37 protein-coding genes and 1 pseudogene (1 of these 38 running past the window's edge) are annotated in these 57,671 nt (G+C 63.1%); 6 read left to right on the top strand and 32 right to left on the bottom strand.

The window, feature by feature from the left end; translation table 11 throughout:
• The 23 genes from WKV53_RS28110 to WKV53_RS28000 form a co-directional block, all read right to left on the bottom strand.
• Positions 1 to 385, bottom strand: partial view of a hypothetical protein gene (locus tag WKV53_RS28110; RefSeq protein WP_341408182.1) — the 5' portion only. The gene continues 365 nt to the left of window position 1, outside the view; 385 of the gene's 750 nt are visible here — the first part of the coding sequence; its start codon is at positions 383 to 385; the stop codon falls past the left edge of the window.
• Between the two features lie 10 nt (positions 386 to 395).
• Complete coding sequence (gene rfbA / locus WKV53_RS28105; protein WP_341408181.1) at positions 396 to 1,310, bottom strand: glucose-1-phosphate thymidylyltransferase RfbA; 915 nt, start codon at positions 1,308 to 1,310, stop codon at positions 396 to 398.
• Between the two features lie 43 nt (positions 1,311 to 1,353).
• The gene (gene rfbB / locus WKV53_RS28100; protein WP_341408180.1) at positions 1,354 to 2,463 is read right to left on the bottom strand and encodes a dTDP-glucose 4,6-dehydratase; all 1,110 of its coding nucleotides are present in this window, start codon (positions 2,461 to 2,463) and stop codon (positions 1,354 to 1,356) included.
• A gap of 55 nt (positions 2,464 to 2,518) precedes the next feature.
• Positions 2,519 to 3,424: a dTDP-4-dehydrorhamnose reductase gene (gene rfbD / locus WKV53_RS28095; protein WP_341408179.1), complete on the bottom strand. Its 906-nt coding sequence runs from the start codon at positions 3,422 to 3,424 to the stop codon at positions 2,519 to 2,521.
• Between the two features lie 97 nt (positions 3,425 to 3,521).
• On the bottom strand, positions 3,522 to 11,375 hold the full coding sequence (locus WKV53_RS28090) for a malectin domain-containing carbohydrate-binding protein (RefSeq protein WP_341408178.1): 7,854 nt from the start codon (positions 11,373 to 11,375) through the stop codon (positions 3,522 to 3,524).
• Positions 11,376 to 11,824: 449 nt separating this feature from the next.
• Positions 11,825 to 12,721, bottom strand: coding sequence for a glycosyltransferase family 2 protein (locus WKV53_RS28085; protein WP_341408177.1), 897 nt, complete (start codon positions 12,719 to 12,721; stop codon positions 11,825 to 11,827).
• A gap of 22 nt (positions 12,722 to 12,743) precedes the next feature.
• A complete protein-coding gene (locus WKV53_RS28080) occupies positions 12,744 to 14,303 on the bottom strand; it encodes a lipopolysaccharide biosynthesis protein (RefSeq protein WP_341408176.1) in 1,560 nt (519 codons plus the stop codon).
• Complete coding sequence (locus tag WKV53_RS28075; protein ID WP_341408175.1) at positions 14,293 to 15,750, bottom strand: glycosyltransferase; 1,458 nt, start codon at positions 15,748 to 15,750, stop codon at positions 14,293 to 14,295. Before WKV53_RS28075 ends, WKV53_RS28080 begins: the two co-directional genes overlap by 11 nt.
• Before the next feature lie 42 nt (positions 15,751 to 15,792).
• A complete protein-coding gene (locus WKV53_RS28070) occupies positions 15,793 to 17,121 on the bottom strand; it encodes a hypothetical protein (RefSeq protein WP_341408174.1) in 1,329 nt (442 codons plus the stop codon).
• A 36-nt stretch (positions 17,122 to 17,157) separates the two neighbouring features.
• Entirely contained in the window at positions 17,158 to 18,339 is a 1,182-nt protein-coding gene (locus tag WKV53_RS28065; RefSeq protein WP_341408173.1) for a glycosyltransferase family 4 protein, read from the bottom strand.
• Between the two features lie 78 nt (positions 18,340 to 18,417).
• Positions 18,418 to 20,586 carry a chitobiase/beta-hexosaminidase C-terminal domain-containing protein gene (locus WKV53_RS28060; protein ID WP_341408172.1) on the bottom strand — a complete coding sequence of 723 codons (2,169 nt, stop codon included), beginning with the start codon at positions 20,584 to 20,586 and terminating at the stop codon, positions 18,418 to 18,420.
• Between the two features lie 326 nt (positions 20,587 to 20,912).
• On the bottom strand, positions 20,913 to 21,800 hold the full coding sequence (locus WKV53_RS28055; protein WP_341408170.1) for a glycosyltransferase family 2 protein: 888 nt from the start codon (positions 21,798 to 21,800) through the stop codon (positions 20,913 to 20,915).
• Between the two features lie 22 nt (positions 21,801 to 21,822).
• Positions 21,823 to 22,773, bottom strand: coding sequence for a glycosyltransferase family 2 protein (locus tag WKV53_RS28050; protein ID WP_341408169.1), 951 nt, complete (start codon positions 22,771 to 22,773; stop codon positions 21,823 to 21,825).
• Positions 22,770 to 23,327, bottom strand: coding sequence for an acyltransferase (locus tag WKV53_RS28045; RefSeq protein WP_341408168.1), 558 nt, complete (start codon positions 23,325 to 23,327; stop codon positions 22,770 to 22,772). Before WKV53_RS28045 ends, WKV53_RS28050 begins: the two co-directional genes overlap by 4 nt.
• A gap of 39 nt (positions 23,328 to 23,366) precedes the next feature.
• Positions 23,367 to 24,812 (bottom strand): sugar transferase, encoded by a 1,446-nt coding sequence (locus tag WKV53_RS28040; protein ID WP_341408167.1) that lies wholly within the window; start codon positions 24,810 to 24,812, stop codon positions 23,367 to 23,369.
• A gap of 53 nt (positions 24,813 to 24,865) precedes the next feature.
• Positions 24,866 to 25,861, bottom strand: coding sequence for a polysaccharide deacetylase family protein (locus WKV53_RS28035; protein ID WP_341408166.1), 996 nt, complete (start codon positions 25,859 to 25,861; stop codon positions 24,866 to 24,868).
• Between the two features lie 66 nt (positions 25,862 to 25,927).
• Positions 25,928 to 28,126 (bottom strand): GumC family protein, encoded by a 2,199-nt coding sequence (locus tag WKV53_RS28030; RefSeq protein WP_341408165.1) that lies wholly within the window; start codon positions 28,124 to 28,126, stop codon positions 25,928 to 25,930.
• A gap of 111 nt (positions 28,127 to 28,237) precedes the next feature.
• Positions 28,238 to 28,768 (bottom strand): acyltransferase, encoded by a 531-nt coding sequence (locus WKV53_RS28025; protein ID WP_341408164.1) that lies wholly within the window; start codon positions 28,766 to 28,768, stop codon positions 28,238 to 28,240.
• Positions 28,765 to 29,838 (bottom strand): Gfo/Idh/MocA family protein, encoded by a 1,074-nt coding sequence (locus WKV53_RS28020; RefSeq protein ID WP_341408163.1) that lies wholly within the window; start codon positions 29,836 to 29,838, stop codon positions 28,765 to 28,767. Before WKV53_RS28020 ends, WKV53_RS28025 begins: the two co-directional genes overlap by 4 nt.
• Positions 29,835 to 30,644, bottom strand: a complete 810-nt coding sequence (locus WKV53_RS28015) for a sugar transferase (RefSeq protein ID WP_341408162.1) — start codon at positions 30,642 to 30,644, stop codon at positions 29,835 to 29,837. Before WKV53_RS28015 ends, WKV53_RS28020 begins: the two co-directional genes overlap by 4 nt.
• A 666-nt stretch (positions 30,645 to 31,310) precedes the next feature.
• Positions 31,311 to 32,531 carry a hypothetical protein gene (locus WKV53_RS28010; RefSeq protein WP_341408161.1) on the bottom strand — a complete coding sequence of 407 codons (1,221 nt, stop codon included), beginning with the start codon at positions 32,529 to 32,531 and terminating at the stop codon, positions 31,311 to 31,313.
• A gap of 181 nt (positions 32,532 to 32,712) precedes the next feature.
• Positions 32,713 to 35,892 carry a choice-of-anchor D domain-containing protein gene (locus WKV53_RS28005; RefSeq protein WP_341408160.1) on the bottom strand — a complete coding sequence of 1,060 codons (3,180 nt, stop codon included), beginning with the start codon at positions 35,890 to 35,892 and terminating at the stop codon, positions 32,713 to 32,715.
• Positions 35,892 to 39,038, bottom strand: a complete 3,147-nt coding sequence (locus tag WKV53_RS28000; protein WP_341408159.1) for a choice-of-anchor D domain-containing protein — start codon at positions 39,036 to 39,038, stop codon at positions 35,892 to 35,894. The genes WKV53_RS28005 and WKV53_RS28000 overlap by 1 nt, the downstream gene beginning before the upstream one ends.
• Positions 39,039 to 39,498: 460 nt before the next feature.
• Between WKV53_RS28000 and WKV53_RS27995 the strand changes: the two genes are divergently transcribed.
• Entirely contained in the window at positions 39,499 to 44,439 is a 4,941-nt protein-coding gene (locus WKV53_RS27995; RefSeq protein WP_341408158.1) for a fibronectin type III domain-containing protein, read from the top strand.
• Positions 44,440 to 44,493: 54 nt separating this feature from the next.
• On the opposite strand, the gene WKV53_RS27990 is transcribed toward WKV53_RS27995, so the two are convergent.
• The 8 genes from WKV53_RS27990 to WKV53_RS27955 form a co-directional block, all read right to left on the bottom strand.
• Positions 44,494 to 44,997 (bottom strand): hypothetical protein, encoded by a 504-nt coding sequence (locus WKV53_RS27990; protein WP_341408157.1) that lies wholly within the window; start codon positions 44,995 to 44,997, stop codon positions 44,494 to 44,496.
• A 144-nt stretch (positions 44,998 to 45,141) separates the two neighbouring features.
• Positions 45,142 to 46,017 (bottom strand): hypothetical protein, encoded by an 876-nt coding sequence (locus tag WKV53_RS27985; RefSeq protein ID WP_341408156.1) that lies wholly within the window; start codon positions 46,015 to 46,017, stop codon positions 45,142 to 45,144.
• A gap of 24 nt (positions 46,018 to 46,041) precedes the next feature.
• Complete coding sequence (locus WKV53_RS27980) at positions 46,042 to 47,121, bottom strand: Gfo/Idh/MocA family protein (RefSeq protein WP_341408155.1); 1,080 nt, start codon at positions 47,119 to 47,121, stop codon at positions 46,042 to 46,044.
• 11 nt (positions 47,122 to 47,132) lie between these two features.
• On the bottom strand, positions 47,133 to 47,597 hold the full coding sequence (locus tag WKV53_RS27975) for a glycosyltransferase (protein WP_341408154.1): 465 nt from the start codon (positions 47,595 to 47,597) through the stop codon (positions 47,133 to 47,135).
• 20 nt (positions 47,598 to 47,617) lie between these two features.
• Positions 47,618 to 48,076, bottom strand: a complete 459-nt coding sequence (locus WKV53_RS27970; RefSeq protein WP_341408153.1) for a hypothetical protein — start codon at positions 48,074 to 48,076, stop codon at positions 47,618 to 47,620.
• Between the two features lie 306 nt (positions 48,077 to 48,382).
• The gene (locus WKV53_RS27965; RefSeq protein WP_341408152.1) at positions 48,383 to 49,660 is read right to left on the bottom strand and encodes a S1 family peptidase; all 1,278 of its coding nucleotides are present in this window, start codon (positions 49,658 to 49,660) and stop codon (positions 48,383 to 48,385) included.
• 36 nt (positions 49,661 to 49,696) lie between these two features.
• Positions 49,697 to 50,788 (bottom strand): lipid A deacylase LpxR family protein, encoded by a 1,092-nt coding sequence (locus WKV53_RS27960; RefSeq protein WP_341408151.1) that lies wholly within the window; start codon positions 50,786 to 50,788, stop codon positions 49,697 to 49,699.
• A gap of 265 nt (positions 50,789 to 51,053) precedes the next feature.
• Positions 51,054 to 51,224 (bottom strand): DUF1328 domain-containing protein, encoded by a 171-nt coding sequence (locus WKV53_RS27955; RefSeq protein ID WP_341408150.1) that lies wholly within the window; start codon positions 51,222 to 51,224, stop codon positions 51,054 to 51,056.
• Between the two features lie 234 nt (positions 51,225 to 51,458).
• Between WKV53_RS27955 and WKV53_RS27950 the strand changes: the two genes are divergently transcribed.
• The 4 genes from WKV53_RS27950 (at position 51,459) to WKV53_RS27935 (ending at position 55,707) form a co-directional block, all read left to right on the top strand.
• Positions 51,459 to 52,427 carry a 6-phosphofructokinase gene (locus WKV53_RS27950; protein ID WP_341408149.1) on the top strand — a complete coding sequence of 323 codons (969 nt, stop codon included), beginning with the start codon at positions 51,459 to 51,461 and terminating at the stop codon, positions 52,425 to 52,427.
• Positions 52,428 to 52,504: 77 nt separating this feature from the next.
• Positions 52,505 to 53,767, top strand: a complete 1,263-nt coding sequence (locus WKV53_RS27945) for a hypothetical protein (RefSeq protein ID WP_341408148.1) — start codon at positions 52,505 to 52,507, stop codon at positions 53,765 to 53,767.
• Between the two features lie 178 nt (positions 53,768 to 53,945).
• The gene (locus WKV53_RS27940) at positions 53,946 to 55,208 is read left to right on the top strand and encodes a hypothetical protein (RefSeq protein WP_341408147.1); all 1,263 of its coding nucleotides are present in this window, start codon (positions 53,946 to 53,948) and stop codon (positions 55,206 to 55,208) included.
• A gap of 73 nt (positions 55,209 to 55,281) precedes the next feature.
• Positions 55,282 to 55,707: a hypothetical protein gene (locus WKV53_RS27935; protein ID WP_341408146.1), complete on the top strand. Its 426-nt coding sequence runs from the start codon at positions 55,282 to 55,284 to the stop codon at positions 55,705 to 55,707.
• A 466-nt stretch (positions 55,708 to 56,173) separates the two neighbouring features.
• Here the strand turns inward: WKV53_RS27935 and WKV53_RS27930 are convergent, their stop codons facing one another.
• Positions 56,174 to 57,073 carry a GNAT family N-acetyltransferase gene (locus WKV53_RS27930; RefSeq protein WP_341408145.1) on the bottom strand — a complete coding sequence of 300 codons (900 nt, stop codon included), beginning with the start codon at positions 57,071 to 57,073 and terminating at the stop codon, positions 56,174 to 56,176.
• Positions 57,074 to 57,263: 190 nt separating this feature from the next.
• On the opposite strand from WKV53_RS27930, the pseudogene WKV53_RS27925 reads away from it, so the two are divergent.
• A pseudogene (locus WKV53_RS27925) lies at positions 57,264 to 57,671 on the top strand (hypothetical protein); the annotation flags it as partial.

The following is a 57,671-nucleotide window of genomic DNA, read 5'->3' as shown; positions in this document are numbered from 1 at the left end:
GCTTCCTGAACCACTCGGACGGCACGGTGCCTTCCGGGATGTGCGGGGGGTGGATGTGGAAGCCCTTGGCGCTGTCGCGGTGCATCATGGCGGAGGCCCACTGGCGGGGGGCGAGGCCGATGCGGTCCAGGGTGCCTTCATTCAGGCGGGTGAGCTCGCCGAAGTAGCCGCGGCCCTTTTGCTGATAGACCTTCCGCTGGAACAACTCCACGCCGGGGATCCACGTGTCGCCGAGAGTTGCGCGGCCGGCGATGGCTTCCGAGGCATTGACGCCGGTGGTGGCGAGGCGCTGGCCGAGATCGGCGAGCGAGTAGTCCCGCGTTTCCAGCCGGGCACGAGCGTCGGGATTCAATCCCAGCCAAGGGTCGGTGTGCATCGTGGACAAGGCGCTTTTGTTAGAGCTGGGCGAGGTATTCGCCATAGGGGGTCTTGGAGTATTTCTGCACCGATTCGGTGAGCTTGGCGCGGTCGATGCGGCCTTGCAGGAAGGCGACTTCTTCCGGGCAGGCGATCTTGAGACCCTGGCGCTGCTGGATCACTTGGACGAATTGGGTCGCATCTGCAAGCGAGTCCGGTGTGCCGGTATCGAGCCAAGTAGTGCCGCGGCCGAGGAGCTCGACGCGCAATTCACCCAGCTCGAGGTAGACGCGATTGAGGTCGGTGATTTCCAGTTCGCCGCGGGGCGATGGCTTGAGAGCCTTGGCGATCTCGACGACCTTCGAGTCGTAGAAGTAGATGCCGGGGACCGCGTAGTTGGACTTGGGCTGTTTTGGCTTTTCCTCGAGCGAGACGACGTTGCCGTCCTTGTCGAACTCGACCACGCCGTATTGCTCCGGCTGCTGGGTGTGATAGCCGAAGACGGTAGCGCCATCCTTGCGGCGCGATGCCGCCATCAGCGATTTCGCGAGGTCGTGGCCGTAGAAGAGATTGTCCCCGAGCACGAGGCAGGCAGGTTCACCGGCGAGGAATTCTTCGCCGATGAGGAAAGCCTGTGCGAGGCCTTCCGGCTTCGGTTGCTCGGCATAGGAGATCTCCAGGCCCCACTGCGAGCCGTCGCCTAACAGATGCCTGAAGGCGGGCAAATCGTGCGGCGTGGAAATGAGCAGGATTTCCTTCACGCCCGCCAGCATCAGCACGGTGAGCGGGTAGTAGATCATCGGCTTGTCATAGACCGGGATGAGCTGCTTGCTCACCGAGTGGGTCATGGGCCAGAGGCGGCTGCCGGTGCCGCCGGCGAGGATGATGCCTTTCCGCAGCGCGAGATCTTCAGGAGACTGGATGAGGCTTTTCTTTTCGTCAGGTGAAAGCATGGGGAGGGAAACGGGAAAGGGTTGGGTGCAAGCAGTATTGATTTCAAGCCATGGTGCCGAGGCGCTCGCCGCGGTAGCTACCGTCTTCGATGCCTTGGATCCATTCCTGATTGTCCAGATACCACTGGACGGTCTTGCGGAGGCCGGACTCGAAGTTCTCGCGTGGTGCCCAGCCGAGATCGTTTTCAATCTTCGCGGGGTCGATGGCGTAGCGCTGGTCGTGGCCCGGGCGATCCTTCACGTAGGTGATGAGTTCGTCGGCCGACTTGGTCGCGCTTTCCGGAGCGAGTTCGTGGACGGTGGCGATGAGCTGGCGGACCACGTCGATGTTCCGGATCTCGTTCTTGCCGCCGATCACGTAGGTTTCACCGATCGCGCCGCGGACGAGTGCCATGGCGAGGCCGCGGCAGTGGTCTTCCACGTAGAGCCAGTCGCGGATATTGGTGCCGTCGCCATAGACCGGCAGCGCTTCGCCGCGGAGGGTCTTCTGGATCATGAGCGGAAGGAGCTTCTCCGGGAACTGGAAGGGGCCGTAGTTGTTAGAGCAGTTCGTGGTGATCACCGGCATCCCGTAGGTGTGGTGATAGGCGCGGGCGAGGTGATCGCTGCCGGCCTTCGAGGCGCTGTAGGGGCTGTTCGGCGAATACGGCGTGGTTTCGCAGAACATCGGGTCTTCCGCGCCGAGCGAGCCGAAGACTTCATCGGTCGAGACGTGGAGGAAGGCGGACTCACCGCCGTCGGCGATCGACTTGCCGTAGTTCGGAAGCTTGGTGCGGCCGGTATCGGTGAGATATTTGCGGAAGGCATCGATCAGGCGGAAGGTGCCGACCACATTGGTCATGATAAAGGCTTCCGGTCCATCGATCGAGCGGTCCACGTGCGACTCGGCAGCGAGATGCATCACCGCGTCGATATTGTGCTCGCGGAGCAGGCCTCCGACGAAATCACCGTCGCAGATATCGCCCTGGGCGAAGATGTGGCGCGGGTCCGCTTCGAGGTCTTCCAAGCTGGAGCGGTTGCCCGCGTAGGTGAGCTTGTCGAGCGTGACGACCTTGTCGATCGGCACGCGGAGTTCTTCCGCTGCATCGCGCAGCAGGTAGTGAACGAGGTTCGATCCGATGAAGCCGGCGCCGCCGGTGACGAGAATGTTCATGCTGGGTGGGGTGGGAAAAGGGTGAGTTTGGCTCTGGGGAAGGATAAGGCAGGCGTCAACCGCACGCAGCGGCCTGGTATTTGGCGAGGAAACCGGAGGTCGCGAAGTGCTCGCGGAGGGCCTCTTTCCACGGCCGCGGGGAAATCCCGGTGAAGGCAGTGAACTTGTCGTTGCTCATCGCGCTGTTCGGCGGGCGCTTGGCGAGGAAGGCTGGAATGTCCGCCAGCCAATTGCCGGCGATGGTTTCGCACTGGAGTGGAGCCCCGGCCTCACGGGCGAGGTCGAGACAGGCTTGCCCCCATTCCTGCCAAGAGCAGGAGCCGGCATTGCAGAGGTGGAAGACGCCAGACGCGGATTCCTCCAACAGGTGCACCAGCATGTCCGAGACGTCGGTGGCCGAGGTCGGGCAGCCGGTCTTGTCCATGGGAAGGGAGAGGTGCGATTCGGCGCAGGCCTTGTCCACGATCCACTCGGGGAAAGCCGGCTTGCCGGGCCCATAGAGCCACGCGACGCGGACGACCAAATGGCCGGGATCGGCGGCGAGCACGAGTTCCTCGCCCTTCAGCTTCGAGGAACCGTAGACGCTGACTGGCCGGGCTTCATCGCCCTCGGTGTAGAAGCCGTGGGTCAGGCCATCGAAGACGAAGTCGGTGCTGACGTAGGTCATGTGCGCCTGCTTCGCGGCGCAGATGTAGGCGATCAGGCCCGGGGCAGTGGCGTTGATCGCATAGGCCTTCTCCTGTTCCGTTTCGCATGGGTCTACCGCGGTCATCGCGGCGGGCAGGATGAGGTGATCGAAATCAAGCGGCTCGAGAGCATCGCGAATCGACTGCGGGTCTTGCAGATCGATCTCGGGCCGGGCGAGGCCGATGACCGTTGCGTGAGGCGCAAGCCGACGGACCAGTGCCTGGCCGAGGCGACCGGCGGCACCGACGATGACAATCCGGGGGGGGAGATTCATGCGTGGAGAGAGGGTGAACTCCGTGGATGAGGGTGGGTGCCCGGTCATCCGCGGCGGAGGCCCCGGGTGGCGTGGGCCGCCCGGGGCTTTTCGGAGGTTATGGGGCTGGCTCGAAGAACAATTGGTAGAAGGCGCGGGTGCCTCCGGTGTTGTCCTGGACCGTGTAGGTGGCCCGTTGGGTAGGCGTCATGCCTTCAATCTGGGCCTTGGTGATGGTGTTGATGCGATTGGCGACGTTGGCGATATCGCTGAGGTTCGCGCTACGGTGGACGTAGTAGTTGCCGATCGGCTTCAGGGCGGGGAGGGCGATGAGCTTGCCGGCGCCTTGCTTGGTGCAGGTCAGGTGGAACACCAGATCGTCATTCGGATCATTGGGGTTCATCTGAAGCTGGTATTCATCGAGGTTGGACAAGCCGCCGTGGTCGGAATCGGCGGTCGTCTGGCCCGTGAGGTTGTAGGATGTCAACCATTCCGCGAAGGTCGGCAGACCGGTCGAAGCGATGGCCGTGACTTCCACTGCGCACACCTTCGGATTCTGGATGCCGAGGTGGTCGAAGCGGATATTGAGGTTGCCGTCGGTGACTGTCACCGGGGAAAGCACCATCGTGAGGGCGGCGTTCGAACCCACGCGATCGAAGATGTCGAGGTCGTCGATGGCGAGCTGCTCTTCGGCATACACGTCGAAGACGCGCTGTCCGGCGGCAGTGATCTGATTGTAGGTCTCGGCGAAGTAGAGCTTCACCTCATACTTGCCATTGGGAACCACGGTCGAGAACTCCAGGTCCGCACCGGCAGGGGAAGTATCGAAGCGCTCGGACTGGTAGAGCGAGTCATCGTCCGTTCCGGAGATCGGGATCGTGTTGTTGGGGGCGGTGCTGCCGGTATTGAAGAAGCCGACATCTTCCGCCCACACGTTGCCGAGCACGTCCGTGAATTGGCCGCCACCAGCGTTCACGCGGGCGACCACGGCACCGAGGACCCGTGGAGTGGCCGAGGCGGTCACGTTGGCGGAGGTATTGGTGGAGGTGTCCACTGCACGCACCAGGTAGGTGTAGGTCTGGCCGTTGTTCAGGCCGCTATCGACATACCCCGGCGAGCTGACGGTGGTGATGAGCACGCCGTTGCGGCGGACTTGATAGCCGCTCACATCGTTCGCGGCGGAGGCCAGCCAGGAGAGCGTGACGCTGCCATTGCCGGGAACGGCGGTCAGATAACGCGGGGCTGGCGGGGCGACCGCATCGGGCGGAGTGGTGGCATTCGCCGTGGCGGAGGCCGACGTGTTGCCGGCGACGTCCTTGGCCTTGACTTCATAGACAAAGGCGACGTTCCCGATCAGGCCGGTATCCGTGTAGCCGGGGCTGGTGACGGTGCCGATCTGGTTGCCATCACGCAGAACCAGGTAGCTCTGGACCCCGCTGCCGCCGATGTCGGTGGAAGCCTGCCAGGTGAGGGCGACTTGGCCCAGGCTTGGCGTGGCCACCAGACTTCCCGGCACGGTCGGCGGGGTGGTATCGAGCGCCACCGTGGTGACCGGCAGAACTGCGGCCGCCGAAACATTGCCGATCACGTCGTAGGCAACCACACGATACTCATAGGCGGTTCCCGGAGTGAGGCTGCTTTCGGAGAACGAGGGGCTGGTCACGGTGCCAACCAGCTGCGCCTGTTCCACGGTTTCCGTTGCCGGAATACGGCGGTAGACACGGTAGCCGGCGAGGCCGCTGCCACCCGAATTGTCGGTGGATGCGGTCCACGACAGGCTTGCGCCGGTCTGGGTCACATTCGACGAAGCCAGATTGCTGGGGACGCTCGGAGCGGTCGTGTCGTTGGAGATCACGGGATAGATCTCGATCGCGTTGACCTGGGGATTCTGGAGAGCGGTCAATACCCCATCGACCATGTCCTTGACGACCAGGAAGTCGATGGTCAGGGACCCATCGCTCACGACGACTGGCAAGGCCTTCACCAGCGCCTTGTTCGCGCCCACTTCGGAGTAGATATCAAGGTCGTCCAGTGCCACCGATCCTTCGACGGCAACGTCGAACACCCGCTTGTGGACGGCGGTTTGGCTCGTTTCGGAGAAGTGCAGGCGAAGTTCATAGACACCATTGGTGACCGGGAACTGATACTGCAACGGTGTCGTGGAATTCCGGTTCTTGGAGCGGCTGGTCTTGTAGATTTCCGGGATGGTGGTCCCGGTCACGGTCGTGGTGACGGTGCCGGTGGTGGCGTTGTTGCTGTTGAAATAAGCGTCCTGCGCCCAGACGGTGCCGGTAGGGTCGGTGTAGTTGCCGACCGCGGGGCCGCAGTTGATGCGGTAGAGCGCGGCTCCGAGCGACTGCGGCTGGACGGTGGCGGAAGCCGGGGTGGAATGGTTGCCCGCGGCGTCCACGGCCTTCACTTGATAAGCGTAGGTGGTTCCATTGGTGACGGCGTTATCCGTGTAGTTCAGCGTGGTCACCGTCGTCAGTTCCACCGAGTTGCGGAGGATCTGGTAGTGGTCAACCGGGCCGCCCGTCGATGGTGCCTGCCAGGACAGGGCCACCAGGCCGTTGCCAGGGAGTGCCACGAAATTCTGCGGCGGAGGCGGCGGGGTGGTATCGGGATCGGTCGTGACGTTGAGGGTGGAAGCGGTCGACAGATTGCCCGCCGCGTCCCGTGCCTCCACGGAGTAGCTGTAGGCGGTGTTCGGGGTCAGGCCGGTTTCGCTGAAGCCAGTGGTGGAGACGATGCCGAGGGTAGTGGCGCCCCGCTTCACGACCCACGCGACGGCATCGTCGGCAGGCGTGTTCCACGAGAGGGAAACGCTGGCGTCGGTCTTGGCGGAGACGATCAGGTTCGCCGGTGCTGCCGGCGGAGTGGTGTCCGGCGGACCGTCCTGAAGCGGGAAGATCTCAATGCCGGAGACCTGCGGGTTCTGGGTCACGACGGTGAAGTCGATCGTCATCTTGCCGTCGGCGACGGTGACGGGGATCGCTTTCACGAGCGCGGTATTGAGGCCGGCTTCGGCGAAGATGTCGAAGTTGGTCAAGGCGGCAGCGCCTTCCACGGCGACGTTGAAGACCCGGACTCCGGCGGCGTTGGCTCCGGTCCACACTTCGGCGAAGTGCAGGCGCAGCTCATACTCGCCATTCGGGACGTTGAACTCGTACTTGAGCGGAGTGTTCGATTGCCGGTTCTTGTAGCGGTAGGTCCGGTACATTTCCTGGGCATTGGTGCCAGCGATCGTCGTGGTAATGGCCGGGGTCGGTCCGGTGGTATTGCTGCTGGCATTGTAGCCGGAGTCGGTGGCCCAGACGAGGCCGTCCAAGTCGGTGTAGCTTCCGCTCAGCAGGCCGCAGTCGACGCGATAAAGCGCCGGTCCGACTGCACGGGGTTTCACCGAGACCGTGGCAGCCGGTGAAAGCTTGCCGACCACGTCGACCGCCACCACGGAGAACTGGTAGGTGGTGCCGTTGGTGAGGCCGGTGTTCGTGTAGGTGAGGCCGGTGACCACGGCGATCTGGTTGCCGTCACGGGAAATGCGGTATTCCTGAACCTGGGTGTCGTCGGTGGCGGCTTGCCACGAGAGGACGGCCGCTTCGTTGCCTGCGACGCCCTTGAATTGTCCCGGAGTGGTCGGGTTCTGGGTGTCGGCCGCGGTGGTGAGAGTCAGCGTCGTGCGGGGCGAAACATTGCCGGCGGCGTCGAAGGCTTCCACGCCGAAGGTATATTGGGTGGCCGGCATCAGGCCGGTCGCGACGTAGGACAGCGAAGTCGTCTGGACGAGCGCGGCAACCTGGCCGGTGCGATAGAGGCGGTAGCCTGCGATGCTTCCGGAGTTATCGGAAGCCTGGGACCAAGCGAGCTGGACGCTCGAAGACAGCAGGTTCGACTGGGTCAGGATCGCCGGGGCCACGGGAGGTTCCGTGTCAACTCCGGCCACGCTGAGCTGGTAAACTTCAATGCCACAGATGAAGGGATTCTGCACCTCGTGGCGCAGGCCGAGCGTGAGCAGGCCATCGGTTACGGTGGTCTGCAGGGTTTTCACCAGCTTGGCATTCGCGCCGGCTTCGGCGAAGACGTCGAGGTTGTTGATCGCGGTCTGACCTTCCAACTGGACGTCAAACACGCGCTGTCCTGCGGCGGTGATGCTGGACCAGGTTTCGGCGAAGTGCAGGCGCACCTCGTAGTTGCCGTTCGGGACCGTGAAGTTGAAGTCGAGTGGCGAGGAAGCGCTGCCGTCGTAGCGGAAGGTCTGATAGAGCACATCATCGTCCGTGCCCGAGATCGCGTTGGCGAAGCCGGCGTTGTCTCCCGAAGTCGTGTTGTAGGTGCTGGTGCTGAGGTCCGGTGCCCAGACTTGACCCGCGGTGTCGGTGTAGCTGGTGGTGGAGCCGGCGTTGATGCGGAAGAGTGCAGTCGGTGCCGCGGCGGTCGGATTGTACTCGATCGTCAGCACGTTCGAGGTGGCGCTGCGATTGCCGCTGCCATCGGTCAGGAAGGCCGTGACCATGTGGATGCCGCCGAGTGTCGTGTCGTAGTTCAACGTGAGCGGGACATCCACGTAGCCATTGGCGCCGATGGTGGCGTCGCTGTAGCCGAACGACTCGACCCGATTGGTCTCGAAAGGATCGATCTGGTAGCCCGGCACCGTGAAGGCGCCATCGACAAGACGGAGTGCGGAGCGGAATACACCCAATTCCACCGCAGAACCCGCAGGGCCGACGATTCGGACGGTTGGTTGCGTGGTGGTGGTGAATGGTGAGGACTGGCCTGCGACCGAGATGACCGGTGTCGGAAGCTGGGAGGTGGCAAGCTGGGCCATCGAGCCCTTGTTGGCGTTCGAGGTTCCGGGCAAGCCAGCGAGGCGGCTCTTGCGGACGGTGCCGTCGTCAAAGGTCACGGTGATCGTAGCACCGATGATTTCGAGGCCGGAAACGCTGCTCGCTTCGAATGGACCTGGTCCCGTCACCGGCGTCGGCGTCATCTTGACGCTGAGTGGATCGATGTCGGAAGAGAACTTCAGCAAGCGTCCCGCCGGGAAATCCATGCCGGAGGTATTGACGGTGATCATGCTGTAGCCGTCGGCGCTATCGACGCCATTATGCGGAGCGCCAAAGGCGTAAGTCGCCGAGCCGGTGGGCGCCGGGAGATCCGCGACGTCATTCGGGTCCACCTCGAAGGCCTTGCCATCAGCATCGCCCGCGGTGTGATTGGGGTCGAAGACGACATCCGGCATCATGCCGGTGCGCAGGTCGACGGAGACCGAGGTGATCTTCTGGCCGCCGGTGGAGGTGTTCTCCAGCTTGTAGGAGCCGCCGGTATTGGTGGAGGAGCTGGTGAGGGTTCCCGCGCCGCTGATGGTCAGCTTGGCAGAAGCCGTGTTCGGCACCGGTGAGACATCGAAGTAGTCCCAGGTGGCATTGAAGGTCGGCGTCGCGACATTGCCGGTGGTTGCGAGCAAGCCGAAGGCCATCGCGTTCGTGCCGCGGATGGAGTCGAGGACCTTGCCGGTGACGGTTAGCGCAGGGCCGGGGTAGGTGAAGGCGCCACCGCCGAGCGAGTAGCCGGGACGAACGGTTCCGGCGATGGGATCGATGAGGAAGCCGAGGATGACATCGGAGCTGAAGATGCCCGGCGCGGCATAGATCGTCTGGGTCAGGATGATCCCGTTTTTCTCATACACCACTTCGATGCCGCCGGCACCGTTGTTGGCGTTGACCGCGATCTGGACGTAGTTGTCCTGGTCGCCATTGCCGATAAAGATGCCCTGCGATTGGGCAGCGGTCGGCGTGCCATTGAAGAGCAGGCCGCCGAGGCGGGAGGTGGCAAGGACGGGGCCGGTGAACTCATTGATGTTCACGCCGAAGTCGAAACCATTGATCTGGGTGTTCGATGCACCATGCGGAGTGCCCGGGCCGACGGTGGGATCGGTGAAGAGACCGGCGGTGCCACCGGCGATCAGCTCGTCCACGTTCATCTTCTGAGCGTAGTTTTCGCCGGGGTTCATCATCACGCCCTTGAAGCCGATGCTGAAGAAGCCGATGCCAAGTTCATTGAAGAGTTCGCGGCGCACGGGCGGGGCGACATCGCGGCCATTGAGCGCGTCGATCGCGAACATGTCCTGGGTGTCGACGATTCCGTCATTGTCGTCGTCGGAATCAAGCAGGTCGGAAAGGAAGTCGCCGTCATTGTCCGGCGGGGTGACCGCGGGCGAGCAGGGCTCGGAGTTGTTGGTGAGCTCGTCGGCGTTGCTGTAGCCGTCGTTATCCTCGTCCAGTGCAAAGCTGAAGACGCCGGAGCAAACGCCGCCGCCGCCGGAGCCGAAGTCGGTGGGCTCGAGGATGGTGATCTTGCTGGAGTGGTGGCCGACGAAGATGGTGCCCCACAGCGCGGGAGCGGCACCGGGTCCAGGGCAGGTCACATCGAGCGGAGTGCCGTAGGAGCTGCCGCTGAGAAGGATGCTGCTGCCGGTGGCGGCGGTGCCATCGGCGTTCATGATCACGCGCTGAACGGAGTTCGCGCTGTATTGGGTGGCGATGATGTTGCCGACCATGGCGCCGCCGAAGTTCGGGGCGGTGTACTCGGCCACACCAGTGGTGGAGGCGCTATTGGTGATGAGCGCGCCATCGGCGGCACCGGGGAGCTTGAAGTCACCCTGGCGCGGATCGGCCATCGAGACGGGGACGGGCGGCCAGTCGGTGGTGGGAGAGGCGGCGTAAACGAAGCCGCCGCCGGGGCCTTCAATATTGTGGAACCAACCGGCACCGGCGGGATTTGCGCGGATCGGATTCGGGTGGCCGCGGTAGCCGCCCTGGGTGAGCAGGTAGAGGCCGTCCTTGTTGTTCACCGTGCCAGGCTCACCGGTGACGTATTCATTGGTGACGGTGGCGGGCGTGGCTTCGTTCTTCGGGTAGCCGCCCCAACCGTTGTTGGCGGCGTTGTCGAAGGTATACATTTTTCCCGCGCGGCCCGGCGTCTTCGCGATGAGAATGTCGTAGGGATTGCGGAAACCGGCGTGGAAGATTTGCACCGGGCCGCCGAGGACCAGCTTGGCCTGGTTGAGGCCGTCATTTCCGCCGAAGGGATCGTTCACGTCCGAGCCGTCCGGGTTGTGGGCGCGGGACGGGTTCGGGTCATTCAGGGTCGGGAGATCGTAGAGGTAGTTCTGGCCGTGCGCGTCGGTCTTGACCGGCAGCGCATTGATGGCGACCAGGTCGATCGAGAGGATGGCAGCGGAGAGCGCATACTCGGCCGCGTAGGCGAAGTTGGCCGAAGGGCTGCCGGCGTTGGTATTGCCACCTTGCGCGAGGTAGAGGGTATTGCCATCGGCGCTGATGTTGAGGCCGTTGTTGGCGTGGTTTTCTTCCGAACGCGGCAGGCCGCGAACGATGTCCACCTTTTCCCAGACGCCGCTGCCATTCTTGGTCAGGCGGGAGATGATGCCGGAGTTCGTGTCGAGATTGAAGTCGGTGCCACCGCTGCCCGCCCCTTCACGAGGATCGCAGGAGGAAACATAGATGACCGGATTCGCCGCGGTGCCAGTGACCACGAGGCCGGTGCACTGGCGATAGCCGACGGCGCCGTTCGCGAGCAGCGGCGCGGGATTGTAGGTCCCGTCGTCATCGTAGTTCGGGAGGTTTTTGACCAGCAGGATGGTCTCGGCATTGGTCGCCTGATAATTGTTTGCCGCGACGCGCGTGACATCGCAGGCAATCACGGTGCCATTCAGCTGCGTGAAGTAGAGGCGGTTGTCCGGGCCGAACTGGAGCGAGGTGACGTCCTTCGCCTTGTTGTTGTTATTGCCGGCGGGCCAGTTCAACAAACTCGGCGAGAAGCCGACCGTCTGCGCCTTGGCAACTGGAAGTGCCGCCGTTACCAGCAGCACGGATAGCTTGAGCGCGGTTCGCCATCCGCTCGACGACGCATCAGCGCGTTCGTTCGAACCTCGGGAAAGGAACTTCAATTTCATCTGGGGGGTAGGACAGGGGGGAACGGGAACAGGAAACAGGGGGGAACGAGAAAGAGACTAACAGGGCCGGATCTCAGGGATCACCGGGACCGGCCCAATGATCCGTGCAAGGATCACGCAGGGACTCGACCACAAGGGGGAGTCCGGAGCCAACGAAGCGGGGGAACTTGGCATGACCTGGGGGGATTGTCCGGCCGGGACGCGGGGGGCGTGATCCGGTCAGGATGGGGAGGGGGAATGATTGAAAGCAAAACAAACTATCAAGCGCTCAAAAGCCGGGCCAGATATTTTTAGGCATCTCCGAAATCCTGATAATTAGCTTAGGTTAACTGAGCGGCGTCCTTGCGGCTTGGCTGCGATGGGTGAGTGGAATCGAGCAATTGCTACGCCATGGGTCCATTACGCGATCACGTATGCGTAATTATAGGCAATGGACGCGGAGGAAGGTGTTAGGAACCGCAGCCTTGGTGGCCTTGCCAGACGCCGAGGTTCCAGTGGCGCCGCTGCTGGTAGTGGAAGTGTCTGGCGTCGCTGAGCAGGGCCTTGCCGATCTTGGTCACGACGCCGAGGCCGACGATCTTGCCCCAAGCCATGGCGGCCTTGCTGAAGCGCTTCGGCGCGGGCGCGGCGGCCAGCTTGTGGCCAACGAGCAGGCCCATGCGGCGATTGCGCTCCAAGGTCCATGCGGTGGAGCAGCGGTCCTCGGGGACGTGGTGCCAAACCAGGCCGGCGGGCAGGTAGACGCCCTTCACGCCTTGATCGAGCATGACCTTCTGGAGGTCGGTTTCATCGCCGACGGAGATGAGGCGGCCGGGGCCGATGTCGGGATTGAAGTTGCCGGCCTTCTTGATGTCGTCGGCAAAGGCGGCCCAGTTGAAGCCGAGAGCGAGCGGCTCATTCAGGTCGCGGATCGTCTCACCGTAGCTCCAGCCCTTCGCGGAGTAGGGAAGGTAGTGCTTGAGCCACTCGGGCGGCGGCACGTCGTAGTCGACATTGCACTTGCCAGCGTAGAACTCGCCGCCGGTCTTGCCCTTGGCGGCTTCGGCATAGGCGCGGACGCAGCCCGGATCGATGCGCACGTCATCGTCGAAGAAGACGACGAACTCGCCGTCACAGGACTCGAGCGCGAGATTCAAGGCAGCGCATTTGCTGCCGACCGGTGTGTAGAGATACTCGACCGGGAGCTTGTCGGCGAAGCTGGCGGCCTTGGACTCGGCCTGATCCTTCTTGCCGTTTTCCACGACCATGACGCGGGTCACGGAGTCGGGAAGATCGGCATCGACCAGACACTGGAGCGTCCTCACGAGGAGTTCGCCGCGTTGGCAGGTGGGAATGATAATGACCATCGGGGGGGGAATGATCGTGAGGTTAGCGTGATCTGAACTCGCTGGCAATGCGGCGGAAGAAATCCAGCTTCTTGAAACCGAAGAGCAGCGTGGCGGCATACACGATGCCGAAGGAAGCCATGGCGGCGATGGTCCACAGCCAGGGATTCGCATGAGCGGCGGCGAGGCCCTTCATCCACCATGCGACGGCGGCGGCGGGGAGGCAGGAAATGGCGGGCGGCAGCATGGTGACCAGCACCGAGCGGAGCTTCACCGGCGTGTCCTTCAGCGCCCATGCCCAGTAGGGGATGAAGGTGAGGATCATGACCACCGAGTAGGCGGTCGCCACGCCCTGGGATGAACCGATCTGGCCGGGTTCCTTCGGGCCCAGCAGGAGGCCGATGACGAAGGCGGTGACAATGACCACCGAGTTTGCGAAGCCGAGCCAGCGGTAGCGCTTGGTCATGCCCAGCGAAATGAGGACCCAGCCGGCCGGATTCGAAATGCCGCCGATGAGTGCGGCGGCGGCGAGGAGACGGAAGAGTGTGGCCGAGGCGGCCCAGCTTTCACCCAGCCAGACCCGCACGACTTCATCGGCAAAGAGCGTGATGGCGGAAATGACCGGCAGGCTGAGCGAGCAGACGAGCTGGATGGAATTGAGGAAGTAGCGGCGGAAACGGTCCGGCTCCTTTTGGAGGCGGGACAGGGCCGGGATGCTGACGGAACCGAGAGGGCCGTTGATTTGGCCGACCGGCATCAGGAGGAGATTGTAGGCCTTGTCGTAGAAGGTGCCGGGGATCGCGCCGCAGTACTTCGAGATCAGCATGGTATCGGCCTGCCGCGAGAAGTAGTTCATGATGTTGAACCCGAGGACATCGCCGCCGAATTTCACCATGCTCTTCACGCCATTCCCGCGCGAGGGAAGGCTGGGAACCCAGCGCAGGGCGATCCATGCGGCGGCGGATTTGGCGAATGCCGGGACCACCGCGAGGGCGACCAATGGCCAGTAGCCCATTTCCTTTCCCCCTTGCTTGGCCATCCACACCGCGACCACGACGCCGGCGAGCGACGAGAAGACCTCGACCCCAGCCAGCAGCGGGTAGCGTTGGTTGCGCGTGAGTAGCGCGGTGTGCTGGAGCCCCAGGCTGCCGAAGACGAAGCTCAACGCGAGAATCGGGATGATGGTGAGCAGCTCGCTCCGGTGATAGAATTGCGCGACCAAGGGCGCGGACGCCGCGAAGATGGCCGCGAGGAGCAGGCCCAGCGCGACATTGATCCAGAACAGGGTCGAGATCTGGCGGTGGTTGATTTGCTCCCGCTGGATGGTGGCCTGGGTGAGTCCGACGTCCGTGAAGATGGTGAGGAAGCCGGAGATGACCGCCGTCATGGTGATCAGGCCGAAGCTGTCCTGGGTGACGAGGCGGGCGAGGATGCCGGTGGAAAGGAACCGCAGGCCAATGCCCGCGATGCGCGAGAACGACATGAAAGACGCCCCGCGGACGGAGCTGCGGCGCAGGTTGCCCGAGACGTCCGGCGCCTCGAAGGGGTCGCGGCGTTTCGGTCGGGATGGAGTCGGTTCGGCGATGACGCTTTCAGCCTGCATTCAAAATCGGGGGGAGGGAAGTGTCTCGGCGGACTTGAGTGAGGAATTCGGCGAGTCTTGCGGTGAGGTTCTTGCGCTCGAACTGGCGGACGAATTCGCCGTTCCAATCGCAGGACCTGCCGCCAGTCTTCCACTTCGCGTGCTGGGCTTTCAAGGCTGCAAGCAGGCCGTGCACATCGCCCGGAGCGGAGAAGACTCCGGTGCCGGCCTGGGTGAGGAAATCGCGGGCGTCGCTTTCCGGGAGGGTGGCCACTACCGGGCGCCCGGCGGCCATGTATTCGTAGGTTTTCCCGGGCACGAGGCCGGCCTTCATGCCTGCCGGCATCTTGTGCATCGGCAGGAACAGCAAATCGGCTCCGCGGACGAAGCGGAGGCACTCGGCGTGGCTAAGGTAGCCGGAGCAGACGAAGAGTTCCTTGGCCGGGGAGGCGTCGATGAGGGCCTGGTCGGCCTTCGAAAGAACGCCGACGCAGTGCATGCGGACCTCGTTCGCGATTTCCGGAGCTTCCTTCAGCCACTGCTCCAGTGCCTGGAGCAGGTAATAGTGCGAGCGCGGGAGACGCTCGACGCCGGGAATGGTGCGGCCTAACAGCTGATACTGGCGCTGGCGGGACCGCTCCATCAGCCCCTGCTCGGCGTGGAAATAGCCGGAGTGGACGATATTGAACTTCCCTCCGCCGATCGGCGGGACCTCGCCGGAGAAGTCCTCGGCATCGTAGCCATTGGTCAGGCTGACGACCTTGGCCGGATCGATCCGGGGCATGGTCTCCCTCACGCGGCGAGCGGACTCCGGCGTGTTCATGATGACCAGCGCGGCGCTCTCCAGCGAACGCTCCATCTGGGCCTTTTCCAGCTCGCGATGGAGGCCGGTGCGGTGCAGCTGGAATTCATCCAGCGCCCACGGGTCGCGGAGATCGGCGACCCAGGGGATGCCGGTGCGACGGGAGATCTCGGCCGCGGCATCGGCCCCGTCGAAGGGCGACATCGTGACGAAGATCAGGTCCGGCTTTTCTTGCTCGGCGATGCGCGTTCCCGCCTCGATGGCGCGCTCCATCCACGTCCGGCCGAAGCGGCTGCGCAGGCCTAACAACTCGCGGGCCGCGCGCTCCAGCTTGCCGGGCGTGTGGACCTCATCGGGGATCGAGACGCGATGGATCTCCACCCCGGCGGGCACCTCGTCCATCAGCGCCTGGTCCTTCGGCGTCCAGCGGCGGCCGTCCGGGGCCTCGATGGTCAGCACGATGGGCAGGTAGCCGGCTTCCGGCAGGTATTTGACAAACTTCAGCGAACGCTGAACGCCACCGCCACCCGCAGGCGGGAAGTGGTAGGCGATGAACAAGATCTTCTTCATGGCCACGCCGGTCCCCGCAGGGGCCACGGCGCGTTCCGCGGCGCGGGATCGCGTCGCGGGTGGCATGAGGTCTTGTTCGGTGTCGGGAGATTTCATTCGGGGGGGGATTGGGATCTTCCGGAGGTCAGGGGTGGTTTCTCAACGCGGCACCCCGTAACTGTAGGGGCCGGGGTTGTTTCCATCGGGAACCCCCTCGGGCTCCTCCGCGGGTTCGTAAATCATGGCCGCCATGGATGCAATGGAGGCGATGCTGAACCAGAAGAAGACATAGGACTGGTCGTAGTAGGCGACGGAGATGCTGCTGGCGGCGTGAGCGGCGAGGCTGGCCCCCATGCACCAGATCATGAAGCGGTCGCGATTTTCGAGGTCGGGCCGGGCGTCCAGAATGTTGCCGACCCATTTGAAGGCGACCCAGATCATGGCGGAGAGGAGGAGGACAGCGATGATGCCGCCCTTCACGCCGAAGCCGAGGTAGTAGTTGGTGATGTCGGTGTGGTCGGCCTTGCCCGGCAAGCCGGAAGGCATCCATGACCGCGTGTGGTCGGTGCCGATGAGCCACCATTCGTCGAAGTGCTTCACAAACGCATCGATCAAGCGCGAGCGATGCCAGCCGGTGCTGCCGCCGCGGCTGAGCTTCGCGATGATGAAGTAGGCGGGCTGCTTCATCAGCAGCGTCAGCGCCAGATAGCCGACCGGGATGGACCAGCGGACGAGGGGCATCCACGGGCGGAACCACCACAGGCACATGGAACCGAGGCCGCAGGCCAGTCCGAGGAGCGGAGTGCTGGACGAGCAGGCGAAGACCATGGTGAGGCAAGCGATGATGCCGGTCGCCGCGGCGCGTGGATTGGTGCGCCACAGGCCGATCAGCAGGGGGATCAGGCCGGCACCGACAGTGCCCGCGAGAATCGCGTGGCGGAAAGGACCGCGGGCGCGGAGGTCGCCGTCCCGCATCACGACATCGACTTTCACCCCGCCGAAGAGGGAGGAGAAGAGGTTCTTGCCGGTGTATTTTTCCTGGAGCATTTCCAAGGCGATCGGGACCAACAGGAGGCCGAGGACGCCAACGATCGAGTAGAGTTCCTCGAGATTCCGGCAGTAGCAGCGCACCAGCAGGTAGCAGATGCCGATTTCGGCGGCTTGGCCGATGATGAACTGGGGCCCGGCCTCGTCGGCGCCGCTTTCATGGAAGAAGCTGGCGAAGAACATCCACCCGAAGAACGCGATCAACAGTTTATCGATGGTATTCGCGCCGCCTTCGATGCCCTCGCCCTTGATGAGGATGCGGAAGAACCCGACCGCCAGCAGCAGGCGGAAGATGGGCAAGCCGACTCCGGCCAGCTCGAAGCGCTGGCCGTGGGTCATGTAGATGATGCCGATCAGGAAGGGGACCAGCGCCCATTTTCGATCGACGGTGAGCAGCGCGAAGGCCGTGACGAGGAAGAAGATGATTCCGAGTGCGCTCACGAGAAGGGGAACAGGAGAAAGGGAAGGGTGACGGGCTCAAGCGGCGTGGGTGCGCCGGACACTGCGATAGACTTCTTCCAAACGGCGGCCGGCTTGGTCCCACGTCAGCTGGTCCAAGTCGGCGACGGATGCCGCGCGGAGTTTTTCCAGCAGCACGCGGTCGCTATCTAACAGACGGAGATGGGCCGTCAATTCCGCCACGTCGCGGAGCGGATGGATGAGGCCGTTTTGCATGTGTTCGCAGACCGCGCCGGAGGCATCGGAAACGAGCAGCACGCAGCCCGAGCCGCGGGCTTCGTAGGTGACAAGGGCGCTGCCTTCCTCGACCGAGGAGAGCACGAAGACATCGGCCTGGCGCATGAGGTCCGGCAGGTCGGTACGATGGCCCATGATCTTCACGCTGGGGTGGGAAAGCATTGGCTCCAGGCGCTCGCGATAGCCGGGGACGAATTCGCCGCAGACCATGAAGGTGCCCTTTTCATGGGCACCCGAGGCGAGCCACGCCTTCAGCGCGTGGTGCAGTCCCTTGCGCGGCTCGACCACGCCGGCGTAGATCATGACGAGGCCGTCATGGGCGGCGGCATTCGGTGGTTGCGGGCTGAAGCGGGAAAAGTCGTAGCCGTACTGGTGGCGCACCAGCTTCGATTCGGTGAAGCCGCGATCGATGAAGGTCTTTGCCACGAAGTCCGAGGGGCATAGTAGATAGTCGGCCTCGGCGTATTCGGTCTCCTCCAGCGCGAGGCGCTTGGGGTCGACCTCGTGGTCATGATTGTCCGGCAGCACGATGCCGACGTCGCGGTTCTCCCGCTCGACTTCCTCGTAGGCATAGGCGGTGTGTGCGTTCGGCCGCTCCAGCACCACGGGGATGCCATGGCGCTTCGCGGTGCGGATGGTGCGGATCGAGCCGAGCGGCCAGCCATGCACCACATCGACCTCGCGATGGTGGGCATTCAGCCACATCGAGGTGGCGATGTCGTGCCAGTGGCAGGCGAGATCGCGACCGATGAGCTTGTAAGGCACGCGCAGCTTGCCGACGGAAAGCGTCGTCTTGACCTTGATCCGGTCATTCACCGGGCGGACCTGCGATCCCGCGAACACGGTGACCTGCGCGCCAGCGCGGGAGGCTCCCTCGACCTGATGCCAGGCCGTGGTGCAGATGCGTCCCGCACCTAGCTTGTGCGGGAAACTGTAGAGAACTCGGACGGGGGGGGGATTCACGGGAAAAAGGGGAGGGAGGGCGATGAAACGGCGGCACCACGCCCGTCGCGGTGCCGCCGATAGAGTGGAAGCGAAGCCTCAGGGATTCGACGTCACCCGCAGGTTTTGCGGAGCGGACGGCGGCGTCGAGGTGCCGAAGACCACGTCGGACACGGTGTGCGTGCCGCCTTGGAGGGCGACGAGGGCCATGTGATTGAAGCTGGTAGCTGCGGCCTGCTCGGTCCGGAAGCTGTAGTTCTGCGCGATCACGACCGGTGCCGCGCCGTCAGGGGTCACGGTCACCGAGTATTTCTTGGTCGAGAAATCCACGTCCATCTGGAAGCGGTAGATCGTTCCCGCGGAATAGTTCAGCGTGGCGAGCGCGGCATAGGCACCGCCGTTGCGGGCGTCGATCGTGCCGTTGATATTGAACCGGGCGATGCAGGCGAGATCCTTGTAGTCGTTCACGGCGGCCGGTGCCAGGCCGGTCACGGCGTCGATGAAGGGACCATCAGGAGTCGCATTCCACCGGACGGTGAAGCGCGAGTTCTGGGTTGGAACCACGATATTGGTCCATGCCTCGCTCGAGACGTAGGTATTGCCGATGCCGAAGTTCGCTGCGGTTACGGTGCTGTCCAAGGCACCCGCCTTGACGCCGATCGCCTTCAGCGTGGAGGACGCGGAAATCACGACCGGGCCGCTGTAGAGCGTGGAGGACGCGGAAGGCGTGCTGCCGTCCAAGGTGTAGCGGATCGCGGCACCCGAGGTGGAGGTGGTGATGGTCACCGACTGCGCCGTGCTGAAGAAGCCGCCGTTCGGAGAGATGACCGGGGCGTTCACCTGGTTGGCGATCACGTAGTCGCCGGGCTGGACTCCCGAAGGATCGAGGCCGTTGGCAGTCGCGAAGGCGCGGATGGAGGTGGTCGCCGAAACGGTGACCGGTCCCGTGTAGCGGGTGGACGACGTGGTCGGGGTGCTGCCGTCGGTGGTGTAATAGATGGTCGAGCCCGAGGTGGAGCAGGTCATGGTCACCTGCTGGGTGGCATTGTAGGTGCCGGGGGCCGGGATGAAGACGGGGCGCTGGACGCTGGTGGTCGCGCCCGGGTTCTTCCAGATGTCGTTCAGGTAGGTGTCAGTAGGGATGGGCGGCATGCCCGAGTTGTTCTCATTGAGAGTGGTGTCCACGGTCCAGGATCCGGACTGGGGAGCACTGAGGCTGCCATAGCTCTTGTTGGTCTTGGTATTCTGGACGGAGGCCCACGGGCGGCTCGAGTCGGTGTCATTCAGGCCCATGCCGCCGATGAAGACAGAGTCCTTGGCGGTGAAATTCTTGCCGGAACCGTTGAAAGCGTTTGAGGTTGCCTCGGTGGCACCACCGGGAAGGTGGGGGTAGCGGGAAAGCGAGACGTCGCCCGAGACCACGTAGCACTTCTCGAGGAAAAGCCCGTCCACGTTGCCGGTCTGGATCGAGCAGTTGTTGGACGAGAAGTAGGCGCTATCGCGCAAGGTGATATTGCTGTAGCTGCCGCCGCCGGCCGCTGCCATCTGGAAGGTGTCGGTGTGCGGCTTGCCACCGGTGTAGGGAACTTCAAAGAAGCGGGGTGCGTGATAGCAGCCGTCGAAGCGCCAGCTATCGTAGCCGCCGCCACCGGCATAGAGGTCCGCCGAGTCGTCATTGACCACGTAGCTGTTGGGCTGGACGACTTCCACAACCTCGATGCCCTGGGTCAAGAAGCCATCGGTGCCGTAGATGCCGAGGTGGCCGGTGCATTTGATCCATGCAAGCGCGGAGCGTTGGCAACCGTGCATTTTGACGCCGCTGATATCGATCGATTCGAAGCCGGCGAAGCAGACGCCGTAGACTTTCACGAAGCGGACGCCGTTTTGGAACTTCACGCTGCCGTAGCCGTCGCGAGGAGCGACGGTGACGCGCTGGCCCCAGCTGGTGGAGCCGATGCTTTCGAGAACCGGGGTGGCACCACTCGAAGTGCCGGAGCCGGAAAGAGTGCCGGGAGCGACCAAAATGAGCGTGCCGCTATTGGCTTGGGCCGCGGTGACGGCCTGGATGGCGTTCTTGATGGCCGTCCAGTTGCAGGGGACGTTGACGATGTTCGACACCGTGTTGTCGTACATGAACGGCGTCGGGATCAATTCCGGCCAATGGGTGCCATTGGGGCCGAAGGATGGGACGCGGGTTGGCTTGGCCGACGCCGTGAACGGCGTGGCGAGCAATGCTAGAGCTAGGGAAAAGTAGGCTTTGATTCTCATGAAACAGGTTCGGTGGTTTCCGATTTGCTGGTTTTGAGGGGGATCAGGCCGGCCGGGAGAAAGGTTGAAAGGCGGGTTGAGGGCTCCGCGTTTTCCTTGGTCCGTTAGTTTTCAATCGCAAGCGATGCTTAACGAATTTTAAATTTACCTGAGATTTTCAAATCTGAGAATCCTAGAGTCCGGGTAATCGTGCTGTTAGCAAGGTCTAAGTCGTTTTTGTGTCCTAACAGCTAAATTTGACCATTGGTATTCAGTGGCTTGTGTTGGATGCGGGAATTACGGAGGGACAATGTAGACACAGGAAATAAAGCAGGTGGCGTTCCGTTTCAGGGGGCAAGACCCTGTTTGAGGGCCCCAATTCGCTTCATGGTCTCGGGGCGAAGGGGTTCGCGCTTCTCCAAACGGCGGGGAATCAGCTGGGAAGCCGAGCGCATGGCGCGGATGAAATCCTTCAGGTGGCCGCGGCGGCAGGCGGTGAGGAACTGGAAGGCCATCCGGGGGACCGCATATTGCACTGCCTTCAGGCCCGGCAGGCAGGCGACGGCCACCAGAAGCTGGTTCCGTGGCTTGTAAAAGACGCTGACCTCGCTGCGGCGGGAGACCTCATTGGCGTGGTGGAGGACCGAGAGCTCCGGGCAGTGGAGGATGGATCCGCCCTTGTCCAGGATGCGGAAGGCCAGCTCGACCTCCTCGTAGTGCATGTAGAGGATTTCAGGATACATCCCGGCCTCGATCAGCTCCTCGCGGCGGAACGCGTAGGCGGTGCCGCTGAAGTAGGAGGTGAGGAAGCTCTTGTCGGCGTATTGGTCGATCGGCACCGGGTGCCACCAGCGCGGGGTGTCCTCCGACTTGCCATCCGGCTTGTAGAGACGGAAGGCGAGGCCGGTGACGTTCGGGTGCTGGTTGAAGCGCTTCTGGACGTTGGCGAGGACGTGGCGGTCGGGGACCGTGACGTCGCTGTCGAGCCCGACGATGATGTCGCCCTTGGCCGCGCGGATGCCGCGGTTGCGGGTGACGGCGGGGCCGCCGTTCTTCTCGTTCACCAGGAGGGTGACCTGGGGGAAGGCGGCGCGGATGGCTTCGACGCTGTTGTCCGGCGAGCGGTCGTCGACGACGATGACCTCGAAGTCCGCGCCCTCTTGGGCATGGACATCGGCCAACAGCGCGAGGACGCAATCGCGGCGGTTATAGCTGGGAATGACAACGCTGATCATGGGGGGGCGTTGGTTCGCTGGATCAGGCGGTGGGGCTGCTGCTGTAGCCGCAGATCCACTTGTTGCGCTCCGACCACAGCGTCTGCCAGCGGGCGGCGGCGCTATTGGAAGAGTCCGGGTTGGAGCCCTTCACCTTGCTGATGGCGGCGCGGAGGCCGGTGCCGGTGGCGAGGAAGAACAGGCCGAGCCATTGGGCGAGGCCGGTCCAGTGCGTGCGGACCAAGCTCGCCTTGCCGCGGTAGAGCAGCATCGTCTTGTGGACCGGCGTGTCGGAGCAGGCGCCGACTTCGTGGATGAGGGTCGCGTCCGGGCAGATGACCGGGCGGTAGCCGGCGGCGTGGGCGCGCATGGCCAGGTCGGCATCCTCGCCATACATGAAGTAGCGCTCGTCGAGACCGCCGAGCTGGTTCCACACCTCCGTGGGGGAGAGCAGAAAGCAGCCGGTGATGACGCCGACTTCACGGACGGTGTCGCGTTGCCAGGAGCCGAGCGACTCGGGATCGAGGAAGCGGTTTTTCGGCGCGATGGTGGTGAGACCGAAGGCGAACAAGGTCATGCTCCACAGCGTGGGGCGACCCCAGCAGGAAGACGGCTCGAGGCTGCCATCCGGACGAAGGGTGCGGCCACCGTAGAGGCCGTGATTCGGATTCTTGCGGGCGAAGTCGACGATCACATCGACGGCGTGGTCGAGGATCTCGGTATCCGGATTGAGGAGCAGCACATACTCCGCATTCGAGTGCTTCACGCCGAGGTTCACGCCCTTGGCAAAGCCGAGGTTGGCGCCGGGCAGCACCAGTTCGACTTCCGGGAAGTTCTCGCGGATGAAATTGACGGTATCATCGCGGGAGTCGTTATCGACCACGATGACCTGTTGGGTGACGGACTTCCTCTGGGCGAAGACGCTTTCGAGGCAGGCTCCGATGTGGTCCCGCGAATTGTAGGACACGATGACGATGGCTACGTCGGCTTTCATGGGGGGGATGATTGACCAGCAGTTACGGGTTCTCGTGTTCCGATGACCCGGGCAGGGACTCCCGCGGCGATCGAGCCGGCGGGAAGATCTTTGGTGACGACAGCTCCGGCACCGACGATGCAGCCGTCACCGATGGTGACGCCGGCGGTGATGACGACGCGGGCACCGAGCCACACGTCATTTCCGATGCGGATGTCGCGTTCGTTCTTCGGTTGTTGCCGGAAGGGTTTGCCGGCTTCGAAGCGATAGTCTGAAGCAGTGATGAAAACTTCGGGCGCGAGCGAGACGAAGTTCCCGATGATGATGCGGCCGGTGGAATCGCCGGCCCACAGGTAACAACGCTCGCCGATGTGACAGTCGTGGCCCATCTGGATGCGCTCGCCGTTTCGCAGCGAGGCATTCGGGGCGATGCCCGTGCCCTTGCCCTTCGTGATCTTGCCACGTTCGCGGACATGACTGTAGCCGCTGTAGTGGATCATTTTCAGGATGTGAAGATACGACCGGGGATCGATGAGGGACCCGGCGAAATTCAGGACTTTGGAAAGGGAGGGCATGGTGGTCACCAGACGACTGTCATCATCGGCGGGGATGCATCATGACGCTCCGCGGCCGAACAAGACGGCGGGCACGGTTTTGACGAGGATCTTGAAATCGAGCCAGATCGACCAGTTGTCGATGTACTCGCTGTCCATCTCCATCCAGCGCTCGAAGGTCGTGTTGCTACGGCCGCTGATCTGCCAGACGCAGGTGATGCCGGGCTTCACGGAGAGGCGCTTGCGGAAGAGCCATTCGTACTTCTTCACCTCATCGGGAAGCGGCGGGCGCGGGCCGACGAGGCTCATCTCGCCGTGCAGCACGTTGAAAAGCTGTGGCAATTCGTCGATGCTGGTCTTGCGGATGAAGCTGCCGATCCGGGTGATCCGCGGGTCGTTCTTCATCTTGAAGGCCGGGCCATCGGCAATTTCGTTGAGATGGGCGAGATCCTTCTTCCTGGCTTCGGCGTCCACCACCATGGAGCGGAACTTGTAGATGCGGAAGCTGCGCTGGTTCATGCCGACGCGGTCCTGGGCGAAGAAGACGGGGCCGGGGCTGGTGATCTTGATCAGCACCGCCACCACGATCATCAGCGGGGCGAGCACAATCAGTGCGGCGAGGGAGAGGGAGGCATCCACCATGCGCTTGGCGAGGAGCTGCAGCAGCATCTGCTCGCGGAACATGGTGACGACATGCTGGCCATCGAATTCCTCGAGGTGGACGTTCTTGAAGAGCGTGTCGTCCTTCACGTCCGGCATCAGGCGCACGACGACGCCGAGGTCGCGGGCGTGCTGGATGATGGTGACGATGTCACTGAAACGGGACTCGACCGGGAGGCAGACCATCATTTCATCGACCCGCTCGCGCTTGAGGACGCCTTGCAGGTCATCGAGCATTCCGAGCACTTCGGCGCGGTGATGGGGCTGTCCATCCCAGGCCTGGCGAGCGCTGTCGTTTTCCGCGACGAAGCCGACGATCTTGTAGCCGAGCTCGGGCTTGGCATCGACCTTGGCAGCCACCTCGCTGGCACGCGAGTTCGCGCCGATGATGAGCAGGTAGCGGTAGTTGTAGCCGGAGCGCCGTGCGCTCATGAGGACCAGCCGGAGGAACAGGCGGCTGACGACTCCGGTCGCAGTGACCCCGGTCCAGAAGACGAGGATATTGAGGGTATTGAAGCTGCCGACCGAGAAGATCCCGCTGACGATCATCAGCCAGAAGGCCGCCAGGGTGGTGGCCTTGATGAGATCCTTGATCTGGGTGGTCAGCGCGACAAAGCGGTCGGCCTTGTAGCGGATGGTATAGGCGAAGATACCGACCCAGCCAAAGGCCAGGAAGAGCATGCCGATGGTATCCGCCATCCGATAGGTGGCGGGCGTGGCCGTGTGACCGCCCAAGCGGGCGATGTCCGAACGGAAGTAGATGATCAGGGCTGCCGCTGCCACCAGCATGAGCTGGTCAATCAAGCGGAAACTATGGATCAGCACCTTGTGGCGAAGGCGAATCATTGGGGGGGCGGGGGGATGGGGGGGTGAGGGCGTTTTAGCAGGGGGGAGGGGCGTCAACAAGCCGGATCATCGGCAGCGGGCAAAGGTACCGCATGTTGGCGGAACCAGCACGCGAGATCTTTCGCCAGCGGATTCCAGAATTTGCCCCGGTAGCGGCTGCAGAGGTGCTCGAAGAGTTCCTTCACCAGCAGATGCGGGTAGCAGGAGGAGGTCCGCTTGCCGGAGAAATCCATGTAGTCGGGATGAATATTGACGAGGGCGAGGCCGCCCTGGCGGGCGATCCAGTCGAGCTTTTGCTTCCAGATCGCGACCGTTTCCTCGCCGAGCAGGAGGAACAGGGTGGAGTCCTGGGGCAGGGTGTAGGGGAGTTCGACGTAGCCGGGTTCATCGCCATCCGCCTCGACGAGGAAGGGGAAGATGGTGCCGGAGCCTTCCGGCTGGGGCTCGAAGGGGTCGGTATCGAAGGTGGAGGCGTCGTAGGCGACCTTGAGATCGTGGATCCAATCGAGCTGGCGGAGCATGAATCCGGAGCGGAAGCCGACCGCGCCCCAGTCCTTGAGGTAGCGATTGATGCGGCCGGCCTTTTGGCGGAAGCCGTGGCGGGAGCCGTAGAGCCGGCCGTCGTGATTGAGGTCGTGGACGCCGATTTCGAAGCCGCGTGCTTCGAGCCAGGCGCGCAGCTCGGCTGGATCATCGTAGGGGCCTTCCGGGATGAAGTTGAACGAGGAGCGCAGGCCAAGGGCGACCTCAAGCTGGGCGAGGTCCCGGGCTTTCGACACCCCGGAGCGCGATTCGACATCATGGGTGATGACGAAGGCGAACTCGTTCCCCTGAGGCCAGCCGGGCCAGTGGGCGGGCGGCGTGGCGGAGGTCACGTCGATCGGCCAGGTGCCGTGGCAACCACGCACGATCGACCGCGCGCGGCTGCGGCGGAGAGCCCAGCGCAGCCGGCGAGGGATGAACGGCTTGATCCGGTAGTAAGCCCGGGTCAGCAAGCCGGGCGAGCCGGTCGCCATCGCCTCATAAGAGGAAGCCAGTTGCTTCGGCATCGTCGGATGAGTGGGGGGGAAGGTTCAATCCGGGTGCTCAAAGGGTGAAGCGGCGAGAGTGGGTGATCAGATTTCCCCGGCGACCCAACGCGGGGCATGGGAGCGGGCCTTGTTGAAGACGCAGGAGACGTCGGCGCGGCCCTTGATCAGTTCCGAGTAGCCCCACTTGAGGGCGTCGCGGCTGGTGTCTTCGCCGTCGACGACGAGGAGGACCTTGTCCATCAGGCCTGCCATGGCGAGCGTGGGGCTGGTCTGGCCCATCGGCGGCATGTCGAAGATGACGTAGTCGAACTCGCTGGCCCGGAAATGCGGGAGGAGTTCGTAAAGGTGCATCGGGCCGAACGGAGTGGCGGAGTCCGACTTCGCCGCGGCTGCGCTGGCGAGGTAGAGATTCTGGCCGCCTTCCTTGAAGCGGGTATTGCGTGCGGCCTGCAGGGCGCCGACCACCGAGTGAAGCGGCTTGTTGCCGAACATCGGGTTGTCGTCCGGATAGGAGGAATTCAGATCGACCAGCAGCACCTTCGCGCCATTGACCTCGGAGAAGGCCTTGGCCAAGCCGGCGGCGATGGTGGAAGTGCCCGCGCCCGCGGTGAGGCCAGTCACGGCCATCAGCTTGGGCTTGTGGGTCATGTTGTTGATCTGGAAGTTGAAGACGATGCGGTCGCGGATCGCTTCCGAATACGGGTGGATGAAGTGATCGGTGCGTCCCGGGAAGGCGGGGAAGCCATTGGTCTTGCGCACGGCGGGGAGCATCGGCTTGCCGCCGTTGTCTTCTTCGCTGCTGTCGTTTGCGATCAGCGCAGCGCCACGGTTCTTCGGCCGCACGTAGGGGATGGAAAGCATGAGCGGCACCTGGAGCCGGGTTTCGATCTCGGTGGGCCGGGCGATGCGGCGGTCGACGACGAGTTCGAGGAGGAAGGCGACGAGAAGTCCGAGGGCGAAGCCGCCGCCGCAGAGTCCCAGCATGACCTTCTTGGTGGTCTGGCTGACGCTCAGCTCGGCCTGGCTCGGCTGATCCATGACGGTGAGGCCGGGGATATTCGCGCGATCGACCGTTCTGTCGATGGTGGCCTTCTTGCTGTTGGTTTCGAGCAGGCGGTATTCATTGTCCAACATCTCGCGCTCGCGTTCGAGGGCGGCGACCTTGGGCTCGACTTCGGTGAGCTGCTTGAACTTGGTGTCCAGCTCGGTGATGTGGGACTTGTAGCGACCGATGCGAGCCTTGATCGAGCCTACCAGGGCCTTCTCGTGATCGAGTTCGGCGGCGGGATTCGCGACGGGTTCACCGTGCGAGACGACGGCTTCCATCGCCAGGCCCGGAGCTTTGGCAAGCAGGGCATTGCGAGACGCTTTGGTGTTGTTGATGTCCTGCTGATTGCGGAGGACCTGTGGATTTCCGGAAGCGAACTTGCTGCGCAGGGCGAGATCCTGCTGCTGGAGATACTCCAGGCGGCGGGAGAGTTCGCGGTATTCGTCCACTTGTTCGGCGGTCGGCGCGACGGTGGCGGGCTTGGAGCCGGCCTTCGCATCGGGCGCAGCGGCTTCACCGGAAAGCTTGCCCTGCAGGGATTCGACCCTGGACTCCTGGGCGGCGAGTTCCGCCTCGGCGGTGACGATGTCACCCTGGGTCTTGTCGCGCTGGGTGGTGAGCGAGAGCGATTGCTCGCGGACCGAGACGATTCCGGTATCGGCCTTCAGCTTGTTGAGTTCCTTTTCGGTCTGCTCGAGCTTTTCCTTGATCAGGTCGGTCTGCTTGAAGACCGAATCGAGGGAGCCGAGCGAGCGGCGCACTTCAAGGTGCTCGTCCGGATAAAGCTTCACCACCTCGGCGAGCACGTTCTGGGCGAGCTCGGCATCGGCATTGCGATAGGTGATGAGGAGGACATTGCTGCCGCGGGCCTCGGGGGCGACTTCGAGGCCACCCTGAACCATGCGGGGTGAAACCTTCAGCCTCTCGGCGACCTTGGCCGCGAGAGCGCCGCTGCGAATGATCGCCATCTCGGTATTCAGCACCTGCTCGCCCGCGCGGCCGCCGGCATCGAGCTGGCTATCGGTGCCCTCGAGGCCGCCGCGCTGGATGACCTGGGTGACGAGGATCTTGGCGTGCGATTCGTAGAGCGGCTTCTGCGTGACGTAGAGGCCGGCAGCAGCACCAATACCGAGCAGACCCAGGAAAAGGATCTTCCACTTGTGCTTGAAGAGGACGAACAGGATGTCCTGAAGGCCAAGGCCTCCTTTGGCGGGGGTGGGGGCGGTCTTTTGCATTCCGAGGGGGGGGAAAGACGCTGGGCGTCGATGGGGAGGAAAGACGCTAGGCGTCTATGGGGGAGGAAATCAACAGCAGGATATGAAAAGCAGTTCCTTCGCCATCCGACATTACGCGATCGCGTGGGGTCGGTGGAGGAATTCGAAATCGTTTGCGGGGATCTCGCGGATGAAGCGGGCGGGGTTCCCGGCGACCACGGTGCGGGGCGGGACGTCGCGGGTGACCACGCTGCCGGCACCGATCATGGCGCCGCGGCCGATCGTGAGGCCGGCGAGGATGGTGCAGCCCGAGCCGATCGAGGCGCCTGCTGCCACGAGGGTGGCTTCGCAGTTCCAATCCTCGTCGGTCTTGAGCGAGCCATCGGGATTCGCGGCGCGGGGATAGCGGTCGTTGACGAACATCACACCGTGGCCGACGAAGACCTCGTCCTCGATGCGGACGCCTTCGCAGATGAAGGTGTGGCTGGAGATCTTGCAGCGGGCGCCGATTTTCGCGCCGCGTTGGATTTCGACGAAGGTGCCGATCTTGGTATCGTCGCCGATCTCGCAGCCGTAGAGGTTCACGAAGTCGACGAGCTTGACCCGCTCGCCAAGCACCACGTCCGCGGCGATCCGCAGGTTGTGTGAAGGGGAACCGGTCATGACGAAAGAGGCTCCGGTTCCGGTTCGATGTGGCGTGGAGAGGCAGGCCGGGCGGTGAATTGGATGGGGCCGCCCCCGGCGCGCAGCGACTCCGAGCTGGCTTCAAGGATCCTCACGATCTCGAGGCCGCGCTGTCCGCAGGTGAGCGGCCGGCGTTGCTCGCGCACGCATTCGATGAAGTGGGCGCACATCGTTTTCAGCGGCTCGCTCTGCTCGATCCGCGGCAGGTAGCAATCGCCGTAGTGATAGGAGTACTGGAACTCGGCGAAGCTGTCGTAGTGGGGCGGACACTCGACCCGCACGTCGTAGATGCGGATCTTTTCGAGCGGCTGGAGATCATCGTAAACGATCATCTTGTGGGTGCCGACGAAGGTCATCTGGCGGACCTTCCGCGGTTCCAGCCAACTGCTCTGGATGGTGGCGAAGCGCTGGCGCTTGAAGCCAAGGGAAAGGTTCGTGACATCCTCGACGCCGGGGGTGATGTGGGCGTTGCCCTGGCAGTTCACCCGCTCGGGTGCTTCCCCCATGAGGTGGAGGATGATTGAGAGGTCGTGGGGTGCGAGATCCCAGGCGACATTGATGTCTTGCTGGAAGAGGCCGAGATTGAGGCGCTGGCAGTTGATGTATTTCAACTCGCCGATGCCGCCGGAGCGGATGATGTCGGCGATCTTGCGGACGGGCTCGGAGTAGAGGTAGGTGTGGCCGACCATGAGGGTCAGGCCTTCGCTGCGGGCGATCGCGACGAGGTCCTCGCACTCGGCGGCGGACGTGGCCATCGGCTTCTCGACCAGCACATGCTTGCCGGCGAGAAGGGCAGCCTTCGCGAGAGCGTGGTGGGTTTTGACCGGGGTGGCGATCACCACCACGTCCAGCGAGGTGGTGGCGAGGAAGCGCTTGAAGTCGGTGAAAATGCACGCGTCCGGATGCAGTCGGCGGACGTGCTCGAGGCGTTCGGGATCAAGGTCGCAGAGGGCCCGGACTTCGGCATCGGGGTGGTGGCTGAAGTTGCGGGCCAAGTTCGGCCCCCAGTAGCCACATCCGACGATGCCGACGCCGAGCGTGTCCTTCATGACCGGTCTCCCCAGCGCTGCCCGCTGTAGTTCAGCAGCGGCTCATCCAGGCGTGCGACCTTGGAGTGGCGCTGGTGCTGGCAGCATTGCTTCATTTCCCGGCGCAGGGCCATCGGGGTGCGCATGAGCACGGAAAGGTCGAGGGCGAGGGAGGAGCGTTGGGCGTAGTCGACATCGAAGGCGGCCATCTCGCGGAAGGTGGTGCGGTTCTTACCGCTGACCTGCCAGAGGCCGGTGAGGCCGGGCAGCACCTGGAAGCGCTCGCGCTGGGCGGAGTTGAAGAAGCCGTGTTCTCCCGGGATGCAGGGGCGCGGACCGACGAGGCTCATTTCGCCGCGCAGCACATTGAAGAGCTGCGGGAGTTCATCGAGGCCGGTGCTGCGGAGGAAGCAGGCACCGGGGATCATCCGCTTGTCGCCAAGCTGGTCGAGCTTCACCATCGGGCGATCGGAGTCGACCAGACGAGCCACGTGGAGTTCGTGGTCCCGGGTGGGCGCACCCTGATGCATGGTGCGGAATTTGAAGATGGTGAAGAGTTTCTCGCCGTGGCCGACGCGCTGCTGGAGGAACAATGCCGGGCCGCGCGAAACGAGGCGGATCCACAGCGTCACGGCCAGGATCAACACGATCGAGACGGGCAAGGTCATCACGACCAGCGACACATCGAGCGCGCGCTTCCATGCGGGAGCGGGGATGGCGGTCCGCTTGGCCGCACGCGGTGGTCTCCGGACGAAGCTTGCGTTGGCAGGCTTGCGCGAAGTTGCCGTGCGGTATTCGGGATGCCGCTCAAGAGTGACGGCTCCCAAATATCGGGAAGAAATAGGATCTGCCGATCGGCGGGGCCGATCAATGGGGGGCGTGATCATTCGGGGGGGTGGGGGGGTGGAGGAGTAACGGGTATCAGGGGAAATTCTTGCTGGAGATCAGGTTCGGGTTGGGTTTTTTCGAAACGGATGAAGACCTTTGGGAATTTCAATATGCTGCCGCCCTTGGTCATTTGGGTCCATTTCTGGACCAAGACCTGGGTGGGGGTGAGCAGGAGGTGACCTCCCCGTGCCTTTCAGGCCTGCATGGGATTTCGCGACGATCAGACCCTTTCACGAGGGCTGGGTGGGACAGGGGCGAGACCAGCAGAAATTCAAGCGGGGGAGATGTTCTGGGGGTGGGAGCGAACAGCGCCTTCGGATTTAACAGAAAAACTACGTATGTGAAGTTTTTATTTGAACGTCCGTTAGCGGAGTTGTGACGACTTTGCGAGATGCTCGTGACCATCGGTGGTGACCCCGTGCATGGCGTGCAACATCGGGAATCCTTAGGCCTTTTCGGAAAAAAGCGGAGCGGGGTCGCCGGCCGCTTGGCCGTTTCCCTGGGAACGTATTCGACAGAAGCGAACATTCAGAAATTCCGGGGCAAATGACAGCAAGTGTCATGCCACGGAATGTCCGGCGAGGGGCTTTGAGCCGCCGGAAAATTCAGAAGTCGATATTGATTCCGGTGGTGAGTTGCCACTGGTCCCAATCTTTCTGACCCTGATTGCTGGCGCAGCGGAGGGCGGCCTCGAACTTCACGCGGTCAGAGTAGAGCTGCCGCTTGTATGCCAGATAGGCATTCATGAACTCGTCGTCTTCACGAGTGCCGACCACGACCCCGACCGCCTGATAATCGGAGAAGCTCAATCCCATGCCGAGCTCCAGCGACGAGCGCTGGAAATTCCGGATGATGGCAGCGTTGAATGACAGGTCATTGACCACGTAATTCAGGTTATTCGGCGAGGGAACGGTCGAATAACGGACGCCGGCGCGGAAGGACCAGAGATCGCTGAGCTCATAGTCGGCGGAGAACCGGCCGGTAAATCCCAGCTCCCAGCCATCATTGCTACGGGAGTTCTTGGCGTATTCCAAGCCGCCGGCGGCATCGAGGAGGATGCGCTCACCCCACTTGTAGCGGGTCTTCACGAGCACGGCGACGGCATCGCGCTCGCCGGTGGTGTCTGACTCGGTGGAGGTGTAAGTGACCGAGGGACCGATGCGGAGGCGCTCGGTGGCATCCCACAGGCCGGCGACCTCGGTGGTGTAGACATCGGCTCCTGAGCGTGCGCCGGAGGAGTAGTCGGATTGCGAGGCGGACCAGCCGGCCAGGATCGCGGTGCGGGGAGCGAGCTGATAGCTTCCGGAGATGCCGTAGCTGAGGATCGAGCCCTCGATGAAGCCGCCCACCAGACGGTCGGCCATCGAGACCTCCGCGTAGTCGAAGTAGGCGGTGAAGGTGGTGCGGGTCGCGGCGTAGGTGAAGGAAGCGCCGCCGCTCTGGTTGATGGCGTCGAGATCCTCGTTGTTGAAGTAAGCGACGAACGACGGGGAGTAATGGGCCTCCATGGAGAACTCCGCGCCGCCCTCGGGGTCGGTGCGGTAGGTGATCCACGGGCTGACGTCGGTGTAGAGCTCGCTCTTCGTGTAGTCCTGGGAGAGGAAGAAGTTCGAGTCGTAGGTGAGATTGGCACTGACGCCATAGTCGAAGCCGCCCTTGAGGTTGGCATCGAGTGGCGAAGGGAAAAACGCTTCGGTCAGGGCACGGTTGCCCTCGGCGACGCGAAGGGACAGGTCCTCGGCAGAAGCGAGGAAGGGCGCGCCGGCAAGAGCGGCGGCTACGAATCCGCGAATGGGTGTCGCGGAAGAAAGTCGGAGGGGGGACATACGAACTTTTCCGGGGTGAACGCGAAAAGCCTGCCCCACACATCGATCAAATGTCAATCCGAAAGGCCGCCCTCTAACTGTTGGAGAGGGCTGTGGGGGAGGGGCGTTAGACGGGAGGGCGAGGGTTCGAATGCGGCTCTCCTTGAAGGGGGGAATCGCGTCGAGGGAACGTCGACACTCCTTAATGGGGGTCGAAGCGGAAGAATCCCCTGGAGCCGGCGGGGGTGATTTGCAGGTCGAGGCTGCCTTGGCCGCCGATGGAAACGGCGGGCGTTTGGATCGGATAGAGGCTGAAGTTCATCAGATCCACGGATTTTTCCACTGGCAGCTTGAGGGTGTAGCGGCCGGTGCCGCCGTCGACGGTGATGACCTGTGTGCCGTGGATGGCTTCCATCTGGCTCTGCCCGTAGAGGCCGAGGGAATTGGCACCGGCCTGGAGGATGGCGACGAGCTCCTCGTCATTGACCTGCCAGTCGAAGCCGAGGGCCTGCATCGACAGCTCGGCCACGTCATTGATGCCGTCGCCGTCGGTATCGTCGGCGGATGAGAGCGCCTGACCGGTGAGCGTGACCTCGAAGGTATGGATGGAGGCGTTGCTATCGATCTTCAGGGTGGTGATGCGGGTGCCGGTGGTGGTCGAGGTGAAGGAAACGTTGAACTGGAGGATCTGATCCACCGGCAAGGTGGCTGGCAGGCTGACGGGCTGGGCCGCGAAGTTCTCGGAATTTCCGCCCATGAGGGAGATGCCAGTGACCTGGAGATCGGAGGTTCCCACGTTCCGGATGGTGACCGTTTGGGTGACGGCCGGGCTGCCGATGGCAACGTTGCCAAACTGGATGCTGGCCTGTCCGGCGATCAGGCCGGTGCCCGGCGGCTGCTCGACCTGCATTTGCGGTGTGGGCGGCTGGGGATCGAAGATGTAGGCCGCGCCGCGGCCCACAGTGTTTCCGTCATGCTGGGGGGCGCCCATCAGGACATGGACGCCATCGATGGCGACCGAGAATCCGAGCTGCTCGTTGTCAGGTTGATCTTCGGAAACGACGCGGTCGGCGGGCTGGGGAAAGGTGGCCGAGGTGACTTCGTACACGTAGCCGCAGCCGCCGTCGGTGGCGGCCAGATCGTCTTCCGGGGCGCTCACGATGATGCGGGTGCCCGAGATGGCGACGGCGGTGCCGAAATACTCTTCATTCTCCGGATCGGGATGGACGAGGGTGGCGACCGGTGTGCCGGGATTCGGCGAGGAGAGATCGTAGAGATAGGCCGAGCCGGCATCGGTGGCGCCGGCATCATCCTGGCGGCAGCCGATCACGATGCGGTTTCCGGAGATGCCCACCGAGTAGCCGAATTCATCGTCCGTGGCGGGCGCAGGATTGTCGATGACGCGGATGGGGACGGTGGGGGTGCCGGAAGCGATGTCGTAGACGTAGACGCTGCCCGCATCGACGGCGCCGGTGTCATTCTGGTGGGCGCCCACGACCAGCTTGGTGCCGGAGATCGAAACGGCGTGGCCGAACCAGTCGTCGTTCGCCGGGGCGGGATTGTCCAAGGTCAGGATGGGCACCGTGGGCGTGGCGGACGTGAGATCGTAGACGTAGGCGCTGCCGGCATCCACGCCGGGTGCCACATCGTTCTTGGCGCATCCGACGACGACGTAGTTGCCGGAGATGGCCACCGAGTTGCCGAACTGATCCTGGCTCTGGGGCGTGGGATTGATCAGGGTCCGGACGGGGGTGCCCGGTGTGGGCGAAGTGGTATCGTAGATGTAAACCGCGCCGGCATTGTTATTGCCGCTGGTGTCTTCCTGATAGGCGGAGACCACCACCTTGGTGCCGGACACGCCGACCGCGGTGCCGAAGTAGTCGTTGGTGGTGGGGCTGGGATTGTCGATGACGAGAATCGGCTGCTCGGGAAAAGCCGCGGCGAGATTGTAGACGGACACGGTGCCGGCGTTGCTGGCGATCTTGTCGTCCTTCTGGCTGCCGACCACTGCGAGGTTGCCGCTGATGGCGACGGAAAAGCCGAATTCCTCGTGGGACGACGGGCTCGCATCGTTGAACATGAACAGCGCGGTGGCAGGGGTGCCGGTGGAGAGATCGAAGAGGTAGGCCGAGCCGACATCCAGGGAAATGCCGACGTCGTCGTCGGGTGCGGAAACGAGCAGGCGATTTCCGAAAAGGGAAACGGCGCGGCCGAATTCATCACCGCCGGGAGCGCCGGGGTTTTGGATGGTCAAGACCGGCACGGTGGGTGAACCGGAATTGAAATCGTAGACGCAAGCCACGCCGGAATCGGTGCCGCCCTGATCATCCAAAGCCACTCCAACAACGGCGCGTGAGCCTGCGAGGGTGATGGAGGTGCCGAAGTTATCGTCCAGAGCGGGTGCCGGATTGAGCAGGGTGTACTGGGGCACGGCGGGCGTGCCGGAACCGGTGTCGTAGATGTAGGCGATGCCGGAGTTGTTGAAGCCATTGTCGTGCAGCGGAGCGGTCGCTGCGACGCGGTTGCCCAGGATTGCGACGGAAAAACCGAACTGGTCGTTGCTGGCTGGCGTGGGGTCGGCGAGCGACAACAGCGGCTGGTTCGGGGTGGGCGAGTTGAGGTCGAAAACGTGGACGCGGCAGGTGTCGCCGGTGCCGGTTTCCTGAAGCGCACTGGCGACGATCCTGGTGCCGTCGATGGCGACCGCGTGGCCGAAGTTGACCGTGGCAGCCGGGTTGTTGATCTGGACCACCGGTGTCGTCGGGGATCCCGACGAGAGATTGTAGGCGTAGACCCGTCCGGCATTGGCTCCGGCCTTCGGGGCTCCGACGACCAGGCGGCTGCCTGACATGGCGACCGACGAGCCGAAGCTGTCGTTCTCCGCTGGCGATGGATCAGGAAGGACGAAGACCGGGAAGGATGGCGTGGACGAAGCGAGGTTGTAGACGTAGACGATGCCAGCGTCGTTCTCATTCGTGTTGTCATCCGGAACCCCGACTGCGACGAGCGAGCCGGAGACCGCGACCGACCAGCCGAAGTGGCTTTGCTTGAAGGGTGACGGATTATCGAAGCGCTGTAGCAGGGCACCGCTGGTGGCGTCATGCACCCAGACCACGCCGCTCTCCTCGCCGCCGACATTGTCGTAGGGGGAACCGATCACCGCGAGCGTCTGGCCGAGCGCCACACTCCGGCCCGCGAGGGTGTCCACCTGGCGGGCGGTGCTCGTGGATTGGAAGATCCGCGCCTGCGAATAGGGAATCGCCGCACCCTCTGCCAACGGGTAGCCCGCTGCGAGTGCCAGCGACAACGCCAGCAGCCCGCGCTTCCTCCGCCTGCACAGGCGGAGCAGCGGAGCCAACGATGGCATGGAAAGCGGGGTCATCACGGCTTGGGTACCAATTTATAAAACGAGGGGCCGCCGGGGTCGCTGAACTCAAACTGGACTTCGCCGGCTGGATTGACGGTGGTGCCCTGGGAGGTGAACGGGAGCGGCTGATAGCTGCCCGCACCGGAGCCTTTCTCCAGCGAAAGCGAGAGCCGCAGTCCGGGCCCCGACTGCGAGAGCTTCGGGCGAGAGACGCGGATCGAGCCGATGTCATTCAGTGCATGGAAGCCGGCGGCCTGGAGGCTGGATTGGAAGGTGGCCACGAGGGCGGGATCGGCCTGTTGCCAGCGGAAGCCGAGCGATGCCATGCGCAGCTCGGCGACGTCATTCAATCCATCCCCGTCGGTGTCGTTGCTGGCGGAGAGGGCGAAGCCGGTGAGCTGAATCAAAAAGGGGTTTTCGTCGGCGTCGTTGCTGGCGATCCGCAGGGTGGTGGCGCGAAGCCCCGCGGCCGAAGGAGTGAAGACCACGGTGAAGGTGGTATCGTTCTCGGCGGAGATGTTGAAGGGCCTGTTAGACGCGACGATCGCGAAGTCGACGGCATTGCCGCCGAAGGTGGAGATGTCCGTGATCGAGAGGGTGGTGATACCGGTATTGAGGATCGTGAAAGTGGTGCTGCCACCGCCGCCGTCTCCCATGGCGACCGCGCCGAAGTCCGCCGTGCCGCCGGTGGCAAGCTCGCCGCTGCCTTCATGTTCGATCGCGATTTCCGGTGCTGCGGGACCGAAGATGTAAGCCGCGCCCTTGTCGTTCGAGGTCTTGTTATCGGAGGGAGTGCCGATCACCATGATCACGCCATCGATCGCGACCGAAGAGCCGAACAAGTCGCCTGAGGAAGGGCTGCTCTTGCCATTGGTGGCAGTGGGAATGCCGGGTGTGGGAGAAGTGAGATTGAAGGCATAGGCGCGACCGGAGTCGGTGGGGCTGTCCTTCAGGGCAGCTCCGGCTGCGACCTGAACTCCCGAGATGGCGACGGCGTTGCCAAAGCGGTCATTGGCCGCCGGGGTCGGAGCGGTGAGTGAGATTTCCGGAGTCGCGGGTGAAGCGAGGAGATAGACGTGGACCACGCCGGCATTGGCGGCGCCGAGATCATCATCCGGCGAGCTGACCACGACGCGATCGCTGGAGATGGCGACGGCGCTTCCGAACTTGTCGTCTGCCGCGGGGGTCGGGTTATCGAGCGATAGCGAGGGGACGGTGGGCGTGGGGCTGGCAAGATCGAAGACGTAGGCCTTGCCGCTATCGGCACCGGTCGCGTCGTCGCCGGGAGCGCCGATCACCACGCGACTGCCCCAGATGGAGACGGCACTGCCGAAACGATCGCCGGCCGCCGGGCTCGGATTTGTTAGAACGCGGAGGGGAACCTCCGGGGTGGCACTGCCGAGATCGTAGACATAGGCGCGGCCGGAATCGATCCCGTCGCCATCGTCGGAGCCGACGCCGACGACGAGCAGGTTGCCCGAGATGGCCACTGACTTGCCGAATTCGTCACCGGCTGCCGCCTCGGGATTCGGAATGGACTGCTGTGGCTCGGTGGGGTCGGGTGCCGCGGCATTGAAGATGTAGACGCAGCCCGCGTTGGAGGCACCGGAATCGTCCCCGGGGGTGCCCACGGCGACCAAGGCACCGGAGATCGCGACGGCGCTACCGAAGCCATCGTCTGCGGATGGCGAAGGATTCTCGATGGTGGCGACCGGTGATTTCGGATCGGAGGAGCCGAGGTCGAACAAGCGGATGCGGCCGGCCTTGGAAGCGCCGGATTCGCTTTCCGGTGCGCCGACGACGACGCGGTCACCCGAGATGGCCACCGAGGTGCCGAAGTGATCGGCGGAATTGGTGACCGGGCTATTCAGGGGCATGGTGGGAACCAGCGGCGTCGCCGATCCCAGGTCGAAGAGATAACTGGCGCCTGATTCGCTGTCGCCGGAATCATCGTGGAATGCACCGGCCAGCACGATATTGCCGGAGACCGCCACGGCATTGCCGAAGAAGTCGGCCGTCTCGGGCGCGACCTTTTTCAAGGTGTGGGTGGGTGTGCCGGGCGTGCCGCCGGATAGATCATAGACATGGCAGACGCCGGCGTCTTCCACGGTGGCGTCCTTGCGATACTCGCCGATGACCAGGCGGCTTCCGCTGAGCGAGACCGAGGTGCCGAAGTAGCCGTGCTCCTGCGGGGCGGGACTCGTCAGGACGAGCGGCGCGGTGGCGAGATTGGCCAGATCATAGACGGCGACCTTGCCGGCATTGGTGGCTCCGGCGTCGGCGCCTTCGGCAGCGATGGCGAGCTTGGTGCCGGAGATGGCGAGGGCATCTCCAAAGCCGTCGTTTTGCGCCGCATTGGGCAGGGTGATCGTCGCCACCGGCACATTGGGCGTGCCGGACTGAAGGTCGTAGACGTAGGCGGCGCCAGCATTGTGAGCGATGGAGTCATCGCCATAGGCGGCTACCACCACCTTGGTGCCGGAGACGCCGACTGCCACGCCGAAGCTGTCGTCTTTCTCCGGAGTTGGATTGGCCAATTGGAGAACGGGGAGCCACGGGGTGGGGGAACTGAGATCGTAGACGAAGGCGCTGCCGGCATTCTCCGCGCCGGTGTCATCCAGCCACACGCCGACCACCACGATATTCCCCTGGATCGCCACCGAATGGCCGAAAAAGTCGTCCGCGGCCGGATCCGGATGAGTCAGGGTGAGCCAGGGGATCGACGGCGTCGACGTCGTGAGGTCGAAGATGTGCACCATGCCAGCGCGTGGTGCGCCGCCGACGGGAAGGTCGGAGCCTACGACGACGCGGTTACCGGAGATGGCCACCGCCTGGCCGAAGTAGCCGAAGGGAGTTTCGTCCGGACTCTTGAACTCGTAGCGGAGCAAGCCGGTCGCTACCTCGTGAATCCGCACGGCACCCGAGTCAGGAGCGGTGATTTCATCGCGGTCGAACATCGGTGCGCCTACCACGGCAAGTCCGCCATCGAGCGCGACGCTTGTGCCTTGTGCGCAGAATTCCTGGGGAAGTGTCTTCGGCGCGAAGAGCGAGTGACGCAGCGTATTGGGCACTTGGCCGGACGCGAAACCTGCGAACCCGGACATCCACAAGAGGATGCAGGCCATTCCAAGAGAGGGAATGAACGGGAGGCGCGAGAACATGGGGGGAGCTCGGACGGAATCGCTTCAGGCCATGTGGCGGGAAAGCATCAATCACGCCAGAAGCGGAGGCCGGGCACCAAGGCAGTTCCAGTAGGGTGAGGCTCGCGGAAGATCGCCGGAGGGTGTGGTCATTTCCGTGGGGGGCAGGGGGTGATCCGACTCGTTTCATGAGTCGGGATATGAGGGGGAAGGGGCGTTGCGGGGGGATTCGCGTGGCACTGTCCATGCTAGGCAAAGCATGCGCGGACGCCGCCCTTTAAAAAAAAGAAGCGGCCGAAACCAGCCTTTTTTTACCACGGCTCAAGCCATCCTGCGATTGAGAGGGTGGCGCGAGTCCATGTGGCGCCTCGTTTTCCTGCTGTTCACCGGGTCGACAACCTACGCGATCGCGTAAGGTTCGAGAATTCCCCTTGCTTACTCACTGGTCCTAAAAAATACTGCACCCGTGCATTCCCCCCAAATGTCACACCTGCGGAGCTTGCGTCTGCTCGCGTCGTTCCTTCTCGGAAGCGTGGCGATATCCCAAGGTGCTCTTCCCGGCGTCGACGCGCCGGTCCCGGTAGCCCCCTACTTCGGTGGGGTCTTTCCGTCCTCTCCTCCCGGTGATCCATCGGGCTGGTCGGTCGTCAATGCCTTCCCGAACCTGACCTTCGTCGATCCGATGGTGATCAGGGAGATTCCGGGGCAGAACCAGTTCCTGGTGGTCGCCAAGAACGGCGAGATCTGGCGCATGCCAAAGAGCTCCACGACCACCATGGCCCAGCGCACGAAGGTGCTGGATCTAACAGCTGCGACGCAGACTTCGGAGGACCAGGGCTTCTACAATCTCGTCTTCCATCCGAAGTTCGGACAAGCGGGCCAAGTGGGCGAGAACTACGTCTACGTCTGCTATAGCCGCAAGGGCGTGATGGGGACCAGCACCCCGGATGCGAGCTACTGGGTGGTCTCGCGTTTCACGTGGGTGCCGGCGACGGGGCTGCTCGATCCGAATTCCGAGCTGGTCATGATGTCCCAGTTCGATCCGCACCGCTTCCACCAGGGTGGAGCGATGTTCTTCAGCAACGAGGGCTATCTCCACATTTCGGTCGGAGACGGTGGTGCGAGCGCGGATACCTTCAACAATGCCCAGAAGCTCAACATGGGCTTTTTCTCCGGCATCCTGCGGCTCGATGTGGACTACTATCCGGGCAAGCCGGGTTCCCATGCGATCATCCGGCAGCCGCAGGATGATCCGACGTGGAGCTACCTCAATGTCTCGATGGCGCGTCCGGCGGGATGGCCAGCCAGCTATTCACAGGGCTACGGCATTCCCAATGACAATCCCTGGCAGAGTCCCAGCGGTGCCGCGCTCGAGGAGTTCTATGCCATCGGCCTGCGCAGCCCGCATGCGGCTCACTATGACCCGCCTACCGGTGAAATCTGGGTGGGCGATGTCGGCCAGACGAGCTGGGAAGAACTCGACCGCGTGGTGAAAGGCAGCAACTGCCAGTGGTCCTACAAGGAAGGCCCTGAGCAAAGTACCTTCCGCACCGACCCGAATACGCTGGTCGATGTGGAAACTCCGCCGACCTACACCTACCCTCACGACAATACCGGCAACGCCTGCATCATCGGCGGCATGCGCTATCGCAGCACGCGCTGGCCTGCCCTGACCGGCAAGGTGCTTTTCGGCGACAACATGAGCGGCCGGGTCTGGAACATGACCGTGCCGAGTGGCGGCGGTTCGCCGGTGGTGACGGAAATGCTCACGGCCTTCGGATCCGCCAAGCAGGGGCTTGCGAATTTCTGCACCGACAGTGCCGGGGAGATCTACATGATGGACCTGGCCGGCGTGAACAACCCGGGCGGGCGCATCATGAAGCTGGCGGAGCCGGTGGTGTCCGCGGAGCCGCCGACGCTGCTTTCCCAGACGGGTGTCTTCACGAATCTCGCCACGCTCACTCCGGCGGGCGGCGTGATTCCCTATGACGTGCCGAACGCCCTGTGGTCGGATGGCGCACACAAGCGGCGCTGGATCATCGCGCCGAACGACGGGGCTTTCAATTCCACGGCCGAGGACATCGTCTTCAGTCCCAAGGGCAGCTGGACCTTCCCGGCGGGGACGGTGTTCGTGAAGCACTTCGAAGTGCCGATCGATGCCAACAATCCGAACCTGGTGAAGCGCTTGGAAACGCGCTTCCTGATCTGCACGGCGGGCGGCGGGAAATATGGCATCACCTACAAGTGGAATGCCGCCGGGACCGATGCGACGCTGATGACGACCGGTCTCGACGAGACCTACAGCTACAACACCGGGAGCGGGACGGAGCAGCGTACGTGGAGCTATCCCTCGCGCGGCAATTGCCTGGTCTGCCACAACGATGTCGCCGGCCAGGCGCTGGGCGTGCGGACGGCGACGCTGAATTCGAACATCTACTATCCGTCGACCGGACGCATCGCGAACCAGCTGGATACCTTCAACTCGCTGGGCATGTTCGATGTGACGCTGACGACTCAGCAGATCGAGGACTCCGTGGAGGCGCGCTCGCTCGACGATACGACCGCACCGCTGGAGCACCGCATCCACTCGTATATCGATACGAACTGCGCTCACTGTCACCAACCGGGCGGGCCGGGAGAGGGATTCGATGCGCGTCTGGCGACCTCGCTGGTGGAGGAGAATCTGATCAATGTCATTCCGACCCGCTACGAGGAACTCGGAGCGAACGGGCGCTACATCAAGCCGGGCAATCCGTCGCTGTCGGCGGTGTATGTCCGTGATGCCGCTGTCGGGAATGGCGACCAGATGCCGCCATTGGCGAAGAACATGGTACACGCCCAGGGTGTGTCCGCGTTGCAAACCTACATCCAGGGGCTGACCGATTCGGAATTCCAGCCGTCGATGGGCCCTGGTCCGCAGGCGCGCTACGTGAGGCTCAAGTCGATCACCGGGCGCCGCCGCTATGCCGCCGTCGCGGAGTTCTCGATCCTGGATGCGAACGGCGAGCGAATCCCGGCGAACCAGGTCACGGCGAGCTATCTTCGTGAGAACGGCTCCGGTGGATTTGAGCCGGGGCAGGTGGTCGGAGGATCGGAAGTCTCGGAAGCCACGGATGGCAATGACGGCTCCTCCACGAATTTCTGGCAGTCCCCGAGTGTCGGTGGCAACAGCGCGCCGAACCATCCGCACTACCTGGTCTTCGATCTGGGTGCCGCGCGCGAGGTCGGGGGCTACAAGTACTTCCCGCGTCTCACCTCGGAAGATGGCCGCATCTTCCAGTATCAGGTGGACTACAGCGTGGATGGCACGACGTGGACCACGTGGGATGCCGGCACCTGGCCGAACGTCGCGACCGCGCAGGAATTCAATCCTGGCTACAACAAGCGGCCCGCCCGCGTGCAAGTCGCCGGGCCTACCGCGCAGGTCATGGGGCCTTTCGACGTGACGATCGTCTTCGACATGGAAGTCGAGAATTTCGCGGCGTCGGATATCGTGGTCACGGGTGGCACGGTGCAGAAGCTGCGTGGCTCGGGTTACTACTATGTGGCTCGTATTTCACCTTCGAGCGGGGCCACCAACGTGCAGGTTTCGATTCCGGCTAATTCCGCGGATCCGATTTTCAAGACGGGCAAGGGCCGGCTTGGCAAGGGAAGCCGTGCGAGCACGCCGCTTTCACTGGCGGTGGTGCCGGATACCATCGTTCCGACCCAGCCGCCGAATCTGGCGGCGGATCCCAACATCCAGTCGGTGGCCCTGACGTGGGGCACCTCCACTGACAATGTGGGCGTCACCGGCTATCGCATCCGGCGCGGCACGCAGGTGGTGGCGACGGTGCAGGGAAACAGCTACACGGACACCGGTCTCGATCCTGCCACGGCTTACTTGTACCGGGTGGCCGCGGTGGACGATGCGGGGAATCTTTCCCCGGAAGCACAGATCAATACCACCACCGATCCGGACGTGACGTCACCGTCGGTCCCCGGTTCGCTGGCAGCCGATCCGACGGAGACGACGGTGGCCCTGACGTGGGCTGCGTCCACGGACAACGTGGCGGTGGATGAATACAGGATCATGCGGGGCGCGATCGTGCTCGCGACGGTGGAAGGGCTGTCCTACCAGGATACCGGCCTCGCTGACGGGACTGCCTACACCTACAAGGTGATCGCCATCGACACGTCGGGCAATGAATCCGCTGCGGCGACGCTTCCGGTGACGACGGACCTCGATACGGCGGCGCCGGGCGCTCCGGTGAATCTTGCAGCTCAGAAGTTCGTCACCGCGATCCATCTCACGTGGACCGCGCCCTTCGACAATGTCGGAGTGACGAGCTATCAAGTGAGCCGCGACGGACACGCGATCGCCACCATCTCGGGAACGAGCTACGATGATGACGATCTGGATCCGAATACGGCCTATTCCTATCAGGTCCGGGCCCTGGATGCGCGCGACAATATCTCAGCCGCTGCCACGGTCTCTGCCACCACCGATCCGGATACGGTCGCACCGACCACGCCTGGCGACTTGGCCGGCACGCCGGACATGAACTCGATCCAGCTCACGTGGCTGGCGTCGACGGACCCGGTGGGCTCTGGCGTCGATCGCTACCGGATCAGCCGGAATGGCAATGTCGTCGGCACGGCGACCGGGCTGAGCTTCAACGACACCGGCCTGCAAGTCGGCATCGAGTATCACTATCAGGTGGTGGCGATTGACGAGGCGAACAATGTATCGCCTCCCGCGTCGCTCACGATCGCGACGCTGTCCGATAGCGAGAATCCGACGCCTCCTGGCAATCTCACGGCGGAAGCGGACTACGCGGCGGTCAATCTGTCGTGGACCGCGGCCACGGACAACGTGGGCGTGACGGGCTACGAGATTCATCGTAGCGGGCAAGAGGCGCCGGTCGCCACGGTGACGACGCTGGGCTACAGCGTTACGGGACTTGCCAGCGGGACTGCCTATACCTTCGAGGTGCGGGCCAAGGACGCTGCAGGCCGCCTTTCCACGCCGGCGACGGTCACGAAGACGACGCTTGGGTTTACCGATTGGCTGACGGCCCATGGCCTGGCCGGGCAGACGTCCGCGGATTCCGATCACGGTGGCTTGGACAACTTCGCGGAGTTCCGCCTGGGCATGGATCCGAGCGATCCGCGCGATGATCTGACCTTCCGCCTGATGAGCACCTTGGGAGCGACGTCGATCCAGATCGTCTGTCCGGAGCTGAAGGCGGGCGGGACCTACTACCTGCAGGCGAGCAACAACCTGGTCGACATTGCGGCCGTTGGTAACCGGATCCTCACGCTGACGCCGGAGCAAATCGCGGTGATGCCGGCGGAGCAGCGGGATCACTATGTGGTCCAGGTGCCGATCACCGGAGCGAAGAAGTTCGTGGTGCTGATCTTCGAGCCGTTGCCGGAGTAAGTGCGCCTGATCTCATCGGCCCGTCCTCCATTCGTGGGGACGGGCCGTTTTGTTTCAATGCGACTGATTGGATTCGGTATGCCTTCGTTGCTTGAGAACTCGCCAGACCAGAAAGCCTGACCATGGGGCCGCGATGACGAGCAGGACCAGCCAGTGAGGTAGGAAGATGGCCCAGTAGTCCCGGTGGCCGTAGCGGATCATAAATTCCAATTTATCGCGCAGGGCAGGAGGTTCGGCTACGTTGGGATCGAGGTCTTCCAAGCTGAGGTCTCTGCCCCGGCAGATGAGCGGAGCGACGAACGCGGATGGTGCGATGGACTTCCTGAAATCGTCGGGCCATTCCGATCGTGTCCACTCCGGTGGAGGGCGAGAGCCCGATCGCGGGGCGGAGCCATGTCGCCAGACATAAAGGCCACCGGCACCGTTGCCTGCGTCGAATTCACCCCACTTCAGATGGGAGCTGAAGTACATCGAATCCCGCCACGCCCAGGCGAGGAATGCCACCATCAGGCTGCCGATCCAGAAGGATTTCCAGTGGTAGACCGGGCGGGGAGGCATTCCGGCGAGGCTAGGTGGCGTGGGAATGGGTGCAAGACGTGGTGTGCGCGGGAGGCGGCAATGATGGAGTGCGCAGAAAGAAAAAAACACGACCCTGGTTGCCCGGGGTCGTGTTTTGATTTGGAAGAGGCTGATGCGGCTGACTTAGACGGCGGCGGGGACGGGGAAGTATTTGTCCACGAGCTCGCGGGTGCTGCGGATGTTGCGGCGGCTGGAGGCGCCGAAGCAGATGGACTTGAGGTTCGGGAGCTCGGAGACCCACTTGATGGCTTCGTCGGGCTTGAGGGCGCCGGAGGCGAAGACGGACATGGCGATGGCGCGGACTTTCCGGTCGCGGAGGGTTTCGACGTATTTGTCGAAGCCACCGCACATGCGGAAGCCGATCTTGTTGATGTTCGAGCAGATGATCGGGTTCTCGATGCCGACGCTTTCGAGGGCGTCCAACAGCATCGGCATGTTCATCGTGATGTAGGCGGCTTCCGCGTTGTATTTGGCGCGGACGTGATCGTGGAAGATCTTGAAGGCGTCGTAGAAGCCCATGCCTAACAGGAGGTCGACGACGACGTTCTGGAGGAAGATGACGGGGGTGGAGAGGCCCTTGAACATCTTCATCTCCATGTCGATGAGGATGGTAGCGAGGCCTTCGACGTCCTTCTTCGCCACTGCCATGCCGCCCTTGAGCGCGGTCTTGAACAGGCCGTCGTCGGGGAGGAATTGATTGAGTGCGCCCAGCATGCCGTGCTCGGTGACGGCGTTGTTGTATTTGTGGGCGTAGGGCATGCAGGGGTAGAACTGGAAGCCCTCGTACTTGGCCGGGTTGGCGCGGACGTGGTCGCAGATCTCCGAGATGCGGTCGTGCGTGGTGCACATGAAGGTCTTCACACCTTCCTCGTACGCGGCATCGAGCACGTCGATGATGGCGGAGGTGTTCTGGAACTGCATTTGCTGCGCCCGGGCCTTCTCCTCCGACATGTGATTCACGCCGAAGAACTGGTTGTCGCCGAAAAGTAGATTGTCCATGGGGTGGGGGTGAGGGAGGGAAGTTTACTTGCGGCTGAACCAACCTTTTTTGGTGGCGGCGACGACGGGAGTGGCGCGCGAATTCGAAGGCGAGCGATCCTTGTCGGCGATGATCATGGCGATCGTCTTGTCGGTCGCGGCGGCTTCGCGGAAGGTGTTGTTGGTGTTCACACGCTTCTGGATGATGGCCTTCACGAAGTCATCGATCTGCGCGGAGTATTCCTCGCCGCGAAGGTAGAAGTTCACTTCCTTGGTGAGGTCGGTGGTGTAGCGGACGTTCCAGCCCTTCTGGTATTCGGGCAGTGCGGCCACCGGCTCGCGGAGGTAGAGCTGGCACTCCTGGCGGTCCGCATACATGCGGCCATTGGTGCCGGTCATGGTGATGCGGGTGGACATCTTGCGCTGGGATTCATCGCTCCAGTTCACGGAGAGGTGGGCGCTCATGCCGGAGGGGTAGAGCAGAGTACTATAAACCTCGTCGTCGGTGTCGGCGGAGAAGATGCTATTCAGCACGGTGCCGGAAACGCCGGACGGCTCGCCGAAGTACCAGTTCACGAGATTGATCGCGTGAGCGGCGTAGTCATAGAGGCAGCCGCCGCCTTCGGCACGCTGGGTGCGCCAGGTGGAGCCCTTCGGGCGGAGAACGACGGGGCCATAGGCTTCGGCGAGGACGTGGGTGATCTCGCCGAGCGCGCCGCTATCGACAACGCGCTTCATTTCCTGGAAGGCACCGACGTAGCGGTAGTGGTAGCCGACCTGGCTCACGAGGCCCTTTTCCTCGGCGAGCTTGGTGAGTTCTTCCGAGTCCTTCCAATCGAGGCAGAAAGGCTTCTCGCAGAAGACGTGCAGGCCCTTTTCCAAGGCCTTGCGGACCATGCCGGCGTGCATCTTCGAGGGCGTGACGATCATCACGGCATCGAGCGGCTCTTTTTCGAGCAGATCGTCGAAGTCCTTGTATGCGTTCACCTTGGTGTACTTCACCAGGCCATCCACGACAAAGCCGGTGGCATCGCAGACGGTGACTTTGGTATCCGGGTGGGCATTGACGATGGAGAAATGGGACAGGCCCATTTTTCCCAAACCGACTACTCCTAATTTGATCATGAGGGGGGGTGTTAGAGAGAATCGAGAACGTATTGACGGATCTTGGTCAGGAACTCGGGATTGGCGGCGGAGGCCCACTTGCCCGAGGTATCGCGGGCGGTGGCGAAGGCGAGTTCGATGGACGGCGGGAGGTCGGCATCGGTGTCAGCAACATGGATGCCGGGTTTGCCGCGAAGCCATGCAGCGGTGGCGATCTGGTGATCGGTGGTGTGCTCGCCCTGTTCCTGAATGCGGGGGAGCAGCACGATGGGCTTGGCATACTGGTCCGCCATGATGACGGAACCCATGCCAGCGTGGGCGACGATGAGCTCGGAGTCCTGGACGGTCTTGGCGAAGTCGAGCTGGTCGAGCTTGCGCGTCCATTTCATGTGCTTCGGCTCATAGGTGCCGTTGCCGATCTGGGCGAAGACGTCGGTGCGGCCTTGGGCTGCCGTCCACTCGTCCATGACGCGGATCAGGCGGTCGAAGGGAAACATGGATCCTACGGTAACGAAGATCACAGTACGGCCCCCCAATGTTGTGGACCATCCGGTCCGCTCAGATGTGGCCACTGCGTGAGCCAGAGATCGGCGACCTTGCCGGCCTTCTTTCCCGAGGCCGAGAGCTTCTCGGCGTTGGCGATGCTATCGATCCAGATGGTCTTGGCACCGAAGAGGTACTTGGCGAGCACCATGGCGATCAGGGCGGGGAGCGAGCCGGTGGTGATGACCACCTTCGGGCGCTCCTTGAAAAGGATCTTCATGAGCTGGGCGACGACGACGAGGATGCCGAAGCGGTCACGCCGCGAGACATCGCGGATGGTGTAGTAGTCGTGGCCGGGCACGTCCGCGGCCAGCGAGGGATCGAGGCTCACGTAGAAGACATCCATGCCATCGAGAGCGGGCATGATGCGGCGCAACTGAACCCAGTGGCCACCGCCGGAAGCGATGGCCATCACACGTTTTCGTTGATTCATCGGGGTCTTGCAGGGGTGAGGGTGAAGGGCAAGGACCACGATCCGTTAGCAGCAGACTAGGATCGGGGAGGGAGGAAAGCGTGCACGCGACAGCGCGACGGACAGGGATGCAACCATGGGCCTCCAGTACTTTCGACAAGGAGGCCGACCGGGGAAAGACGGCGTGGTGATTCTGGTTGCATTCCGGCAGGGGGGGATTGCCTTGGTCGCCGGGGGAGGCCGGGCGGCGCCGGGAGACTACGGGAATACCCTTAAGGGTCAATTCCGGAATCGTTAGGGCTACCTACGCGATCGCGTGGGTTCGCTCTAGCGGATGTCGTTGACGGCGCTTTCGTAGGCCTTGTCGATTTCCTGGCGGGTCTTGATTTCCTGCTGGCCGCTCTCGCGGTGGAACCAGGTGAAGCCATCGCACTTGAACTCCGCCATTTGGGCCTTCGAGCGGTGGCGGGCACCGTCGAAGATGCCGCGCAGGCGCTTCTTGCGGTCCATCTCGCTGAAGCGCTGGCCGCTCTGCTGCTGGGTGATCCAGCCCTGGAGCGCGACGATGTCGCGGGACAGGGGATTGTCCTTCTGTGTCTGGAAGATCTCGTCCTTCCATTTGTCGGGCTGCATGGCCGCGATCATGAGCTCCGACTGATCGTGGATGGCTTGGACGGCCTTGCCCTCTTTCAAGAAGACATCGACGGGCACCTGCTTCCATTGCCAGGTGCGGTCGACGCGGCAGCCGAAGCGGCGGACATCGGCGAAGCGGGTGCCCTTCGCCCACAGGTCCTTGCGCTCGGCGGTGAGGTGGGTCACCACGCCGAGGACCTGATGGGTTTCGCCGTGGATGATGGGGCCGCCGCTGTTGCCCTGGATGACCTGGGCATCGATCTCGATCGACTCGGGTCCGACGCCGAGGATCTTGCCCTGCTCGAAGCCGACGGTGCCGGCACCTGCGGCATTTCCGGAGGCGAGGATGGGTGTGCCGACCTTGGAGACGCCCGAGGCTGCACCGATTTCGAGCACCTTTGGCACCGGCTCATTGACCGGCAGGCGGATCAGGTCGCCTCCTTCAGCGGCTTCAAGCTGGCCGAATTTCGTGACGAGCGTGCCATTGCGCAGCTTCACCTTGAGCCGGGAATTTCCCGAGAGCACGTGGGCGGCGGAGTAGAGATAGGTCTGCTCGCCATCGCGGCCGAAGAAGCCGGTGCCGGTGCCCTTGTCGCCTTCGATGACGGCGATGGCCTCCGCCACGGCGGTGTCGGCGGGCTTGGCGAGCGAGGGCTTCGGCGTTTCAGCAGGGGCGGTGGTTTCGGTGCTGGTGCCGAAGCCGAAAAGCTCGGCCCATACCGTGGGGCAGTCGTCCGCCTCCAAGGTCGCTTCCCCTTTCTCGTGATGGAAGGTCACGGAGGTCTCGGTCACCTTGGTCACGATCACGTCGTTGAAGACCTTGCCGCCCTGGGACTTCACGCTGGAGAAGTTCATTCCCGCGGCATGCTCGCGCACCAGGGAGCGCAGCTTGGCGAGCTCGGCCGCATCGTCCGCGGAGAGGGGGAGCGAAAGGCTGATGAGGGCAAGGGCGAGCCGGAGGGGACGAGTCATGCGGGGAAGATGGACGCATGACTCTGGCGGGACAATTCAGAATCGCACGCGCACCGCCACGGAGCCGAAGCTCGCGAACTGTTCGCGCTGCTGCTCGTATTCCTGCGTGCGCCACGTGTGAACGTAGCTCAGCTCCGCCTGCCGGTAGCGGATGCCAGCGCCGCAGAAGACCTCCGCCACGAAGGGCTCGCGGGTGCTGCCGGTGTCGAAGTCATGAAACATGGGCCCATCGAGCGTGGCATCGTAGGCGATCGCCCGGGCGGTGCCGCCGAAGAGCGCATAGATGGACCAGTGGCCGGGGTAGTCGTCGGCACCGCGGAAATAGAGGTTCGAGTAGGCGGTTTCCGAGAGCCGGGGATCGGAAAAGTCCGGCGGCAGATGATAGCCGGCGCGGAAGAAGGTGCCGACGTGGGCGGCGGTGCGGAAGGTGCCGAGGCGTCCGCCCCACTCGGTGAGGCCGTCCATTTGGAATACTCCCTGGTCGTCCCTGAGCAGGTTCGAGCGGCGCTTTTGGACGAAGCTGAGGTCGGCGGTGATCTCGTTGGGGATCTGGTAGTCCCAGCCATTGAACTTATCGAAGCCGCGGATGCTGTGGATGAAGTCCTGGGCATTCTCCGCCAGCGAATTCGAGCCGGTGGTGCCGAGCAGCAGTTCCACCGAGTTCAGGACGTTCTCGTCCTTGGCATGAAGGGAGAAGCCGAGGGCGGCCCAGCCGGCGTAGCGGCGTTCCCCTGGCGGCTGCACGTAGGGTGCGGCCTGTTCCGGGGTGTACATGAGCTGGGTGAGGGAGAAGCCGTAGTTGTAGCGGACCTTCTCGAAGTCCTTGAAGCCGGTGAGCTTCTGGAAGAGCTGGAAGCTGTCTTCATCGCCCGAGAACGATCTCAGCAGGCGCTGGACGGAGCCGAGGTCCTTGATTTCCCGGTCGTCCGAGATCCACGAGAGGCGGGCGCCATTCGTGTAGTCGCGGTCGGTGTGGGCGAAGAGGTCATTGTCCAAATAGAAGGTCAGGTAGCCTTCGCCCCAGTCGGGCAGGGGACTCTTGCGGTCGGCGTGGGCGACGGTGGAGAAGGAGAGGGCCAGCAGCGTGATGGCGCTGCTCATCGGAAGGGTCCGGCTTCTTTGCTTCATCCAGAAAAAAAGTTGGGGCGGGCACCCCTCCCCGAGCGCCCGCCCCGCTACAGCGTTAACTGCAGCAAATCTTTCGTAGTCGACCTTCGCTAGGGGGTGGTGCTGCCGGTTTGATCGGCGACTGCCCCTACCAATCCAACGTCGTAGGTCGTCATTTTTGCCGGAGATTTCTTTGTATGAGCCATCTGCCGGAGGGTCTGGATGTCCCCCAAGGCATTTATGATCATACGTTTGTTCGTCATCCGGCGGGGGTGAAAATTTTTGGTTATCGAGGGCTTCCCTTGAGTCCGCCCTTGAGGAACGAGACCACGAGCAGAACGAGGAAGACGACGAAGAGAATCTGTGCGATCTGGTAGGAGGCGCCTGCCAAGCCCGTGAATCCAAGAAGTCCGGCGACCAAGGCCAGAATCAGAAAGGTGATGGTCCAGTGAAGCATGGCGTCCTACGTTTGGTTGAGAATGTGTATCGCAGGATGCCGGCCAAGCCCCCGGTTCTGCTGCAAGGAATTGATTTTCAGTGAAAGTGGCCGGGCGGGCGGTGGATATTCCGGCCTGCCGATGGTGCATCCTGCGCCGGTCCGGCGCGCGGGAGGTGCAAGCTGCATGGTGGGCCGGGCATAACCCGTGCTTGCCACGCCCCGGGCGGTCCCTTTCTCTCCGCCCGCACCCCGATGAGTGAAGGCCTAGCGATTTTTACCTCCGGCGGCGATTCCGCCGGTATGAACCCCGCCGTGAAATGTGCCGCCGACTACGCGGCGATGTGCGGCTACAAGCCGTGGCTGGTCTATGACGGCCTGCGCGGACTGATCGACGACAAGATCGTCGAATCGACTCCCCAATTGCTCTCGGGCATCCTTCACCGCGGGGGCACCTTCCTGCGCTCGTCGCGGTCGACGCGCTTCTTTGACATCGAGTTCCGCCGCAAGGCCTACGAGAACCTGCAGAAGCGTGGCATTAAGAAGCTGGTCGTGATCGGCGGCGACGGCTCGTTCCGCGCGCTGAATCAATTCTACAGCGACTTCGGCGTGCCCTTCGCCGGGATCCCGGCGACGATCGACAATGACATCGCGGGCACCGACTACTGCCTCGGGGTGGATACGGCGCTGAACATGATCCGCCAATCGGTGGACTCGATTCGCGATACCGCGACGTCTTTCTCCCGTGCCTTCGTGATCGAGGTGATGGGCCGCCACTGCGGCTATCTCGCCATGGTCAGCGCGCTGGCCTGCGGGGCGGAACTCTGCCTGACGACCGAGATTCCCTATGACCTCGAAAAGATCGGCGCGAAGCTGAAGCACGAGATCAAGCACGAGGGGCGCGACCACATCATCGCGATCGTGGCGGAAGGCACCAAGATGGCCGAGTACACGACGCGCTACATCAACGACGCGATCGGTATGGAGGCGCGGCTGACGGTGCTGGGCCACGTGCAGCGCGGCGGCTCGCCGACGGTGCATGACCGCATCATGGCGTACAAGTTCGCGGTGGCGGCGGTGGATTCGCTGCACGCGGGCCAGACGAATTCGATCATGGTCTATCGTGACGGCACCTTCGGCAACCTGCCGATCCACACGGTGGTCGACTCGAAGTATCAGATCGATCCGGCGATCATGAGGCTGTGCGCGCCGCTGTGTGCGTAAAACCAAACGTGTTTCAAAGAAAACACAGGCTGGTGCGTTCCTGATGGTGAACGGCGGAGGCAGTCCGCCATGCCATCATGTACGACGACAATTTCACGACCCAGTCCGAACCTCCCAAGAAACAGAGCCGGTTCGGCTGGGGTGCTTTTTCCATCTCGATGCTGGTCCACGGCATCTTCATCCTGCTGGCGATCTTCTACTTCTACAAGTGGATCGATGCTCCGAAGGAAGAGGTGCCGGACTTCCTGCCGGGTGGTGGCGGCGGCGGAAACAAGGGATCGGCTCCCTCGAAGGTGCAGACGAAGGCCCGTGCCATGGCTCCCGCGACGTCGCGGCGGATCACCGTGGCCGGTGCGACCAGCAATTTCGTGCTGCCTGACTCCTCGACCGAGGTGATGGACATGGGGATGCCCTCGGCCAATGTCAGCTCGGGTGAAGGCGGCGGATCCGGTGGTGGCAAGGGCGGCGGGATCGGGACTGGCATGGGAACGGGCACGGGTCCGGGTTCCGGTCCGGGGACGGGACGGGGCTTTGTCGATACGTCACCCTTCGGCAGCAAGCAGGAGGTGGCGGGTGCGATGCCGGGGCGGTTCTACGATTTCAAGCAGACCCGCCAAGGCAAGCCGGTGGAAGACTACGTGGTGACGCGCTACGAGGACTTCGGCAGCCGCGTCATGGACATCCAGGATCACAACTACCGGCCGACTGCTTTCCGGAAGTTCTTCGAGGCTCCGGACACGCTCTATCTCACGCAGATCGCGATCCCGCTTTCCGATGCGGACGCGGGGCCGAAGTTCTTCAATGTGGCGGACAAGGTGAAGCCGTCGGGCTGGCTGGTCCACTACCACGGCGAAGTCATCTGCGACCGCGATGTGACCTTCCGTTTCGTCGGCACGGGTGACGACTATCTGGGGGCCTTCGTGAAGGGCCGCTGCAAGCTCATCGCGGCGTGGCCGGGCGTGCGTCCGCATCTCGTCGGCAAGTGGGAGCCCGCGGAGACGATCGACGAATCCGCTCCAACGCCATTGCCGGGAGGACCGCTGACGAGGGGCGAATGGGTGAAGCTGAAGAAGGGTGAGAAGGCCGAATTCGACATCGGCATCGGCGAGTGCCCGGGCGGCAAGGTCGGCTTCGTGCTGATGGTGGAAGAGAAGGATGTGCAATACCGCACCATGCCCAATGGCCAGAAGGTGCTGCCGCTTTTCACCACGGAGCCGATCAGCGATCAGACCCGTGAGCGCGTGAAGAAGGGTTTCCCGAATTGGGAATTCGAGTGGGAGAAGGTGCCGGTTTTCCCGGTGGCGAAGGACGGGAAGTTGGGTGCGGATCTTTTCAAGTAACCCGCGACTCTCCGGGGCAACTGTCCGGTGAGCTGTGATAAGAATCGTTAGAGTGTGGTTTGAAGTATCAAATCCATTTTATCTGATCGAAGTTTGCGATTCGGTGCCATTTGTTCCAAGAAGGGATCGAGTGGTGCGTTCATGATGGCGAACGGCGGAGGCAGTCCGCCATGCCATCATGTACGACGACAATTCCTCCTCCCCGTCAGAGCCGGCCAAAAAGCAGAGGCGTTTTGGCTGGGGTGCCTTTTCCATCTCGCTGCTGGTCCACGGGATCTTCATCCTGCTTGCGATCTTCTATTTCTACAAATGGATCGATGCTCCGAAGGAAGAGGTGCCCGACTTCCTGCCTGGGGGCGGCGGCGGGGGTAACAAGGGAGCGGCTCCATCAAAGGTCCAGACGAAGGCGCGTGCAATGGCTCCTGCGACGTCGCGGCGGATCACCGTGGCCGGTGCGACCAGCAATTTCGTGCTGCCCGATTCGTCGACCGAGGTGATGGACGTGGGCATGCCCTCGGCCAATGTCAGCTCGGGTGAAGGCGGCGGCTCGGGTGGAGGCAAGGGCGGTGGGATCGGGACTGGCATGGGCACCGGAACGGGTCCGGGCTCCGGGCCGGGCGTGGGGAAGGGCTTCGTGGATACCTCGCCCTTCGGCAGCAAGCAGCAGGTGGCCGGCGCCTTGCCCGGACGCTTTTACGATTTCAAGCAGACCCGCCAGGGCAAGCCGGTGAAGGACTACGACACCGCAAACCGGGATCACTACACGGAGCGGGTGAATGATATCCAGAATTCGGATTTCCGTCCGACGGCTTTCAAGAAGTACTTCGAGGCTCCGGATCCGCTCTATCTCAGCCAGATCGCGAGCTCGCTCACCGATGCCGATGCCGCGCCGAAGTACTTCAACGTGGCGGACAAGGTGAAGCCGTCGGGCTGGCTGATCCACTACCACGGCAATGTGGTATCGGACCGCGACATCACCATCCGCTTCCTCGGGGTGGGGGATGACTACATCAGCGTCTTCGTCAAAGGGAGGCCGCGCATGATCAATGGCTGGCCGGACATTCGCGAAGCGGTGATGGGACGCTGGAAGCCGGATGAACCGGTGGAATCCTCCGGCGGCACTCCTCTAACAGGTTGCCCGCTGGTCACCGGTGATTGGGTCAAGTTCAAGAAGGGCGAGAAGGTCGAGCTGGACATCGCCATCGGCGAGCGGCCGGGTGGCAAGGTGGGCTTCGTGCTGATGGTGGAGGAGAAGGGCGGCACTTACCGCACGATGTCCAATGGCGCGAAGATCCTGCCGCTCTTCACGACCGAGCCGATCAGCGAGAAGACGAAGACGCGCGTGGTGAAAGAGTTCCCGAACTGGGAATTCGAGTGGAACAACGTGCCGGTCTTCCCGGCCGACAGGGACGAGAAGATGGGGGCGGATCTGTTCAAGTGATGGCCTTCTGTTAGGGAGGCCGAGCACCAGCGGAAGATTGCCATCCATCCGTCGATGAGATGGAGTCGGTGCATTGAATCCCTACCAGCCGCCGCAGTGTAGTGAACCGGCTGCGGTCGCCGGTGAGGTGCCCGTGATGCAGGTGAGGTATGGGCTGCAGTACTCGCTGCTGTTCGTTTTCTCAGGCCTTGTCTCGGTGGCTTTGGCGGTCGTGATGGATGGGCTTGCGAAATCGACCACCGTGTTCATGAAGCCTGTCACCCTCTTGCTTGTCGTTGCTGGCGTCGCTCACTTCGCGTTGGCGGTGATCTGCCGGAAGAAGGTGTATCTCGAAGTGTTCGAGGACAGGCTCGAGTTCCTCTCGCCCGTCTTCCCCAGATGGCGGCGTGCCAAGCCGCTCACGTCCATGGGTAAGCTTGCGATTCTTCTCCACCGGCTGGTGGCGAGGCGTGAAGATATCAACCGGTTCGTGGCTTGGCGCGAGGGATTGATTCGGTGAGGTCTGGTTCTTGAACCTCAAGGAGATTGCCACCGGCGCGGCAATGCGATGAAGTCGGTGCATTGAACCCTTACCAACCGCCCCAGTGCAGTGAACCGGTCGCGAATGTGGCCGGCGCGGCGGTGATGCAGGTGCGCTACAGTCTCCGCTACTCCTTGGGCCTAATCTGCACAGGGTCCGTGATGATGGTGGAGGCGGTCAGGGCGGTCGTATTTTTGCCTCCCTGGGTTTTGTTTCCTTCCGGAGCTTTCTTCCTCGTGGGGGCAGTCGTTACTTGGAGAAAGGCGTTCTTCGAGGTTTTCGAGAACCGGATTGAATTGGTCCCGCCGTTTTTTCCCAAGAGAGGCCGACGTCAGCCTAGGCCTCTCGAGTCAATCGCTTCGGGAAGTCTCTTCTATCGCTGGACGACGAAGTGCTCCGATTTCAAGCGCTTCATCGCTTGGCGCGAAGGTCTCGCAGCCAGTCGTTAGCTGCTCTCCGGCAGGAAGCTGGGCATGACCAGGCCTGCGGGTTGCGAGTAGGGTCCGCGGACTTGGGTGAAGTGGAGTTCCAGGTTCCGGGCGCCCCAGCGGTAGAGTTCGGCGATCATGTCGGACTCGTGGGTCGGCACTAGGAAGATGGGGTAGCCGCCGCGCGGGACGGCGAGCTGGGCGTGGAGCAGGGCGAGGGCGACCATGTCATCTGCCATGACGCCGGGGCCGATCATGCGGCAGCCGGCGTGATCGACGGAGGCGAGCCAGCCATCGATTTTCCCCGAGGTGTCGCGATGGACCATGGTGTGCCAGTGGCCGCCCTGATTCTGGATGAAATGGGCGAGGTCCTTGGCGCGGCGGATGCCGGAGAGGTTTTCCTCCAGGTCCACCATCGGGAAGAGATCGGCGGTGGTCGCGACCCGGACGGTGCCGCTGGTAGCGGTCAGCGGCGGCAGCGGGGCGTCGGTGGGGAGGTGCATGTCCTGATAGACCATGACCGGACCGAATCCCGCCCGTGTGTAGAGGGAGTAGGAGTCGAGGTTCATGGCGCTGGAGATCAGGCGGATCGGCAGCTTGCCGGCCTCGATGATGACCTTTGCCAAGAGCATGTGGGCGATCCCTTGCCGGGAGAATTCCGGGGCGACGGCCATGATTCCGAGGCCGACGTGGGTTTCGCGCGGGTGGTAGAAGCAGACGCCGGCGAGTTTTCCCTCCAGCTCGACGACCAGGCCGCAGCCGGGGTCGAGGGACTCGTAGGTCTCGGGGAAAATCCGGCAATCGCGGGGCCGGCCGCTGAAAATTTCGCGTCCGAGGGATTTTTTGTACCATTCATTGGTGGAGCGGTGGATCAGCTCTGCAACAGCATCCACCTCGCCGGGGTTTAAAGGGCGCACGACCATGATGGTGCGAAGCTGGCGCAGTGGATGGCGGGAGGCGAAGCCTTTTCTCTGCGGAACGAATTCGTCAGCATCGGGACACGAAAATCTCTGGAATAATCCGGAGGGCAGGGAATCTTACCGTCTGGCGCTGGGACGCGCGCGTCCCGAAATCCGCTGCAAAACCACACCAAACCAACCAACCCAGATGAAAGCCTCGAACGCCCTTGTGGCCGCTGCCCTCGCCGGAGTTTTTTCCGCCGGTCTCGCCTCCGCCGCCACGATTGCCGGCAAGGACAAGGAAAAGGATGATTGCCCAGGCAAGGACAAGGAGAAGAAGGAAGAACTCGCCGTGACCGGTGGCATTGTCATCTCCGGTGAGAAGGACAAGGACAAGGACGATTGCCCCGACAAGGATAAGGACAAGAAGAAGGAGAAGGAGGGTCTCGTGATCTCCGGTGGCAAGGACAAGGACGACTGCCCCGACAAGGACAAGGAGAAGAAGAAGGAGGAGCTCGTGATCTCCGGCGGCAAGGACAAGGACAAGGATGACTGCCCCGACAAGGACAAGGAGAAGAAGAAGGAAGAGCTGGTGCTCTCCGGCGGCAAGGACAAG

The organism is Luteolibacter sp. Y139 (genome assembly GCF_038066715.1).
In the GTDB taxonomy this organism is placed as follows: domain Bacteria; phylum Verrucomicrobiota; class Verrucomicrobiia; order Verrucomicrobiales; family Akkermansiaceae; genus Haloferula; species Haloferula soli.
This window is presented reverse-complemented; position numbering and strand designations above follow the sequence as displayed.

What these genes read in the sequence shown, in the direction of transcription:
- WKV53_RS27950 (WP_341408149.1), top strand. Translation starts at nt 51,459, where the DNA reads ATGAGTGAAGGCCTAGCGATTTTTACCTCCGGCGGCGATTCCGCCGGT.
- WKV53_RS28075 (WP_341408175.1), bottom strand. Translation starts at nt 15,750, where the DNA reads ATGAAATCTCCCGACACCGAACAAGACCTCATGCCACCCGCGACGCGA.
- WKV53_RS28085 (WP_341408177.1), bottom strand. Translation starts at nt 12,721, where the DNA reads ATGGTCATTATCATTCCCACCTGCCAACGCGGCGAACTCCTCGTGAGG.
- WKV53_RS28040 (WP_341408167.1), bottom strand. Translation starts at nt 24,812, where the DNA reads ATGATTCGCCTTCGCCACAAGGTGCTGATCCATAGTTTCCGCTTGATT.
- WKV53_RS28055 (WP_341408170.1), bottom strand. Translation starts at nt 21,800, where the DNA reads ATGATCAGCGTTGTCATTCCCAGCTATAACCGCCGCGATTGCGTCCTC.
- WKV53_RS27970 (WP_341408153.1), bottom strand. Translation starts at nt 48,076, where the DNA reads ATGAATCAACGAAAACGTGTGATGGCCATCGCTTCCGGCGGTGGCCAC.
- WKV53_RS28010 (WP_341408161.1), bottom strand. Translation starts at nt 32,531, where the DNA reads ATGTCCCCCCTCCGACTTTCTTCCGCGACACCCATTCGCGGATTCGTA.
- WKV53_RS28080 (WP_341408176.1), bottom strand. Translation starts at nt 14,303, where the DNA reads ATGCAGGCTGAAAGCGTCATCGCCGAACCGACTCCATCCCGACCGAAA.
- WKV53_RS27965 (WP_341408152.1), bottom strand. Translation starts at nt 49,660, where the DNA reads ATGACTCGTCCCCTCCGGCTCGCCCTTGCCCTCATCAGCCTTTCGCTC.
- WKV53_RS27945 (WP_341408148.1), top strand. Translation starts at nt 52,505, where the DNA reads ATGTACGACGACAATTTCACGACCCAGTCCGAACCTCCCAAGAAACAG.
- WKV53_RS27980 (WP_341408155.1), bottom strand. Translation starts at nt 47,121, where the DNA reads ATGATCAAATTAGGAGTAGTCGGTTTGGGAAAAATGGGCCTGTCCCAT.
- WKV53_RS28000 (WP_341408159.1), bottom strand. Translation starts at nt 39,038, where the DNA reads ATGTTCTCGCGCCTCCCGTTCATTCCCTCTCTTGGAATGGCCTGCATC.
- rfbD (WP_341408179.1), bottom strand. Translation starts at nt 3,424, where the DNA reads ATGAATCTCCCCCCCCGGATTGTCATCGTCGGTGCCGCCGGTCGCCTC.
- WKV53_RS28030 (WP_341408165.1), bottom strand. Translation starts at nt 28,126, where the DNA reads ATGCAAAAGACCGCCCCCACCCCCGCCAAAGGAGGCCTTGGCCTTCAG.
- rfbB (WP_341408180.1), bottom strand. Translation starts at nt 2,463, where the DNA reads ATGAACATTCTCGTCACCGGCGGCGCCGGCTTCATCGGATCGAACCTC.
- WKV53_RS27990 (WP_341408157.1), bottom strand. Translation starts at nt 44,997, where the DNA reads ATGCCTCCCCGCCCGGTCTACCACTGGAAATCCTTCTGGATCGGCAGC.
- WKV53_RS27975 (WP_341408154.1), bottom strand. Translation starts at nt 47,597, where the DNA reads ATGTTTCCCTTCGACCGCCTGATCCGCGTCATGGACGAGTGGACGGCA.
- WKV53_RS28090 (WP_341408178.1), bottom strand. Translation starts at nt 11,375, where the DNA reads ATGAAATTGAAGTTCCTTTCCCGAGGTTCGAACGAACGCGCTGATGCG.
- WKV53_RS28050 (WP_341408169.1), bottom strand. Translation starts at nt 22,773, where the DNA reads ATGAAAGCCGACGTAGCCATCGTCATCGTGTCCTACAATTCGCGGGAC.
- WKV53_RS28025 (WP_341408164.1), bottom strand. Translation starts at nt 28,768, where the DNA reads ATGACCGGTTCCCCTTCACACAACCTGCGGATCGCCGCGGACGTGGTG.
- WKV53_RS27955 (WP_341408150.1), bottom strand. Translation starts at nt 51,224, where the DNA reads ATGCTTCACTGGACCATCACCTTTCTGATTCTGGCCTTGGTCGCCGGA.
- WKV53_RS28005 (WP_341408160.1), bottom strand. Translation starts at nt 35,892, where the DNA reads ATGACCCCGCTTTCCATGCCATCGTTGGCTCCGCTGCTCCGCCTGTGC.
- WKV53_RS27940 (WP_341408147.1), top strand. Translation starts at nt 53,946, where the DNA reads ATGTACGACGACAATTCCTCCTCCCCGTCAGAGCCGGCCAAAAAGCAG.
- WKV53_RS28045 (WP_341408168.1), bottom strand. Translation starts at nt 23,327, where the DNA reads ATGCCCTCCCTTTCCAAAGTCCTGAATTTCGCCGGGTCCCTCATCGAT.
- WKV53_RS27960 (WP_341408151.1), bottom strand. Translation starts at nt 50,788, where the DNA reads ATGAAGCAAAGAAGCCGGACCCTTCCGATGAGCAGCGCCATCACGCTG.
- WKV53_RS28060 (WP_341408172.1), bottom strand. Translation starts at nt 20,586, where the DNA reads ATGAGAATCAAAGCCTACTTTTCCCTAGCTCTAGCATTGCTCGCCACG.
- WKV53_RS28035 (WP_341408166.1), bottom strand. Translation starts at nt 25,861, where the DNA reads ATGCCGAAGCAACTGGCTTCCTCTTATGAGGCGATGGCGACCGGCTCG.
- WKV53_RS27985 (WP_341408156.1), bottom strand. Translation starts at nt 46,017, where the DNA reads ATGGACAATCTACTTTTCGGCGACAACCAGTTCTTCGGCGTGAATCAC.
- rfbA (WP_341408181.1), bottom strand. Translation starts at nt 1,310, where the DNA reads ATGCTTTCACCTGACGAAAAGAAAAGCCTCATCCAGTCTCCTGAAGAT.
- WKV53_RS28020 (WP_341408163.1), bottom strand. Translation starts at nt 29,838, where the DNA reads ATGAAGGACACGCTCGGCGTCGGCATCGTCGGATGTGGCTACTGGGGG.
- WKV53_RS27995 (WP_341408158.1), top strand. Translation starts at nt 39,499, where the DNA reads ATGTCACACCTGCGGAGCTTGCGTCTGCTCGCGTCGTTCCTTCTCGGA.